The organism is Vibrio profundi (assembly GCF_005281835.1).
GTDB classification, from domain to species: Bacteria; Pseudomonadota; Gammaproteobacteria; order Enterobacterales; family Vibrionaceae; genus Vibrio; species Vibrio profundi.
Genome location: NZ_RZIS01000002.1, coordinates 689,156 through 746,826, shown reverse-complemented (window position 1 = coordinate 746,826; position 57,671 = coordinate 689,156). Strand labels below are relative to the sequence as shown.

The following is a 57,671-nucleotide window of genomic DNA, read 5'->3' as shown; positions in this document are numbered from 1 at the left end:
TCACCCGGTGAAGATAAAATGCCGCCGCCGTATATCTTGGTCTCGTCGCCTTCTTTAACCAGCCCGAACTCAACAGTAAACCAATACAACCTCGCGAGATATACCCTCTCTTTACTGCTGGCATTCACGCCAAGTTGTCCATATTTATGAGTAAAGGCCGCGAAGTCAGGATTCGTTAGCATCGCACAATGACCAAAAATCTCATGGAAAAAGTCCGGCTCTTGCAAGTAATCGAATTCTTCTCGGCTACGTAGGAACGTTGCGACTGGAAATTTTTTCTCTGCTAACAAACCAAAGAACCGATCAAAATTGATCAATGCAGGCACAGGCTCTACTTGCCACCCTGTTTTCTCCATCAATATTTTATTGATATCAGGTAATTGTGGCACTTTGTCTTCCGACAAATTTAAGATTTCCAAACCTTCTAAATAAGCATTGCTTGCACGGCTTTTAATCACTTTGAGCTGACGTGAAACAAGGTCATGCCATATCTGATCTTCTTCGTGACTCCAGTCGACAATCCCTGCCGAACTCACTGGCTTGGAATGATATTTACTCATCACCCCCTCCTTTGCTTTTGGGTTACTTTAAGCCTATCCACTCCTAATACTTCTGCCAATGCCCTTACGTATATCAACCCAAAAACAACCGTAACAATAATTTTACATTTAATTTATTTTTTCTTATTTATCATAGAAATAAAATAGCCTTCATTTTTTGACAACAGGAAGTTTTATAACAAAACTGATACAAACATCGACAACCCAAGGAAAGATCTATGTCGCTCTCTCAACCGATTTGGTCACCTGATCCAACTCGAATCCAACAATCAAATATGCAGCAATTTATCGAACGAGTTAGCCCAGCTCAACATACGTTTGATAGCTATCAACAACTGCACGACTGGTCGGTGAGCAATAGTGACGCCTTTTGGAGTGAGGTGTGGGATTTCTGCAATATTGTTGGAGACAAGGGGAGGCGAATAAGCGATGAAGGCCAATCAAAGTGGCAAGATTATGTCGCTGCTAGGGATACGCTGTGGTTTCCGGACGCCGAAGTGAATTACGCTGAGAATTTACTGTCACATGCGCTTCAATTAAAAGATCAGACAGCGGTTATATTCAGTAATGAATTATCGGAAGAACGATCGCTAACATGGTCGCAACTGTGTCAGCAAGTATCCGCTGTACAACAATGGTTACAGGATCAAGGCGTTGAAAAAGGCGATGTGGTGGCCGGGTATTTGCCTCATATCCCTGAAACACTCATTGCAATGCTGGCGACTACAAGCTTAGGGGCGGTATGGACTTCCACCTCTCCAGATTTCGGAGTCGAAAGCGTAGTCGAGCGCTTCAGCCAAGTGAAGCCGAAAGCATTTTTCTGTTGCAATGGTTATACATTTAACGGCAAATCGTTCGACATGAAAAGCAAAAACGTATCTATTGCTAACAGCCTACCGAGCTTGCAGGCGCTCTGTGAAATTGATTACTCGCGGGCGGTACCCAAGGCATCCAATATGCTCAGTTGGAGTGACCTACTAACCCAGTACCCAGACCAAACACTGTCGTTTACACGAGTCGGATTCAACGAACCTTTGTTTATTCTTTATTCTTCAGGAACGACCGGAAAACCTAAGTGCATAGTTCATGCAGTCGGTGGCACCTTACTCAATCACCAGAAAGAGCACCAACTTCATTGCGATATCAAGCCCAATGATTGTGTGTTTTATTACACCACTTGCGGTTGGATGATGTGGAATTGGCACGTTTCTGCGCTCGCCGGTGGCGCTACGCTCGCAATCTACGATGGCAGCCCAATGTATCCCACTGAAGGCAGTTTGTGGCAATTTGCAGAGGCTCACCAAATTACGCTATTTGGTACCTCAGCTAAATATTTGGAAGCGTTACAAAAGTCGGGTTACTCACCAATGCACCAACACAACTTATCAAGCCTAAAAACGCTATGCTCGACAGGTTCAGTACTCTACCCCGAGCAGTTTGATTTCGTGTACCAGAACATCAAAACCGATTTACACTTAGCGTCAATTTCAGGTGGAACCGATATCTGTGGCTGTTTTGTGCTTGGCAATCCGATTAGCCCAGTATTCAGAGGAGAATGCCAAGGGGCCGCTCTAGGGCTAGATGTCGCTGTGATCGCTGAAGATCAAACCAAGGTTATTGATAGCCGGGGCGAACTTGCCTGCAGTAATAGTTTTCCGAATCAACCTATTGGGTTCTGGAACGATAACGGCGAGAAATACCACCACGCTTATTGGGATAAATTCGAAGCTATTTGGCACCACGGGGATGATGTCATGCTAACAAGCCGCGGAGGCATGCTGTTTTATGGCCGAAGCGATACCACACTCAACCCTGGGGGTGTACGCATTGGCACCGGTGAAATCTACCAACAAGTCAACACGATGCCGCAAATTACCGATTCAATTGCTGTCGGCCGTAAAGAGCAAAACGATGAATCTATTGTCTTGTTCGTTCAAACTTCTAGCGGCCACCAACTCGACGAGGAGCTTGCTCAATCGATTCGAACACTGCTTCGCACTCAGTGCTCGCCACGTCATGTTCCAAAATCAATCTATGCAATTAGTCAGATCCCTAAAACCAAGTCAGGTAAGTTGGTGGAATTGGCGGTCAAACAAATTGTGCATGGACAAGAAGTCAAAAACATTGGTGCCATCGCCAACCCAGAAGTGTTAGACGAAATCAAAGCGCTGTTTGGTTAAACACTGCGTATATAGACTTACTACTCAAAAGCTTTCATAACAACATTAGGCTGTTTATCACTCAAACAATCATATATTTTACAAATCACTTGCCTAGAGAGGCGTGGCAATGTTTATACTTGCCGCTTCTTTTGTTTACTGAGCTTTATCAATGGATTATCTGCACTTATCGCGTGTGAGTTTGAAGCACCTTACAGCACTACACATCATGCTTAATACGCACAGTGTCACGCTCACTGCCGAACAGCTTTGCTTAAGTCCTTCTAGTGTCAGTAAAACCCTTACTCAGCTTAGAGAAATCTTGCGCGACGAGCTTTTCTATCGCGATGGAACCAAGCTCATCCCGACTCCATTTGCCGTCAAAATCGCCCCAACCGTACACGCTATTTTATCCAGCATGAACGGCCTACTTCATCAGAAGAGCTTTACTCCTGAGGACTACCAAGGCAGCTTTAGTTTGTCGATGCGAGAAAGTACTTTTGAGTTGTTTGCCCCAATAATTCGCCGGATAACCACCCAATCAGCACCGAAAGCTTCACTATGTGTTTACTCAAAAGAGCAACTAGGCTTTGATGCTTTGTTAAGCGGGCAAGTCGATTTTATTCTACTTCCTCACGATATCAGTCAGCCGCCGACGAACAACAAAGACTTAGTTTGGAAAACCATTTTATCTGATGAAATGATTTGTTTGATGGATCCAGAGCACCCGCTGGCTAACGACGAATTAACCATAGACAACTACCTCGCCTATCAACATGTAGCGATCCTCGACAAAGAGCTGGCTCAACCATATTTCGAACAGCACTTAGTCCAGCAGCATCAAGCTCGCGATATCGCTCTCTCAGTTGCGGATTTTGGGTCTGCAGCCGTAATGTGCCACCACACTGAACTACTGTTCACATGTTCAAAAGCCTGGTCTAATCGAGCAAGACAAGCCAAAGGGCTAATAAGCAAACCTCTGCCCTTTGATTACGGTAAAGTCGCGTACAGTTTGGTGTGGAGTAAGCCCAATATGAATGACCAAGCGATGAAGTGGCTATGTGAGCAGTTCGTTCAACCTCAATAGTGTTTTAGGTATAAACCGTGGGAGTGAGGAGAGGCCTCTGAACTCGTTGATATAACCTATCGTGAAAAGCGGTCATCTGCTGCTCAGTACACTTTGGCCAATCCAGTGCTTGCCCTTGGACACCATGGTGCTGAAAAGCGTTTAAACGGATTTGTACCGACTTTGGCAACCCTTTTAGGTATTGTCCTACCAGATCAATTTCGGACTCAAGATCGCTCTTACCGGGAATGTGCAATAAGCGCACTTCATGCAGCTTACCAAAGCTCGCCAAATAGTTAATCGACTCGATGACGCGATGGTTATCACGCCCAACCAACCACTGATGCGTTTCGGCCTGCCAAGACTTTAAATCGATCATCGCGCCATCTAAATAGGGTTCAACCCTTTGCCAGCCTTGTTTCGATAAAGCTCCATTACTGTCAATGAAGCACGTTAAGTGTGCAAGATCGGTGTCCGACTTTATCGCTTGAAATAAATCAATGATGAAAGGAAGCTGCAGAGTTGCTTCTCCACCAGAAATGGTAATTCCACTTAAGAAAAATTGATGCTTGCGGACTAACTCCAACACATCAGACACGCTCATCGAGGTGATTTTAGGGCTCGATTTGTGCTCGCACACTTCAATGCACTTATCGCAGTGAGTACAAAGTTCTGAATCCCATGCCACTTTTCCTTGCGAAGTGAGCTGTAAAGCCTTGGAGGGGCAAGAAGATGCGCAATCACCACAATGATTACAGTGATTAATCGTGTGAGGGTTATGGCAAGTTATGCAATCGAAGTTACACCCTTGAAGAAACAGGACTAATCGATTTCCGGGGCCATCAACACAAGAAAAGGTCAGCACACGGCTGACCTTCGCTTGTTTTTCCGTCTTATTATTTATGTTAACCCTAGCCATGAGTTGTTAGATCAGAAAAATGTTTTACTCGTAAACCGGTGACATTTCTAGGCTTGCCACTCTTGGTTTACGTTCTAAAATTCCGGTATTTTTTGCTGCTTCGGCCCCTAAGAAAGTCGTATTAGTACGAGAACCTTGTTCGTCATATTTCGCGATTTCGGACAGTTTGATCATATAACCGGTAACACGCACCAAATCGTTTGATGCAACATTAGCGGTGAACTCGCGATAACCCGCTTGAATCGCCCCTTTGCACAAGTTGAACATCGCTTCGGGGTTAGATTTCACGGTCTCGTCTATCGTGAGAATATCGCTGACACCGGACGTGTAAAACTGATGGTGACCTGCCGTGGCCTGCACATATGAAACGGGGTCTGGCTCAGTACCGTAAGGAATGCGCACGCCCGGAGTCACGTCTTTATCTAGGCTAATACCACCTTGTGCATGCAATAACGCCTTACCATTTAAGCCGTATTTCACCGTTTGAGAGTCCACGATTTCGGCCAGTTTCGCAGAAATTGTGTGGCCCAATGCATTCGCCTGGTCATCATGACCATAGCGACCTGATTTACCTTCTTTCTCCAATAAGGTATTAACAGCTTCGGCCATTCCATAAATACCGAACATTGGCGCAAAACGATTTTCTTCAATCAAGCCTTCTTGGGTTAAGAAGCCTTCAAAGAAGTTCGATTTCTCGTGTAAGAAACGACTACGAGCATCCATCAACTCAATCATTAACTGGCTGTAATGAGGCAGCGTTTCCTGCAAGAACTCAGTGCTATTCTTAGAGTGTTGCGCGACTTCTTTCAAGTTCATTCGCACCAAAGTGTTTGAACCACCAGCTAAAGGAAGTGAGTTGTAACAACTTACGATTCCAAAACGTTTGTCACCATAGGCATTGGCATGAGCTGGATAATTAGCGATGTGAGGTTTACTGGACTCACAAATGTTTGACGCAGCCTGTCGTAACAAGTCATCAGGCGTCACTTGTGGGTCGTACATGAAGGTCAGATTTGGAGCGATTTGCTTAAGTTCGGCATCAACACGCAGTATCGTTCGACAAATTACATTGTCTGCTGGGCCAATATTCACATGCATAAACGCGTCTGGTAGCGTGCGATCTAGCATGATCCAAAACAACTTCAATTTCTGGTAAATTTGCTGCTCTGTTAACTCGCCGACAAATGGCATCAGCACATCATCAAGTTGACCCAAATACACCGGAATAGAAGTCACTGAGGGCACATGGTGATACAAAATAGTCAACATGTTGAGTGCTTCGTCGAAATTGGACGCCGCATTAAGTTCTAAATACTCTGAGCCTTGATGTAAGTATTTAGAATAATCTGGAAGTACATAACGCGGCTTAAATGGAGCGTGGCCTTCGAACATGTCACACAGTACGCCAGTTTCAAGCGCAGTTTTCACTTCTTCAGAAACATCCACATAAGGCAAGCTGGCTTCTGCTTCTAGCGCTAAATAGCTCGATTTCTGCTTAGGAGACAAGTTTGCATCTGAGATGATGTCTTGAAAACGTTGTTGCAACTGTGTGTCTTGGTTCATAAGTAAACCCTTTATAATTTATAGGCTTATCTTAATAACCAGCAGTCATTTCCACTAATGAAATATTATAAACACCCTATTTCCACTATGGAAAACATCAATAGTTTTCACTAAAGCTATTCCATCAGTCGGTAACCTCTATAGTGGTCACTTAGTTGTCACTTCCTCTTATTACCACATCCGAAAATTAGCATTCACAACATAAATGGCCGATTAGACACGGCCTGTCGAGAGACTCAGCGCCTCAAAAATAGAGGGCTATTGAAGAGAAGATAGGGGTTCACCAAAAGGTAAGTTCAAGCGAGAAAATCTGGTTCTAGAAACAAGACGAAACAAGACATTAGTATCTATAGAGTATAAAAAAGCCCCTTAAAGGGGCTTAATAATATTCATAGCAGTGACATCAATGAGCCATTATTTGTAGACCTATTCGTAATGAACAGTACTACTTAATGACGACTTATAGCCCACACCCATTAGCACTTGGCGCGGCCCTTGTTTGGTTTCTACTGTAAAGGGGGTGGTCACACTTACATTTGAAAAACCTGCGGCGGTTAATACCATTTCAGATTTTTGGCGAGTCAATCCAAACTCTTCGTTATCACTTTCTACATACCAATCCCAGTGAACGAACAAACCATCTTCTTCTAGTAATGTATAAATAATGCTAACGGTGTCTTGTAGGTTAGGAATGAAACCACACACTGAAGAAGCGACAATCGCATCAAACTGATTTCGGAACGCTGGATGTTGAGCGGCAAGACCACGAGTCAGAAAGTCTACAACTGGTTCTACATTCGGAAGCTCTTTTTTATCCAGTTCTTCTATCATGGCTTCGGAGCCATCAATTGCGACAATTTCTTTTACCAACGGAGATAGTTTTTGGCTAAGCAATCCTGTGCCACATCCAAAATCCAATACTCGAGTTCCGTCTAATTCAATAAGCTTTTGCAGTTGTTCGAATACTGATTGCGCGAATACACCTGTTGCCTGATCTTTTTCCCAATCTTGCGCGTATTCGTCCCATTCATTTGCCATCATGGCCTCCATCATTACTTCTTGTATATTAGGAACCCTATCAGGGTAAACCAAATTGTCCTTTCCGTCATAGAGTTATCACTCAATGATGGATAATTTCTAAGATAACTAGCACAATATTCGATTATTATACCCGTGCCCTAGTATTATTCCCATGGACGTTCAATGAACCTTTCACAAATCCAAGCTTTCTGTTCAGTGGCTGACCTTGGGTCAGTATCCGAAGCCGCCCGCCAGTTGGAATGTAACCGAACCAAACTCAGTATGGCGATCAAAGCGTTTGAAAAGGAGTTGGATGTCGAGCTATTTGTGCGAAGTGGAAACCACCTAACACTTTCTGAAGCGGGCAAAGCTGTCTACAAAGACTGTGAGAGCATGCTCGTTACCGCGGCCAGAATCAAGCAGACCTGCGCTCAAGTATCTGGTGAGTTTAACGCTGAAATCTGGATAGCGCGTGACGACTCCCTACCCGATGACATGTGGCAAGATTTATCGCATCGCCTGAATAATCGCTACCCGTCAACGTCTTTTAATATTGTGTTAGCCTCTAGTGGAGACTTAGCTAACTTAGTTGAAACACAACAAGTCGACTTCGCCTTCGGTGTAGATTATGAACGAGTTGACGACCCTAGGATCATCTATAACCCACTCGGTAAGATCCGCCTGATGTCGGTATGTAAAAAAGGGCATCCTTTAAGTGCCATGCGGCGTGTTTCCGACGAAGAGCTGCGAAACGCAATGCAGGCTACGATGGTTTATCTAAATGAGAAAGACAATCCTGAACTAGAGCCGTTCTCACGTCGCTATATTGGTTTTTCCAGTTTCGACTACATGCTGGATACAATTTTGAAAGAAGATGCATGGGGCGTATTACCCGAACCTCTGATCCGCCATTTGCTACGTCAGCAAGAGATTTCAGTCATCAAGCATACTTATGGTCTAACCCAAGAAGACTACTGCATGTTTACTCCAGCAGGTATGACCGAGCACCCTGCAATGAACTGGCTTGCCGATAAGTTAAGTGACTATTTATTCGATTTTTAAGCAACTTTGTGTATCGGCTTATTGAATACAAATCAGTCAGCGCCAATTATAATGACACTACAATTCAACCATAACTCATTGAATTTATTTAACTATGATAAATTCACTTGATATTCAGTTTCACAAAATCCAGATAGCATTTGTAAAAAATTCCTGATATGCGAACAATTAGAGTGTGTTCAAATTCAGGAAATCGCTATGTGTGACAGGAAAAGCCAAAATGAAAACCGAGTATTAACCTTCTCAGCCCTGTTAGCTTCATGCTTTGCCGTCGGTGGATTAGTACTTGGGCTTTTAGTTGGTTCACTGGTCATCGTTTTTGACGGCGTATATTCCTTGATCAGTTTACTGTTAACTTTATTGTCACTAGCAGCTTCTTCTTACATCAACCGTCCTTCAGATTCTAACTTTCCGTTTGGCCGTGCCATCATTGAGCCAATTGTTATCGCCATTAAAGCATTAGTCATCTTACTGGTTGTTGGTTACTCACTCTATTCAGCCGTGCTGGCTCTATTTTCAGGCGGCCGTGAAGTTGATGCGTCTATCGCCACACTGTTTGGCGTGGTTAATGTACTGGGTTGCGGCTATGCATGGTGGTACATCGCTCGTAAAAGTCGTCACTTATCGTCAGGTCTCATCAGCGCTGAATCTAAACAATGGCAAATGGACACTTTACTGAGCGTAGCTGTAACCGCAGGTTTCGTTGCTGCTTGGGGTGTAACGCTATCGCCATTTAGCGAGTACGCAGTGTATGCCGATCCATTAATGATGGTGCTAATGTCTTTCTACTTCATTAAAGTACCGTTTGATATGCTCAAAGAAGCAATGCGCGAGTTATTAATGATGTCGGCAGCACCAGAGCTGTGTGACAAAGTGGATCAAAACGTTGTCGCAGTAGACAAAGAAGCCCAGCAAGATCTGGAGCTAATTGGGGTGACAAAAGTAGGTCAAGAGCTTCGAGTCAATGTTGATATCCATAGCCGAAACTCTGAATCGATAGAGGTGGATGAATTAGAACGTACGCGCCGCCGACTAAAACGACGCTTATCTACTTTACCTTATGAACTGCAGCTTAACCTGAATATTGCGAGCTAGGCGTTCCTCCCCACAAAACCAGCGTTAGTTAGGTAGTTCGCTTTCCTCTAATTTCGAAGGTTCGTCATTGTCGCGTGTTACCCACCAACATGCGATAGAACCAATGGTAACCAGCACAACGCCCTGCCAGAAGGTACTAGTCAGCGAAATACCTAAGATTATCGAAGACAAGAAAGTCGAAAAGATCGGGGTGAAATAAGAAAGGCTCGCAAGCAACACCATATTGCCCCCTAGAATAGCCACATTCCACAGCGCGTAACCCGCTCCCATCACTAACCCGGCAAGTAACAAGTCAATACTTGCACCTAGAGTAAAAGTCATCCCCGTTTCGTTACTCAAAGCGTATTGAATCCACAAGGTCACTGCCGTTGCAATAAAAAACAAAACAATGGCATTCTGTCCTTTCGCTACTTTTTGAGTGAAGTTACAGTAAATCGCCCAAATGATCGCTCCGAAAAAGGCCATCGAATAAGTCGCAGGGTTGGTGGCAACATTAGCCGCAATTTGACCAACCGATAGTCCTTGATCCCCACTAATACTCCACGCAACGCCAAAGAACGCGACACAAATACTTGGGTAAACCAGCAAATTCGTCTTTTTGTTACTTGTCATCACCGCGACCAACACTGTCATAGCGGGCCATAAATAATTGATGACCGCCATCTCCACCGCTTGGTGTCGGCTATTCGCCATTCCTAGCGCCAGTGACAAAAATATTTCATAGCAAACGAACATGGCTCCGCCGATGAGCAAATACGTTTTAGAGAAACGTTTAATGTTCGGGACACCCATGACAATGATAAGAAAGATTGAACTGACCGTATACATCGACGCCGCGCCGCCAATTGGCCCTAATTGCTCTGACACACTACGAGATAGAGCCATTAAACAGCTCCAAAGTAAAATGGCAATACAACCAAACAAAGTAAAACGATGGCGAGCGAACACGATAAATCCTTAACTATCTGAGCAGTAAAACAAAGTGCTTATCTAACGTCGGACATCATACTCGCTCACTCAATAATTGGCAGTTTTTACTTTCAACATTAAACAATACTTCGTACAATATAATCATCAATCCCTTGGCAGCCACTCTATGAAACCTGTTCAGAACTTTAATCATTATCTAAGTCAAAGACTCAACGACATTATTGAAGCCGCAAGCGAACAGGAAGTTCATACCATTCAGCGTCAACTCGAAGCAAGAGCGCATCAACTGGATCAAATTACCCCAGTTGCGGTCAAGTATTTCTGCTGTGGTTTCCGGGCGCTTAAACTCGGAAAGATCAAAGAAGCATTAATGCAGTTTTCCGATGGCTTGACGAAGTGCCAAGAGGCTCAGCATATCGCAGGGCTTAAATACTGTATTGAATTTGGCATTGGGATTGCGTTTTTAAGGCTAGGAAACTACGCCGAATCGATCGTGGCCTTAACTAAAGCGAGTGAATGTAGAACCATCAATAACGAAGCACTTTCTTCAAGAATTCATAATAATTTGGGTTATATCTTTCTCGAAACGGGTGATTATTCCAAGGCACATTACTACTGTGAACTGGCGTATTCAAAACACAATGACGAGGCGCTTATTTCCTCTTTTCCAGTTTTGAGTAACCTTGCTTACATCAACTCCAAACTTGGTAACGTCGAAAAAGCAGAAGCACAATTCAGGCACTATCGGGCCGCACTGAACGCCTACCCAAACACCATTGGTGAACACTACTTTTACAGTGCTTATGGCTCGCACCTTGAGATTTTAGGGCGCATCAATGATGCCTTAGAAGCATTTAAAGGGTCAATCAGAGCATGTGAAAAGCTCAACGATAACTTCTTTCTTATCGATACGTTGAAAGAATACTGTGCCTGCGCGATCACGCATGATCGCCAAAGCCTGCTTGAGCCTTATCTAAGCCAAGCCATTGAGCTAACTAATGAATTTGGCAGCGCAAAATCACTGCAATTTTTCGCCGATCTGTTAATGAAGGTTAGCGACAAAGCAGACGAATCAAGTGCTCAAGTAGAGATGGTCAAACGTGCCTTCCATTTGCAATCTCAAGCATTGAAACGCCACTCAGACAGTAACTACGAAGCGATATCTCAGCTGTATCGACTCCACTCGGAAAGACCAGAGCTTGAAAACGCGCAATCACTCGCCGAGAACCTTGACCTGATCTCTTCATTTGGCGAATACCTAAGCACGCATTCAAGCGTCACAGACATGGTGTTCCGATTATACAAAGATCTAAATAAAGTCATGCCTGTCGAATGTTTAGCCATCGGCTTATATGACGAAAAGAGCGACCAATTGGAATACAAGTACTTCGTCGACCTCGGCGAGTTACTTGAACCCTTCACCATTCAATGCAGTGAAGAGGCAACGCTAAGCACATATTGCATTCAAAACAAACAAGCCTTCATACATGGCCAGTTTTCTTCAGCTGTATTAAACCAATTGCTTGAACAGCCTCCCACTCATCAGGCTTTTGTTGGTGTCACCAACGATGACTACCCATCGATCATCATGATCCCTCTGATTCTTGAAGGCAAAGTGCTCGGTATTCTTACCGCACAAACACACTTACAACATGCTTATCAAGATTATCATTTTTCGTTAGTCAAACATCTGTGTTCGTACATCGCGATCGATATTCAAAACAAGCAGCAGAAAAAGCAGCTAGAACTGCAGAAAAAAGAACTTAAGAAACTGGTTCATATAGATCCGCTTAGTGGGCTATACAACAGGCTATCCCTCACTTCATCTTTAGATACGTGGCGCTCATCGAAGTCTCATTGCTCCAAGCGCGCAGTAATGTTGATCGACATCGACTACTACAAACAATTCAACGATTACTACGGTCATATCAAAGGAGATGAAGTACTGGTGACCTTGGCCAGATTACTTCAACGCAATTTTTCTACTCCGCTAAGCAAAGTATTTAGATTTGGAGGGGACGAGTTCCTTATTCTGTGCGAATGCTTTGCTCCTCAAGAGCTGCAAAGTCGAATTGAAGAACTACTGCACCAAGTTCAAGGACTAGCCATTCGTCATCAAGCATCGGATTGTGGTGAGCACATTACCTTATCGATAGGCGTTGCTATGTTCGAACAGAATGATATTAATGCATTAGCCAACGAAGAGATGATTCAAAAGGCCGATGAAGCCTTATACAGAGTGAAAGCCAAAGGAAGAAATGGCGCACTCATTGAGCACGCCAATATTGAATATTCTATCGAGTAGCATTATTGCGCACTAGCCAAGCAATAGAGCTTGTAATTCCTTTAACGAGCTCACTTGGTAATGCGGGGATACGCCTTCTGGCGTGCTCTCATCAGAGCTATTAAGCCAGCAGGTTTCAATACCAAAATTCAGGCCACCCAAAATATCTGAATGAGGGTTGTCTCCAACCATCAGCATTCTTTGTTTGTCTGGCATACCACTGACTTGGTGGGCATGTTCAAATATGCCAGCGTCTGGCTTCGCTATCCCAACTTCCTCAGAAATCACTACATGTTTGAAATATTCAGTCATGCCCGTTCTTTCCAAACGAATCGCTTGTAGCTCAGTGAAACCGTTTGTGATGATACCCATATTCACTTTTCCGTGCAGCGCTTCCATTAGCTCCCTTGCACCAGGCAACAAAGTACAAATGTCAGCCATAGCATTTAGGAACGCACTGTTAAGCTCTGCGGTCGTGGTGTTGAGTTTCTCAGCCCAACGCTCAAATCGGGTGTGTTTTAGCTGCTGCGCATCTATCACTCCGTTTTGGTAATCCACCCACAAAGGCAAGTTTGTCTCTTGATAAACCGCGTAGTCTTGTTTAGTAAACTCTACCCCAAATCGAGAGAACATTAGCTGCATGCCTTTAAAAGCATCAAAGTGAAACAGGGTTTCATCAGCATCAAAAAAAATCCAATCGTACTTCATCTTTGTTCCTTATTTAATTGGGGGTAAGTTTAATTTGTTTTAAAATGAATGATAATACCTTCAAAAAGAAACTGATTGTTGAAAAAGCCTCAACAAAAGGATCATCATGAATCACTTCTCTTGTATTCCGATTTTTGTCGCCGTAGTGGAGTGTGGCAGCTTCTCTCAAGCCGCAAGTAAACTCAATCTGACCAAATCAGCGGTCAGCAAACGCATTAATCACCTTGAAGCGCAACTCGGTACACGGTTACTGAATCGAACCACTCGTCGGATCAACTTAACCGAAGCCGGTCAGCGTTTTTATGAATACGCGTCCCAAGCCAATAGTTTAGCGAAAGAAGGGATTGATGCAGTCAGCGAATTGCAAGGTTCCCCACAAGGCAAGTTGCGAATCACAGCGCCCATGTCATTTGGTGTACTTCACATCGCACCATTTATCGCAGAGTTCTTGGAGACTTATCCGTTAGTTGAAATAAATCTATCGCTTGAAGATCAAATGGTTGACTTGATTGACGGTGGGTTTGACATGGCAATCCGCATAGGTCACCTACCCGATTCTAATTTAGTCGCTAAACGTATTGCACCTTGTTATAGCGTGTTATGTGCCTCTCAAGATTACTTAGATAGACACGGCGAACCAATCAGGCCTTCGGACTTAGTCAACCATAATTGCCTTCAGTATGCCTACTTTAAAGGTGGGACCGAATGGTCGTTTTGTAGTTCTAATAACACCATCAAAGTGCTGCCGAAAGGTAATTTAGTGGTCAACAATAGTGAAGCTCTCAGGCAAGCCCTGCTATCTGGTTTGGGCATTGCACAGTTGCCGACATTTTTAGTCGGTAAGGACATCGCCGCGCAAAAGCTAAAGCCTTTACTAGAAAGTTACCCATTGCCAGAGCATTCGATTTACGCCGTGTTCCCGGAAAGAAAATACCTTCCGTTAAAAGTCCGGGTATTCATTGATTACATGAAAGAAAAGTTAGGTAGTGATGTGCCGTATTGGGATAAGGTTTACCAAAACGAAAAGTGATCGCCTAGACAAATCCGAACTTAAAATATGGGTTAAGCCAGCACTCGACACTCGTTATGATCGAGCACATCTTTTGCTCGTTTCTGTGTGCATATGATGGGGGAAATAACATATGGAGGCTATACCGATGAAACATTTTCTCCCCTCTTCTGTCATGCTCACTCCATTCTTAGTCAAAAATTATGACAAAGAGGAAGAGCTTGAAAGCATTGAAGAACAACAAATATCAGAGTCAGAATCATCGAAAGAACAACATCAAATTGACGTAAACAACGAAGCGTAAATTTGGCTGAGTTTAGTGCTGTAAATCTACTCAACGAATAGCACTAAACTCTTTTTCAGCTTCGGATTCACTCTTACATACGTGTTATTGTAGCAATCACGACTCAAATCATTCCACCGTAAAGCATCGAGTTATCGAATTCATTTAGTGTCATTTCTGTTAGTAATCTAAGCTAATCGATTGCCTTTTGTTGGACGTCACACAGATAACCCAAAAGTAGTACTCTCGGAAATATTCTTGTTTTAGATCAATATCAACATCCCGCACCGTAGCGATGATAAACGCAATTCAAATGATAAATTTAACGGAGTATTCCAATGGCGAGTGCATTTTTTATCCCTACGATTAACCTAATGGGTGCGGGCTGTTTAACGGATGCGGCAGATAGCATTCATTCTCAAGGCTTTAAGAAAGGTCTTATTGTTACAGACAAGGTACTGAACCAAATTGGCGTCGTAAAACAAGTTCAATACCTGCTAGCAGACCGCAGCGTCGATACTGTCGTCTTTGATGGAACTCAACCAAACCCAACCATCAGTAATGTGAACGATGGCTTAGCTCTACTTCAAGAAAATGACTGTGATTTTGTTGTTTCACTAGGTGGCGGCTCGCCTCACGACTGTGCAAAAGGCATTGCTTTGGTTGCGGCTAACGGCGGAAAGATTGCTGATTATGAAGGCGTTGACCAATCAGCAAAACCAATGATGCCACTTATCGCAATCAACACTACCGCTGGTACCGCTTCAGAAATGACGCGCTTCTGTATCATCACAGATGAAGAACGCCACATTAAAATGGCGATTGTCGACAAACACACAACACCATTAATTTCAGTCAATGATCCTGAGTTAATGCTCGCGAAGCCAGCATCACTCACCGCAGCAACAGGTATGGATGCACTGACTCATGCCGTTGAAGCTTATGTGTCTATCGCAGCAACCCCAATTACAGACGCAGTCGCCATTAAAGCGATTGAACTGATCCAAGCACACTTACGCACGGCAGTAAGTAACGGTGATGACATCGAAGCTCGTGAGCAAATGGCTTATGCGCAATTCATGGCCGGAATGGCATTTAACAACGCTTCTCTAGGCTATGTTCATGCAATGGCCCACCAGCTAGGCGGTTTCTATGATCTGCCACACGGTGTTTGTAATGCAGTATTACTACCACACGTTCAACGTTACAACGCGCAAGTATGTCCTGAACGTCTTCGCGATGTCGCAAAAGCAATGGGAGTGGACGTTGAAAATATGAGCGCGGAACAAGGCGCGGAAGCAGCATTAACCGCTATCGTTGAGCTTTCACAAGCGGTTGGAATCCCTGCAGGGCTTAAAGATTTAGGCGCGAAATCTGAAGACATCAGTATTTTGGCTGACAACGCACTGAAAGATGCTTGCGGCTTTACCAACCCAAAACAAGCAACCCATGAAGAGATTTCAGCGATCTTTGAAGCGGCAATGTAAGTCGAAAACACCATTCATCCTCGTACCGTATAGCTCAACTCTAGCCTACAAGCCCCGCATAGCAACACTAAGCGGGGCTTTTCTTATCTCTTATCTCTTATCTCTTATCTCTTATCTCTTATCTCTTATCTCTTATCTCTTATCTCAGTAACATTTTTAAATACTGCACCGCAGACATCAAATAACCATTCCCTACATCAGTAAACGTCCAAACAAAAGCTAAGAAATTAAAAACGACGGTTAACCAAAATACACTCGCAAACCATTTATCCTGATACCTGTGATTAAAAACGCACTGAGCAAATAAAGCGCCAGGCCAGCCACCTGCTAGAGATAACAAATGAAGAATACCGCTATTCACACCGAGAGTTTGGTGCCTTACCGCTTCTTTATCAAAGGCATACACTGAATACGTCACCGCGCTCGCAAGCACATAAAATAGCAACATAATAGCCGGATATTGAACAAGCCAAATACTGGCGCCTAATACTGTGTAAAACCAAATAATAATCGCAAGGGAAAAATTAAAGACTAAGGGTTTAGCCTTTGAGGACTGTTTTTTGTCAGATTCAATACGTCTAAAGATTGCTTCATGACGCTCGATACTGCCTTTCGTTTGAATACATCCGGTACCTTGGTAAGCTTCAAGTTCTAATGTGGCTTGTTTACTATCATCATTCCATTGACTCACAGTTCGCTCTGCGCTCATTCCGCCTCTCCCTAGCCTATGCATCAGGTTCCCCTGACTACTATTCTTATAGTGAAGTTACCATCACTTAGTTAGTAAAAATATTAGTTGCATATGGACTAATGTAAATGAACACGAAGCGAGGTCTATCACAATTTTCTGTGTATATTCCTATTTATACTTACACTGAACTGAATACCAAAAAGCAATACAAGCCCTCAAATCACCATTTATTAATCCAATAACCTAAAGAATTAAGGTAGTTAGTATGAAATTAAAAAGCGCTTTCGTTCTATTTTTTGCCACATTCCAATGCGCCAGTGCTGAATACCAACTGACTCGAGTTTCTGAAGGTTGGTACATACCATGGGGGCTACAATTCATCGACAAAGACACGCTTGTCATTACCGAGAAAAACGGCCTTATTTCACAACTCGACCTAAAATCCAAACAACGTACCGCTTTGTTTGAAGTTCCAAATCTAGATGATGGCGGACAAGGAGGCTTACTCGATGTCGCTCAGTCTCCGATTAACCCTAAACAACTGTATTTCACCTACAGTAAAGAAACGGATTCAGGCAGCGCTACAACTTTAGCGAGTGCGACTTTGAACACCAACCAACTCACTAATTGGCAAGATATGTTAGTCACCAGTGCACAGTCCGATACTGGGCGACATTTTGGTAGCCGTATCACCTTCGATGATAACGGACACTTATTCTTGTCCTTAGGTGATCGAGGTGAAAGAGACAACGGCCAAAACACTAACAATCAAGCTGCCACTATTTTGCGACTCAATCTCGATGGCACGATTCCAAGCGACAACCCATTCACAAATGAAAACGATGTTGATAACGCGATATGGAGCTACGGACACCGTAACCCTCAAGGCATCGTTTACGATTCTCAATCAAAGCTGTTATGGGCGATTGAACACGGCCCAAGGGGTGGTGACGAGATCAACCTCATTCATAAAGGAAAAAATTATGGATGGCCTATTACTTCTCACGGCAAAGAATATTGGGGGCCAATTTCAGTTGGAGAAGCTAAAGAGAAAGAAGGTATAGATAGCCCTTCATTAGTGTATATCCCTTCTATTGCCCCAAGCAGTTTGGTTCTATATCGAGGGGAAAGTTACCCAAAACTGGATGGAAAATTGCTCGCGGGCGCGTTAAAGCTCACGCACATTAATGTGGTGTCGGTTTCCAACAAACAGCAGTTAAAAGAAGTAGATCGATTGTTTGAAGATCTCAATGAACGGATTCGAGATATTACCATCAGCCCAGATGACAGAATCTACTTCAGTACCGACAACGGCAATATCTACCGAATTGAACCGACGCAGTAAACGTTAGATTTCTGACTGCAGCTGTTCTAAATATGCTTGCATAAAACGAGTACGTTTAGTCGCTTCATTGGTTGCCGATAAAGTATTCATTGTCTGCGCCAAATGGAGCAATTTTATGTAGAAGTGATCTATGGTGAACGTCTTATCATCAGGCTCCCGTTCCGTACAAAACGGGTCATTAATTGAATAGAGCGTTCGCCCTAGTGCAGTGCTAACTTGCACACAACGCGACACGCCTACCGCACCTAATGCATCAAGGCGATCAGCATCTTGAACGACTTTCGCTTCTAAGGTTTCCGGAGTAACGTTAGCACTAAAGCTATGGGAAACAATCGCATGGTGAATAGCAGAAAAATGCTGTTCTGGATAATCTATCGATTTCAAAAACTCTATCGCCATGTCGGCAGCATAGAGTGAGCTTTGCTGCCTTTCGGGGTGATCTTTAGGGAAGGTAAAGCAATCATGCAAATAGGCCGCGGGAACCACAACTTCATGGATCGCCCCCTCAGCCAAGCATAACTGTTTGGCCGTTTTCACAACACGCAGTATATGGCTAATATCATGAGCAGCATCCGTCTTCATTTTTTCTTCGACGAAGGCCAGCAACTGAAGTTCGAATTGTTCCATACGTAATCCTAATTATCGAATAAGCCTTGAGTGATCTTTTCGCGATTACACTCCAAATACTCAACATCTTTTTGATAAGCCATATGATGACCCGCTTCAATATGGCTACGAAACACCTGATTACCAGCCTCAGCTTGAGTAAACATGAAGTCCACCAGCGATTGCACACGCTGAATCATCACAGTAACCAACTGCTGTCGCTGTGTTGCATTAGCTCCGTATGCATCACAGAACAATTTAGCTCTCACGATTTGCCGCTTTAAATTACCTAACCGATCAACCGGATCAGTTTTAAAAGGTGCCCAGCAATATACCGAAAAAGCGACGTCCCACACTCTTGAGCCTGGATGACAGGTATCAAAATCAAATACCCCAACCACTTGCTCTTTCTGCAACGCCACATTGTACGGCGTAAAATCTCCGTGGCACATCACTTCAATTGGCAACTGAGCAGGTAGCATCCATTCCAGATTGACGACATCATGGCTTTGAACAAACTCCACTGACTCATCGTGTATCGAACGCAGCAATTTCGCAGCAGATTCTAACGCTTGGCCTGAAGCAATATCGCCACTCAACGGATAATTGTAGGTCTGGCCTTCAACGTAACTTAATATCTCTTTATTGTTTTCATCGTAGCCTAAAAACTCGGGCACACACGTCAAACCGCTCTGGTTTAGAAAGCCGAGAAACAAATGCACACTCCTTGAATACGCACCGCTTGGCCTCACCACAGTGCCTTGCTCTATCGTAATCGGCCTCGCAAGCTCCGCACTTTTTTCGTGCTCATCACTCTTCATCAATATCCTTATTCAGCATTCAGCATTCAGCATTCAGCATTCAGCATCAGGTAAAACTAAAACACCATGACATGATCAACCAAGTATTGCCCGTCTTGTTCCACTAACACCATTTCTGCAACAAATTCGCCCTCTGCTATTGAGAACATTTGCTTCCACACGAAAGCCACCGACTCAGGCCTTCGAAATAACGCAACTGGCTGTCGCGCTGTAAACAAACCCTTTTCGCTTTGATAAGCTTGGCAGACGCTGGCGAAATGCGCTTGCGTGACAATAGAGCGCATTCGCTGAGTAAAGTCTCGGCAATGTCGTGCATGATCGAGCTCAGTTGAAGCTGACATCAAATTATCCATAATTGGCGTCGCGATTGCCCATAGGTCATCGTCACTGCATTGCCTAAAATCCATTCGTTCTCTTCCATTTAGTTCGATGTATTACCTATTTATTGGTGACGTTTGTAATTCGCTACGCGCGCTGCTTCCGCTTCACGGCGGTCAACAACAGTTTTACCAATTGGAGCCAGTGAGATAAGCGCTAACTTCAAGTGCTGAATCGCGAAAGGAATGCCGATAATAGTAATAAAACATGCCACGGCCGATGCAATATGGCCAATAGCCAACCAAATACCCGCAAACAAGAACCAAATGACATTACCAATTACACCAAAGCCACTGGTGCCGATATCCGTTTCATTCGTGAGTTCATCCCGTGAAATGGCTTCTTGACCAAATGGGAAGAATGAAAAATTACCCATAACAAAACAAGCGCGTCCCCAAGGAATACCGACGATCGTGATAAAGGCAAGCAAGCCAAAGAACCACCATGCTAACCCCATGAAAATACCGCCAAACAAAAACCAAATAATATTACCTATCGTTCTCATAATTCCTCACTGAGTTTGGGTTCTAACTGACACTTTCTATTAAAGCTCATCGACCTTTAATAATTAGCGAATTTGGCGTTCTTCCCACTGTGTTTTTCGAATTGCGTAAACCACAGTGTCCCACCATTTTTGTTTAAAGTATCTGTGCTCAACAAAGTGCGCCTCTTGGGCCATTCCCATTTGTTGGCACAATATAATTGCTGCTTTGTTTGCCCCTATGGTTTCTGCATACAATCGATGAATATTGAGATGTTTGAAGCCATAAGCAATAAGTGCTTCTGCCGCTTCTTGCGCATAACCTGCCCCTTGAAACTTTCGGCCAACACCACAGCCCATCGAAGCTTGCTGGCTTTCTTCTAAACGGACACCGCAAGTACCTATCATTTGCTTCGTCGTCTTCAATTCTATCGCCAGTTGAAATTTAGTTCTTGGCTGTTCTAAAGCTTGAGTGCTAAACAATTCAACCAACATCCTGGATTTAGACGCCTCACAATCTTCTTCGCTATAAAACCGTTGATACTTTGCATCTTGCGTCAAACTTACATAGTCATCGGCATCTTTGGTAGAAAAGTCTCGTAAAATCAAACGTTCTGTTTCTATGGCAAACAAACTAATCCCTTCCAGTTTCTACATGTCGCGATTAATCACAATGTACTAAAGTTCTTCGGACAAATAACCTAACAGATTGAATTGATTAGCGGTATGAATACATACTCTCAAGTATTGTTTCTAAACTGGCATCCAATGTAGCCTAATGAACATGAACGTACTGTTAACAAAATGGTCGATATAGGTTCAGTATAAATACCCGACGAATGAGCTGCTGAATGAAAAGTCGCTCTCCACCAAGCATCGTTACAATTTCCAACGCGCTGAGTTTAAATTTCGCGCTCATTATCTAGGATTCGTTGCAGTAATCCTGATAAACTCCACCTCAGTTGAAACAACACTGCAAAGATACCGAGAGCACCATGAAAGACTCTAATAAACCAAAAAAGAAAATGAGTAATTGGATCCCTATCCTAGGGTTCGGGATTCTAAGTACCATTCCTGTATTCATGTTTTTGATTGACGTCTATATCAATCAATACATGTAATGATGAATGCGTTTAGGCCTTGTAACCACTCAGCTTAGGCGCAGTTCCTACCTTTAGCGCATTTCAACCCAGCAATCATTTCTTCCCTACTCCTAACACAAACCAGCATTGTTCGATTGATCTAGAAATAATCTTGCAGTATAGTTAATCGTAATTCGACGATTAACTATAGATACCGCTATGACAACATCATGCAAAGCCGACCATTGTATCGATTTCTCTGCTACTGAATCTCAATTAGCACAAGAGGCCGAGTTCGCCTCGCTTGCCAAAGCACTGTCTCATCCAGCGAGAGTTCGTATTTTGAAGATACTCATCACTTTGGATAATTCAGATGGCTGTTTGAATAGCGATCTCGTATCTGAATTAAATTTGGCCCAGTCTACGGTTTCTGAACATCTGCGCATTCTTAAGCAGTCAGGGTTTATCACTGCCGAGCCTATCCCACCGAAAATGTGCTATCGAGTGAATCGGGATCGTTTGAACGATGTTTCCAATCTTTTCAGTCACCTATTTAATTAAACTGAAATCTAAGCTTTCTAAGCTAAATAAGCTAAAACATACAATTACTAGCCCATCGGCCTACAGCTGGTTGGTTTAACTTAACAAATCGTCTTTCGACGATAAACGAAGAGAGTGCGCTATGAGTGAACAAGTAGCTCAACCTAAACTAGGCTTTTTGGACCGTTATCTAACCGTATGGATTTTCTTGGCTATGTTAGTTGGCGTTGCCATCGGCTTTGCTTTTCCAGAGGTCTCTGAATGGAATGAAGCCATGTCGGTGGGTAGCACTAATGTTCCACTTGCAATTGGCCTGATACTAATGATGTATCCACCGCTCGCCAAAGTGAACTATCACCTGTTAGGCCAAGTAACCAAAGACAAACAGGCTATCACACTGTCTTTAGTTATGAACTGGATCGTCGGACCGATCCTGATGTTCGTATTAGCGCTGGTTTTTCTTGGTGACCACCCTGGATACATGGTCGGAATCATTTTAATCGGCCTCGCTCGCTGTATCGCTATGGTACTCGTCTGGAACGACATTGGGGGCGGAAACAAAGAATACGGTGCAGCTCTTGTTGCCTTAAACAGCGCTTTCCAAATCGTCACTTATAGCTTTATGGCGTGGTTATTCATCACAGTGCTACCGCCAGTATTTGGCTATGAAAGCATGGTCGTTGATATTTCGATGTCTGATATCGCAGAAAGTGTTCTGATTTACCTCGGCATCCCTTTTATGGCTGGTTTTGTTAGCCGTGAAGTGCTTGTGAAATTAAAAGGTGAAGCTTGGTATAACGAAGTGTTTATTCCTCGTATTTCACCAATGACGTTAATTGCCTTGCTTGGCACGATAGTGCTGATGTTCAGCCTGAAAGGTGAAATGATCGTAGAACTTCCAATGGATGTCGTTCGTATCGCCTTACCACTGGCTATCTACTTTGTACTGATGTTCTTTGTCAGCTTTTATATCGGCAAACGCATGGGGATTCCGTATGACAAAAATGCGTCTATTGCTTATACCGCAACAGGGAATAACTTTGAATTAGCCATCGCGGTATCTATCGCAGTATTCGGGATCAACTCAGATCAAGCGTTTGCTGGTGTGATTGGCCCACTGATCGAGGTACCCGTGTTGATAGCGTTGGTTAACTTCACCTTGAAAATGAAAGGTCAGTACTTGGTTTCAGCTAAGCAGTTGTAACACTTTATAGCGCGCCAAAACACTTTATAACGCCCCAACTAAAAAGGAGAGCCAGTGGCCCTCCTTTTTTAATAGAATCGCGCTTAGGTCATTTCAGACACCAACCAATCCAATATCGCGATAAATTCAGTATCAGATAAGTTCAATAGCCTATCTCCAACATACCATTCAATCTGCGATTGTTCTGGCAAAGGTGTGACCTGAGGGTGGCCTAGCCAAACTCCCTTTTCTTCAGCGAGCCTATCCCTTAATACCACGGCATTTTCGTAGCTTACCGGCAAGTACAAATGCAGCATGTTGGCATTAGGCTGAGCGGGGTTTAGGGTAAATTGAGGGTAGTCTTGTAGAATTTGGTACAACTGCAGAGTACGTTCAAACAGCGCTGGCATCGCCTCAATGCGCTGGTCAAACTGCATAGCCGCAGACACAATATACGGAGAACGGTGATACACATTCCCGCCTTGTCTCTTCATCCAAATAGACGCTTTTTCGATAAAATCCTTGTCCCCCAGTAGCATCGAACCGCCCAAGCCATTTATGCCTTTGTATAAAGAGACATAAGCAGTATCAAAACCCTGAGCAATGTCTTGATAACTCTTTTGGTAATACGCCGCGCACTCCCACAAACGAGCTCCATCCATATGTAGATGAATATTTTGCTCGCCACAGTAGGCTTTGATCGATTGCAAGTCTTCCCATTTTGGAAGCTGGCCACCAATTTCTCTCATTGGAAGCTCATACAACACGGCTGCAATATCGTCTGGCCACGCCGTTAGGTCGTCAACAGTCCATGTTCGAAAAGGGTTACCGATAGGCAAAATATTAAAGCGATTCTGTAATTGATAACCTTGACGTTCGTGGCGATAAATATGACTCGATTCATGCATCGCCACCAAAGGATTATTCTTTTGTTTACAAACTAGTTCTAGGACTGTTGGCTGAGTCATGGTCCCAGAAATCACAAACAATCCAGCTTCAAAGCCTAATAACTCAGCGACTTTGCTCTCAAAAGCTTGAATCTCTTCACCTTCGCCGTAGATGTCATGTTGGACATCATTTGCTTGGCACCAATCCGCCATTTGCTTAAAGAGCTCGGCCGGAGATAACTCTTCGTTACCTGAAATAGTCGTGTGGCACTGACTTCGTAAATCTATCGCCATGAATCCTTTCCTTGTTATTCTAGTTTTGAGATTACGGTAACTATCTAATTGAAAATAGTAAAGTTCATCAACTTAAAATGAGACTACACTTAAGCAAGCACCTTAACTTTGGAGGCTCGTAATGCCCGTAAACTTGGATCTAAAAATCATTGAAGCGGTCGTATTTGATTTGGATAACACCTTGGTCAGCTCTCAAATAAACTTTCAACATCTAAGAGAGCAACTCGGCTGCCCTTGTGATCAAGACTTACTCACTTACGCAGATGAATTGCCAAGCCCTACTGAGCAACAGCAAGCTCACCAACTAATTTTAGATCACGAACTCAGCGACGCTGCCAGCTCAATACCGATGAAGGGCTGCAAAGATCTTTTGTCGTACTTAAAGGGTGAAAATTACCACCTAGGGATTATCACGCGAAATAGCGCCACCGCAACACAAATGAAACTCGAACATTGCGATATTAAAATTGAGCGTGTGGTTTCACGTGAGGAGTTTGCCCCAAAACCCGCGCCAGATGCCCTACTCGCCCTCAAAGAGGAGTGGCAGTTGAATAACGATCAAATACTGTATGTGGGCGACTACCTTTACGATCTTGAAGCCGCAAACAACGCGCTTATGCCCTCTTGCCTTGTCACCAACGAGCTAGAGAAACCTTTTCACCAACACGCCTCTATAGTGGTCGAGCATTTAGAAGAATTACTGCAGCAATTCAAAGAGAACAGTTAACTAATTGTTATAAAATCATTCTTCGATTATGGTGAAAACAATCATTTCCAAAGTCATATTCATACACATTTTCAGTTAGAGGGCTTATGTCTAAAAAACGAGTATTGGTGCTCTTTGCCCACCCTTCACTTCACCGATCTGAAGTGAATAAACCGCTTTTCGAACAAGCTAAAAAAATAGAAGGGGTCACCACTGTCGACTTGTATGCAGAATACCCCACTTTCAACATCAATATAGATAAAGAGCAGAAGCGACTAGTTGACCACGATGTCATCCTTTTTCAGTTTCCACTTTACTGGTATTCGACGCCTGCCATCTTAAAGGAATGGCAAGATCTAGTTTTGGAATATGGCTTTGCTTACGGCAGCGATGGTCACGCTCTACAAGACAAAACCCTATTTTGTGCCATTACTGCTGGAGGCCGAGAAGATGCTTATCAATCCGAAGGGTATAACCACTTCAAAATCAGAGAGCTACTTCACCCAATCGAGCAAACAGCGTCACTTTGTGGCATGCATTATCTAGCTCCATTCGCACTGTTTGGTGCTCGTACCGCCCTAGAAGAAAAACGGATCGACCAACACATAGAGCTGTATCGCGACCTACTCACCGCTTTAGTGGATGACAAGATCGATATCAAACGCGCGAACCAAGTTGAAAAACTCAATCACTACCTGAAAGAAATGACGGCCGAGGATTAACGTATGACCGGGTATTTTTTACAAGCATTCATCTACTTAGTTGCTGCGGTCATCGCAGTTCCCATTGCAAAACGACTTGGACTTGGCTCGGTTCTCGGCTACTTAATTGCTGGTGTGGTTATCGGCCCTATCATTGGCTTAGTTGGCGAAGAAACCACAACTATTCAGCACTTTGCAGAATTTGGCGTAGTCATGATGTTGTTTCTAGTTGGTCTAGAACTAGAACCGAAAATGCTATGGTCGATGCGTAACCGACTTATGGGTTTAGGTGGCTTACAAGTGGGAGGCACAACCGTTATTGTTATGGCGATTGCGCTGTTTTTTGGTCAGCCTTGGACAATCGCGCTCACCATCGGCCTCATTTTCGCGCTGTCATCAACGGCGATTGTGCTACAAACCTTTAACGAAAAAGGATTGAGCAAGACCGAAGGCGGCCAAAATGCATTCTCCGTATTGCTCTTTCAAGATATTGCCGTTATTCCAATGCTCGCGTTCATTCCATTATTGGCTCTGCCTGAATTGGTGGAACAAGCGCAAAACGCAGCCAGTGCAGCGGCTGAGCACCATGAAGAGCTAAGTCTAGTCGCAGGACTACCCGGTTGGGCCTATGGCTTAGTGATCACAGCATCCATTGCGATGGTTGTGGTCGGTGGCCACTTCTTAAGTCGCCCCCTATTTCGATTCGTCGCCAGTTCCGGCTTACGTGAGATCTTTACTGCCACCGCTTTGATGCTAGTGATCGGTATCGCCGCTTTGATGAGCCTAGTCGGCTTGTCGCCCGCTCTTGGTACATTCTTAGCAGGCGTCGTACTCGCAAACAGTGAATTCCGTCATGAGCTTGAATCCAATATCGACCCATTCAAAGGCTTGCTCCTTGGGCTATTCTTCATCACCGTTGGAGCGGGAATTGACTTTGGGATTCTATTCAGTGACTTCGCGTTAATCATCGGCCTGACGATCGGGGTTATGTTACTTAAAGCGTTCGTCTTGTTCACTCTGGCACTCATTTTCAAAATCAAGAACAGCGACCGCTGGCTATTCACTTTGAGCCTTGCGCAAGCCGGTGAGTTCGGTTTTGTGTTACTGAGTTTCTCAATGCAAAACCATGTCTTACCGCCTGAAATAGCACAAACTCTCTCGCTAGTTGTTGCGTTATCGATGTTCCTAACCCCTGGGTTGTTTATTTTGTTCGATAAAGTGATCTTACCGCGCTACCAGCAAAGCTCTAACGATCGTGAAGAAGACACCATTGAAGAAAAAGGCACAGTAGTCATTGCGGGGATTGGCCGTTTTGGTCAGATAGTTAACCGTTTACTCGTCTCAAACGGCGTCAAAACCGTCGTGCTCGACCATCAGGCGAACCAAGTCGATGTCGTGCGTAAGATTAATACTCAGGCTTACTTTGGCGATGCCACCCGCCCCGACTTATTGCATACCGCAGGGATTGAAGAAGCCGCACTTTTGGTCGTGGCAATCGACAACCAAGAAAGCAGTGTAGAACTGGTGAAATATGTAAAACACACTTACCCTCATGTCAAAATCTTGGTTCGAGCGTTTGACCGAGGCCATAGCTACCGTCTAAAAGCAGCGGGGGCAGACTTCATTGAATCCGAAACTTATCACTCTGCGCTAGAAGTCGGTTCAGAAGCACTACGCAGTTTGGGCTATCACCCGTTTTTCGTTGAGCAACAAAAATCCACTTACAAAAATGTGGAAAATAGAAAATCCGATGTGCTTTATCAAGCATGGCTCGATGATTCTGAAGGTGACCGTTTCGACAATAATTACCGAAAACTATTCATGCATTTAGAAGAAAGCATAAAAGCAGACATGCAGAAAGATCGTTCAGACAAACACGCTCGATCTGAACGGGGTTGGACTCCACCACCAAAAGGCTATGCAGAACACGTCGGTGATGATGTAGAACCACTTGAACCCATCACCAAATAACGTCGAACCAAAAACGGCTATCTAAAACTAGATAGCCGTTTTTAATTTGAAGGTCATGTAAAACGTTATGACTGACTCTGCTGCTTCAATAGCTGCTTAATTTCGTCCAGCTCTTGTTTTAATTCCGCCATCGTAGGTTCATTGGCTTGGGCTGTTTCTTCTTTTTCAATCGCTTGGCGTTCTTGTTCAAGAACATTCACCACAATACCTATCACCATATTCAAAAATGCAAACGCCGTGAAAAATATAAACGTTAAGAAGTAGATCCAAGATAGCGCGTACACTTGCATGGTTTCGTACATTACGCTCGTCCAGCTCTCAAACGTCATCACGCGGAACAGAGTCAGCATACTGATTGAAATGTCACCCCATAATACTGGGTTAATCGATGCAAAAAACGTTGAGCCCACCGCCGCATAAATGTAGAAAATGATAAACATTAGTAGCATGACATAACTCAACTGAGGCAAAGCCTTAACCAACGAGTTAATCAATAAACGCAGTTCTGGAATAATTGAAACCATTCTTAGAACGCGGAATATACGCACCAAGCGCCCAAGTACGGCCATATCGCCACTTTGAATTGGCACTAAACTCACCACAACAATTAGTGTGTCAAACACATTCCAAAAGTTATGGAAGAAACGCTTTTTGTTCGGCTCACCAATAAAACGAATCACAATTTCTACCAAGAAAATCACCGTGATCGTCCAATCTAGCACTTTCAACAAGTTCATAATGCTAGATGGAATTTCATAAGTGTTCACACCGATCATCAGCGCCGAACATACAATCACGGAAATCACAAATACTTCGAAAATCTTATTGTTACGCAATCTAAAAAAGCGTTCTTGAAGGCTTCTATAACCTGGAGACATTAATTGCTTGTCTACCGATTTTTCTAATTCTGTCATGTCTGACGGTAATCCTATTGAGCAAATTTTTAGTCGACTTCTATGAGCCAATTTAAGGGCGGGACTATACCAAAAATTACTCATGTGACGAGTAAAGACTTTGTTAGAAAAGATTTATTAAGGTGATGGTTAACGGAAGCGATTGATAAACCGATATTTTCAATCTAACCGTTCCATCAACTAGTGTTATGATTAAAGTTCCACTAGCCACGAAAGTACTTGAAGTTGTATCTACGCACGTTTGTTACCTTTAGTATCATTACCTACTCCTCGCTAAGCTATAGCGAAGATACTTCAGTTGTGGCTGCTCCATCACCAACCGAATCGGTTTGCCTAAGCCAATCCGATGACACTCATTCCATTGATAAAGCATTTGATTATGTGAACACTAAGCTTTGTCAGCCTGCGGTCTGGTTTGATAGCTTTTTTGTAGACGAGCGAGTGGAAGATGATGCCAGAGCGGGCACTTTGATCCGCTGGTACAACGATTTTTCATATTCAGATGAAGACCATTTTAAGTACCGGACCAGATTTAAACTGCGCTTTAATTTACCGAAAGTCACAAAGAAACTTAAAGTGGTTTTAGAGTCCGAAGGGGAAGATGGCCCCCACGATTTATTACCAGAAACAACTGAAGATTTTGAAAGCCAAGTCGGTGTTCGATACGACTGGTACGCAAAAGGTCGAAGCAGCTTTAATTTAAAAGCGACTTTTCACCCATCCATTGAAGCGAGATATCAATACACTTATCCCTTTACCACGTCCACAATTGGTCGATTCACACAGAGGGTGTATCAGAAAAAGCGAATTACCGGCGAATCCAGCCAACTCGACCTAGAGCACTCGTTCAGTAAAAAGTACTTACTCAGGTGGACGAACTACGCGAATTACGATGACGACATAAAGGGATGGGAATTCGCTACCGGTACTACGTTTTACCACTACATCTCACAAGAACAAGCGATAAGCTATCAAGCAAGTATTCTAGGAAGTAACCGCCCTTATCATTACATTGAAAATACAAATCTGTCGGTCACTTATCGCCACAACTACGGCCGGAAATGGTTTTTCTACGAAGTCATTCCTGAGTATAACTGGAACAAAGACTTAGACTCGGAAACCGAGCCACTCCCTTACCGTTATACCGAGGCTAAAATCACACTGAGATTAGAAGTGCTCTTTCACAACATCTAACCTTTGTTTAGCAGTTTGCCATTCTTGCTCCAATATAACGGATACAAAAAAGCTGAACCCTAGAGTTCAGCTCTTTTCATTTAAATTTTTAGAGGCTTATTCCCAATCTAGGATTACCTTACCAGACATACCAGAACGCATCATGTCGAAGCCAGCTTAGAGCTCGTCCATTTTGGATCGATGAGTAATGAATGATCATCGGACACAAATTGTAAAAACCACCAACTAGCCACTTCACATACTGTTAATTAACAAAATACGGTAATTGTTCTTCGGTCAAAATACTGTCTTTTGCAAAATCAGTATACTTCGTTACTTTACTGACATTCCAGCTGGTTAAATTTTGGGAAAATACTTTATTCTTATAGAACATAAGGTCCATATCATAAACATTTGAAGTATCCCAACGGCTAATATCTTGGTTAAAAGCTCTAGCGCCACCAAACATTCTCCACATTCTCGTTACATTAGAGGTATCCCATTTACCAATGTCTTGGTTAAATTGTAAAGAGTCCCCAAACATTCCAAGCATATTTGTCACACTAGAGGTATCCCATTTACCAATGTCTTGGTTAAACGCATGGGCATTCGAAAACATACCAAACATAGATGTGACACTAGATGTATCCCAGTAACCAATGTCTTGATTAAAGCTACTCGTCGATGCAAACATCGAGCCCATATCCTTTACATTCGATGTATTCCAGTAGCCGATATCTTGATTAAATGCTTTAGCACGACGGAACATATTTACCATTTGAGTAACACTAGATACATCCCAATACCCGATGTCTTGGTTAAAGGCGTGGGCCTCACTAAACATTGCGTTCATATTTATCACGCTCGATGTATCCCAGTATCCTATATCTTGGTCAAATGCCTCCGCAAACCAAAACATGCCCGACATATCAGTTATACTAGAAGTAATCCAATTCCCAATGTCTTGGTTAAAGGCTTTTGCCTTCATAAACATGTTGCTCATATCCGTCACATTAGACGTATCCCAATCACTGATATCGGCATTAAACGATTCGCGCTCATGAAATACGTCGCTCATATCGGTTACTTGCGTGGTACAAAAACCAATGTTGCCTTGTTCTAGGTTATCCAGCAACGTCTTGTCTTTGATGAGTGTATTATCCACTACTACATATACTTTACCATTTTCGAGCACCACGGAGTTGACGGGCTGGTCTGGGCATTTTACTGAGATATCAATAGCAAAAGCGGTTTGGCTAGCGAGCGCGGCTGCGCCCACAACAAGTGAGGTGATGGTTTTTTTCATTGTATTTTCCTAGGGTTGAATAGACGTTAATCAGAAAAGGCTGGAAGGCTATCTGAAGATAGGCCACTGTCTTTAGCGAAATCAGCATGACGAGAGACGCGCTTGACGTCCCAATAAGTCAAATCTTGGTCAAAGCGCTTTGCGCCGAAGAACATGCGATTCATATTGGTGACACGAGAAGTGTCCCAACGGCTGATGTCTTGGTTGAAGTATTTGTCTTTAGCAAACAAGTCACTCATGTCTGTTACGTGAGTGGTGCAGAGTTGGATGTTGCCATCCAGAAAGTTTTGCCAGTAGTCAGAATTGCGGATTAGTGTGTCATTTACGACCACAAACAACTCATCTTCTTGAACCATCACGGTTCCTGGTTTATTTGACTCGCAGGTAACAACTTCAGGCTCGGAAGCAAAACCTTGGGAGCTACTCAGTAACGAGCCGACCAAAATAATTGAACGTAAATTCATAGTTAAAGTATTGATGTTTATTGAAATGAGCAGCAACCATACAGAAGACACACGTTTCAATTTCACTATTTGATAGGGCTATTTCACTAAAAAGTTGAACTTGCAATCACCATCTCAATACATTGCCCTATTAATAATAGGAAGCATTATAAATACTCTTCTTTGTAGGGGCTCCGCCAGTCAGTATTACGTTATTTAGCGTTTTTTCTTTGTGACTTCCCGATTTTATTAACACTTGTGCGTCGATTTATTCCACTTTTAATTAGCCTTGAGTGGTTCTTCTTTCCTCTAAAAAAAACAAAAAAGGCGACAGTAATTACTGTCGCCTTTCTATTAAACTTTCTTAAGTCGCTCTAGCTAACTCAAGACTACTCCCAATCTAGGATTACTTTACCAGACATACCAGAGCGCATCATATCGAAGCCTGCTTGGAAGTCGTCCACTTTGTAGTGGTGAGTGATAATTGGTGTTAGATCTAGGCCAGACTGGATTAGTGAAGCCATTTTGTACCAAGTTTCGAACATCTCACGACCGTAGATACCTTTGATAACCAAGCCTTTGAAGATTACTTGGTTCCAGTCTACTGCCATGTCTGATGGTGGAATACCTAGTAGAGAGATCTTACCGCCGTGGTTCATGTTCGTTAGCATGCTGTTGAATGCTGATGGTACGCCAGACATTTCTAGGCCTACATCGAAGCCTTCCGTCATACCAAGATCAGCCATTACGTCTTCAAGCTTCTCTTCCATCACGTTTACAGCGCGCGTTACACCCATCTTCTTAGCAAGGTCTAGGCGGTATTCGTTTACGTCAGTAATTACAACGTGACGAGCACCTACGTGCTTAGCAACTGCAGCAGCCATGATACCGATTGGACCAGCACCAGTGATTAACACGTCTTCACCTACTAGGTCGAAAGAAAGCGCTGTGTGTACTGCGTTACCGAACGGGTCAAAGATTGATGCTAGATCATCTGAAATCTCTGCAGGGATCTTAAACGCGTTGAACGCTGGGATCACAAGGTATTCAGAGAATGCACCAGTGCGGTTAACACCAACACCCGTAGTGTTACGACAAAGGTGAGTACGGCCGCCACGACAGTTACGACAGTGACCACATGTGATGTGACCTTCGCCAGATACACGATCGCCGATTTCAAAACCACGAACTTCTTGGCCGATGCCAACAACTTCACCTACGTATTCGTGACCGACAACCATAGGTACTGGAATTGTGTTTTGTGACCACTCATCCCAGTTGTAGATGTGTACGTCTGTACCACAGATTGCGGTTTTCTTAATACGGATAAGAAGATCATTATGACCCATTTCAGGTTTTTCAACCTCGGTCATCCAAATGCCTTCTTCAGGCTTAAGTTTAGAAAGTGCTTTAATTTTCATAATGTTACCTAGTTCATCTCGCCTAACTGTAAGGCGAGAATCAAAAATCTTATTGTTCTTATCTAATCATCACAGCGTTAGCGTTACGCTAACAACCTGCAATAAAATTAGATGATACCCATGTCTTTACCAACTTGGATAAACGCATCGATTGCGCGGTCTAGTTGCTCACGAGAGTGTGCTGCAGACATTTGCGTACGGATACGAGCTTGACCTTTTGGTACTACAGGGAAAGAGAAACCTACAACGTAGATGCCTTTCTCTAGAGCGCGCTCTGCAAATTCAGCCGCTACTTTTGCATCACCAAGCATGATTGGGATGATTGCGTGGTCAGCACCACCCATAGTGAAACCAGCTTCTTCCATGCGAGTACGGAAGTGTGCAGAGTTTTCCCATAGTGTTGTACGTAAGTCGCCAGATTCAGCTAGAAGATCTAGAACGCGGATAGACGCCGATACGATTGCTGGTGCAACAGAGTTAGAGAATAGGTATGGACGAGAACGCTGACGTAGCCAGTCGATCACTTCTTTCTTACCAGACGTGTAACCACCTGAAGCGCCACCCATAGCTTTACCTAGCGTACCTGTGATGATGTCGATACGGTCAACAACGTTGTGGAACTCGTGAGTACCAGCGCCGTTTTCACCCATGAAGCCCACTGCGTGAGAATCATCAACCATAACTAGTGCATCGTATTTGTCAGCAAGGTCACAGATAGCAGGAAGGTTCGCTACTACGCCGTCCATTGAGAATACGCCGTCAGTTACGATTAGCGTGTGGCGAGCGCCAGCTTCTTTAGCTGCGATAAGTTGCTGCTCTAGCTCTTCCATGTTGTTGTTCGCGTAACGGAAGCGCATCGCTTTACATAAACGAACACCATCGATGATTGAAGCGTGGTTTAGTGCGTCAGAGATGATTGCGTCTTCTTTGCCTAAAATTGTTTCGAATAGGCCAGCGTTAGCATCAAAACAAGATGTGTAAAGGATTGTGTCTTCTTTACCTAGGAACGTAGACAGCTTTTGCTCTAGTTCTTTATGAGAATCTTGAGTACCACAGATGAAACGAACTGAAGCCATACCAAAACCGTGCTGATCCATACCACCTTTTGCAGCTTCGATAAGCTCTGGGTGGTTAGCAAGACCTAAGTAGTTGTTTGCACAAAAGTTTAGTACTTCTTCACCAGTCGAGATAGAAACTGCTGCTTTTTGAGCAGAAGTGATAATGCGTTCAGACTTGTAAAGACCTTCTTCTTTAACTTCTTCGATTTGAGTTTGAATCTGTTGGTAAAATGCAGAAGACATTGTCTCATTCCTTCCTAGTTATTATTGAGCAACGTGAACGCTGCTTTATGTAGGGAGCCTAAATGAAAGCCAGATGGCTCATTTACACTGTAAAACTGATACTGACATTTTAGTTGAACTACTGAGAAACGATTATCCCTCGGGCTGGAAAAACATTAATGACTTCAAATCACAAATAAAGATTATTAATGATACAAGTCACACAAATTCAGCTACTGCACATAAATCTCAATTCATATTGAATCCAAATTTTTAATCGTAAAACGATATAGCGAGTCCAACGCTGAGCTTTCACAATGTGCGGCCATTTTAACCACTGAGCCAATCAAGCCCATGCATTTATCCGATCATTTAATCAACGAAGCGTTTGCTAACCACTGGCACACTTGCTTCTACCAGCCAAAAGTCGCGCCTAGCAATGAAAAGATGACGGGAGTAGAAGCATTGTTTCGAATCCACATCCCAGAACATGGAATCTTCGCACCTGCGCTGTTTTTAGATCGTGCGTTTGAACTTGGTTATGAAGAGCAAATCTTTTTCGTTGTACTGGAGCAAGCACTCTATGAAATCAAAGCTCTGTCTCCGTCTCTTAATCTATCGGTGAACATCAGCAAAAATGTATTAGAAAAACCTTATAACGCCCAACGTGTTAAAGCCCTGCTATGGGAATCATCCTTTCCCGCTCATCAGCTCATTTTTGAACTGAGCGAAAACGATGAGATAGACGACATGCTGCATTTACACATCCAACAGTTCAAACAGCTTGGGGTTCAATTCTCCATTGATGACTTTGGCGTCGGTCACTCAAACATCGAAAAAGTCATGAGCCTAAATGTGGATGAAGTGAAATTCGATAAATCACTCATCAACAACTGCGGTGAAAAATTCACATTGCTCATCAAGAATTTAGTCATTTTTTGCAAGGAAGTGGGTATCAGAACCGTCGCAGAAGGCGTCGAAGATGCTGAAACTTGCTCTTACGTAGATTCATTGGGGTTCGATAGCTACCAAGGGTTCCACTTTTCTAAGCCAGTGAGACCAAGCGAACTGCGAGGGTTCACTCTATGAGCCTCAGGACAAATTCACCCGAGCAGCCACAACCTGCGGCTGCATTCTCTAAATTCAAAGTTTTGATCATTGATGACAGCCCTTTGTTTATCCATAGCATTCGCAAGATCATGAACAAAATCAAAGTAGCGGAAAAAAACATTAATTACGCTTTAGATACTAAGCTCGCCTGCTGGTACCTGAGAGATAGCATTGAGTCAGGTAACCATTATGACATCATTATCTGTTCGTATACTTTTAAGAACCGACCCGTTGGCAGGGAATTCTTCCGCTTTATAGAAAAAGAGCACATACGCGAAAAGCTCACGGCTTTAATCGTGACCGATAACACAATGGATCAAGAGACCATCCGAGAAATAGACCAGCATTTACCCGATGGGTTTATTGCCAAGCCATTTAATCACAATCAGTTCGTGACTAAGCTCAACCAAGTCATCATTAGAGGAACAGCTTTAAAACCGATAAAAAATGCTTATTTCCAACGTAACTATGAACAAGTCATCGAGCTTACCCAATACATAGAACAAGACAACGCAGCCTTTAATAACGAACTGACTCGCGTTCGGTGTTTGTCACTGGTGCATTTAAAACGCTTCGATGAAGCTATCACTCTATGTTCAGCACAGCTTAGCCAGAATAGCGAATGGCCAGTAGTGCAGCTAATAGAGATCTATAGCTTGCTTGGTGACAGTGGGCGCGTATTAGCGCTGCTCGAACAGAAGCCGACGATTAAAGATCACCCCAGAGTGAAATGGCTATTAATGGAAAGTGAACTTAAGGCTAGTAACTACCAACAACTTATCGGTACTTATAAAAAATTCACAAGCGATCAGGAAAAAACGATTAAGTCAGCAGTTCTCAACCTTTATGAATTGGACTACGCGACAACCGCTGAAACCTTAAGTGCATTTGTAAAGAATAACCAAACGAATCCTTTGTTAGACAAAAAGATCTCGCTGTTTGTGTTAAGCATTAAAGCCTTAGATAACGTATTTAATGGTAGTGCTCCACACAGTAAGGAATTCGACAAACTAGTGATCGACAACAACCCGCATCATCACTTGTACTATCTGTTCCTTTACGTGCTGAAACATTACGATTCACGTGAACTGTTCAAAATGAGCAAGAAGTTCGATGCTTACGTAAAAAGAGCTATTTACGCTAAAGACAACTTGGTGCTTATTTTGCTGGCGCTTGCTTGCTATCACCTAGGGCTTCATTCCAAAGTCAAGATGTTGGCCGAACAGCAGTTAACCTTCGTTGAAAATGACTTCTTGTCCATCATCGCTGGAAAGTTACTGGAAAATTTATCTCAGTTAAGTGATAGCAAAGAGCTGTATTTCAATTTAAATAGAGATTCCGACTTAACGACTTTAGTTTCAATGGCCGACACCTCACCGCTAAACAAAGAGTATCACGAAGGTCTAGTGTCTCAGTTTGCCAATGTAGTGAAGCGAAGAAAGGTAAAGAAAACCAAAAAGCTAATGCTGAGTATTGAATCCAGTATCTCTTATTTACGCCAATCCTATGAAGATTTAGGGCAATTCAGCAACTTGGTGAGGCTGAAAACGGAGTATGAAGCGATCAGAGTCAATTTGTAATGAACTCAACGCTCTTCTTTTTCATCTTAAGATCATAATAACGAATGTACTTAAAATAGACATCGTGCTTGTTTTGAATCATCTGAGAGAAGGGATTCTCGACCACTTTCTTGATACTTGCTCGATAGAAGGTTAACCCCAACTTATTACAACAAGGTTCAAAATACAGGTCATACAAAAACTGGCTCATAGCTGGATCAATCGTAGGAAAACTAAATTCCGTCTCTGGCATATCAGCCGCCAAATGATCGAATATCTGACGCCTGATAGGCGCACTCATTGCCCCTACACTGAACAACATATTCCCACCGGTCTCATAAACCACATGCCCGATCATCAAATTCTCACACAAAAAGCACATGACCAGCATATCGCTAGACGGGACTCCTAAACGTTTCGCCGTTTCAATGAAGTCTCGACCATACAATTTGCTGTGCATGCTTCGAATAAGGTGTAATCGCTCATCAGGTATGTCGGCTAACTTATAAGTTTCCACTGCACCGATTTTGTAATCGTAGGCGATATCGAAGTTAAACGGCTTATCCATCAACTTAGTCGCCGCTTTCACTTGGACCATTTCTTCAATGGAAAAGTCGTAATCCTGCTGAAAGAAGCTCGCTATCCCTAAACGTCGTACAAAACTAGGTTGGGTTTTTCCGCGCTCCCATTGGCTGAGCATAACTTGGTTAACACCTTTAAATGCTCGATGAGATTTAGCCAATACGTCAGCTAACTCCTCTTGAGAAGCGCCTAACTGTTCACGTAACAATTTCAACTTATCTGAAAAGTTCTCTTTGTTCATTAACCAGTTCCCATTCCAATGACGGTGCATTTACACCTTAAGCATAATCGCTCCATAAATAAAGAACCGATAAATCATTGAGTTCAATGTGCTAATTAGAGAACAGGCAGTGCTAAATTATCTGTTGGCGTAAAAAGATAACTCTTAAATTGTGAGAAAGTTACGATAGAAAGATGGGGATTTATGGAGAAATATGAATGAACGCTATCGATATCATGGTAAACAACCAGATAAAACTCGACGCAGAAAATAGCAAAGAGAACAAGTTCAAAGGTAAAGCGATAGACCTTACTGTCTACTTCCGTTCGCCGAAAGAAAGCAGAGCAGTTAACCGTTACCTACGTGACCAAGGTTTTACGCCAACAAAAATACAGCTAATGAACAAACTCGCAGAACTCAAACAAACGGGAGCTCCTGAGTCAGAGATTCAAGCAATAAAGCTAAAAATTGAACTAGAAGATTAGGTAAAAATATACTTATCCATCATGGTCACCATTTTGCCAATCTCCGGTTTTGTTATCGTGTCGTTGGCACCAAGCGCAAGAGCCTTTGCCCTGTTATCATCACTCATCAATGAAGAGAACATGACGATTGGTGTGTTTGCATAGGCTTCACTCTCTCGCAAGCGTTTGAGTAAGTGCATGCCATCCATTCTCGGCATTTCCACATCGGTCACCACGGCGTTCACTAATTCGTGAGTCGGCAGGTTTTCCGCTTTAGCGGTTTCTGCGATTTCCATAAGTTTCTCATGGCCTTCCCCCCCATCCTTACAAGCGATCACGTTGTAACCTGCCGACGTTAATGTGTCTTGAATTAAGCTTCGGATAAAGGCCGAGTCATCGACGACGATAATGGTTTTAGCATTACGTTTAGTGATCATGCGTTGATTCAAATCGACGGATTTGTCTACCTTGACATCGTATTTTTCCATGCTCAATTCTGGATTGATGTCTGCTATGATTTTTTCGAAGTCCAATATCATGATCAAGTTTTTATCTTTACGGACCACAGCCACAACGCAATCTTGCTCCCCAGCTTCTAAGAACTGACTCGGAGACTCGACATCGTTCCAGGAAATACGGTGAATTCGGCTAATACTGTCAATCAAAAATCCATTGGTCATTCTGTTGAAATCGGTAACGATCACAAACTTTTTCGCAAGATCTTTACTCGTAGGTAAGCCTAGCCACCCGCCTAAATCTACCAACGGGGTGAGAATATCTCGTGACGAAAACACGCCAACCATGTGCGGCTGAGCATTGGGGTAATCGGTAGTCTCTGGCACTTGAATCACTTCGCGAACTTTCGCGACATTAATGCCGTAGTAACAAGTCTTAGTCGTGCCGTCAGGCAAATGTTTTACTAAGTGAAATTCAATAATCTCGAGCTCATTTGTACCACTTTCCGTCAAAATTGTACTGCTAGAGTTGCTCATACTAGTACCACTTTGTGTTATCTGTATTGATTACCCATGACTGTCGTTTGGCCGATCTACTTCCAAGCTTAAATCACATATCTATCATTAAAGGTAGGGGGGCATCGCGCTAACGTCTAGTCGGGATACGCTCAAAACAAAAAAGCCGTGATACTGACAAACAGCATCACGGCTTATTGAAGACCAATTTAACCTGATCAAGCAGACCTTTTTATTACCAGTTAAGCTTGAGTGATGGGCGCTCTTTCAACGTTATCTTCTGCATGCTCTGCCAGCCAATACAGCCACATCATTACCAAACACAGAGCGAAACACACCACAAACAACCAATTTGAACTCAATGACTCAATCACGATTCCACCGACAAGAGGCGCAATGGCAAATCCCAAAGAATACAAGGCAGCCGCACCAAAATAAGAGCCTCTCAAATGAGGAGGAGCCATTCTGTCTATTTGAACGTTTAGGGTCGGGAAAGCGATCACTTCACCTAGGCTCAAAATAAAGCAGGCAATACCCCAACCGATTGGCCAGTCAGCTGGCGTAAGCAAAAAACCAACTTGAGCCAGTGCCATTAGTGCCATCCCGATGCGGGTACGTACAAAGAGGGGGATGTGCTCTAACCACTTCAACATTGGGAACTGAAAGATGATAATAGTTAGCGTATTAACCAGCACCAAACCAGCAATGATCTGCGCTGCGTCAGAGACAGAAGAGCGCACGATTACTTGAGGGATCGATGATTCAACCTGCGCGTATACAAACATCATAATGAAGTTGGCGATCATTAACTTTACAAAAATGTTGTCTTGGCGAATCACTTTTAGTGTCGCACTGAAGTTTGGCAAAGTTGAGGAATCTGGTTTTGAAAAGGTATTCTTCCTTTCAATGCCGAAGAGAAGCCAAAACCCATACACCACGTAAGTACCACCAGCAACGAAAAACAAATTTTGAGGCTGAGCGAGCGCAAGTGTAATACCGATTAATGGCCCTAAGGCGCCCCCAAGATTCAGCAAAAAGTAACGAATGTTAAGTGCCAGCTCACGGTCTTTTAGATCATCTAAGTTGTCGCCCAATACTGCTTTAGCAGGAGCTTCTATCATAGGGCGCATTAAACCAGTTAACATAATCAAAACGTAAAATTGCCACACTTCAGAGGCCAGTCCAATTCCGGTATAGGCAACAGCGGCAATCCAGCTACCCGCTACCATCACCCACTTACGACCAAACCTATCAGACAAATACCCTGAATATAAGCCCGTTCCTGCACCTATAATTGCAGACGCCCCAAGCATCGCCCCTACTTCTACTGCAGATACTCCATAGTCTTGATACAGAAAGACGATCAGAAATGGCCAAGCCATAAAGTAGCTGGTCCTTGCGAGCAGCGTTCCGGTCAATACCGTCCAAACTGAGAAGTTAAATCGTTGAATTCGTTGCAGTTGAAATAAACTGTCTGCTTTCTCCATAGTGTCTCCTTCCTTGCAAACTGACATCGCTAATTAAACATTTATTGTTTGGTTATTATTCATCCAGTATATGATTAAAATTTTATAAAGATAGACTTGAGCAATAATTTATTCCAAAGCGATAAAAAGGAATACTAACTTGAGCTGAGGTGAGGAGTTTCAACAAGTTAATTGTTCTAATGGACGTATTTTACGCACCAGTTCTAAAGCAGAATCCCCTAAAAATGGCGCACTTTTAAAACTGAGTGTGTATGATACGAGGGCATAAGTTGACCGAAGTAAATTCACAATCTACGAGTGAATAACTGCTTTTTATAGCTGTTCTAATTAAATCCCTGTATTTTAAGCCTATAACTATTAAATGTTTCGACTTGCTACCCCATTTGGTGATTGGCTTTATGATAAATCCTAAACTCATTTCGTTACTGCCTGACCTGGCCTCATTCATTTTGGTGGTCAATGAAGGTAGCTTTACTGCAGCCGCCAAACAGCTAGGGGTCACACCGTCAGCTTTGAGCAAGCTCATCACCCGATTAGAGCAAGCGCTTTCAGTCAAACTCTTTGAACGCACGACACGAACCTTGATCATTACCCGAGCCGGGCAGCAAGTTTACGATCAAAGTATTGTAATGGTGAATGCCGCGCAGCAAGCAATTGATGTTTCCAGTTCTAACCACAGCGAAGCATCCGGCTCTATCACGGTTGCGGCGCCAGAGGCTTTTCTTAACTCTGTCCTTCAACCTTTTGTCGTGCCATTTCTCAAAAAGCACCCTGAGATTCAGCTCAAGTTGAGGGCAGCGGATGGTGATATTGATATTTTCCGCCAAGGCATTGATGTGGCATTTAAGCTAACCGATAAGCCTGATGAAAGCTTAATTTTGAAAGAGCTTGGGAAGACCAACCTCGTTTTATGTGCCAGCCCCGAATACCTTACGACAAAAGGCACCCCAAACCACCCTACTGATTTGATCGCGCATGATTGCCTTTACCTTGCCGAAACTGACAAAGACAATGTTTGGGATTTTCTTAAAGACGATGAATTCCACACCGTCGCTGTGAAAGGTCGCTATGCCGTCAACCATTCACAGATGCGTTTAAACGGCGTCAAAGATGGGCTCGGCATTGGCATCTTCCATGACTTCGTCATTCAAGATGCGCTAAACGAAGGTAAAGTTGTGCAAGTGTTAGAGGATTGGACAATCAAGAGTAACTACCATGGTGCGATCGCCATGCAATACGCACAAACTAAGTATATGCCAGCTAGGCTGCGCGTATTCATTGATTATGCGCAAGAGCACTTAAGTAATAAGCTGGCATCCGAGGACTAAGTTATGCTTAAGGGGATTCATCACGCTGCAATCATTTGCTCCGATTACGCTCAATCGAAGCACTTTTACACTAAGGTACTAAAACTAGACATCATCGCCGAAAACTATCGTGAGCAACGGGATTCCTACAAACTCGATTTGGCGTTACCTGATGGCTCGCAGATAGAACTGTTCAGTTTCCCTGATGCGCCCGTTCGGCCTAGTTACCCAGAGGCACAAGGATTAAGGCACCTGGCTTTTTGCGTGGAAGACGTGGTCGAAGTAAAGCAATATTTAGAAGAAAACGGAGTGGAAGTAGAGGCCGTCAGAATTGATGAATACACAGGTAAAGCCTTCACTTTTTTCTCCGACCCGGATGGCCTGCCGTTAGAGCTTTACCAACAAGCCTAGAGAATAGTAGGTATCGAGTTACATTGGGGTAGATACCGTAACCAAATCAGGGTCTACCGTTACAGAGCTGAAGTTATACACCACTTGATTGCGCCCACCAGATTTAGCTAAGTATAAATTCTTGTCTGCGGTTTTGAGCACTTGATCGATGGAATCATCTGGCGATAACTCTGTCACACCAATGCTGATTGTAACTTTGATAGGGTGCCCGTAACAGATACAAGGCTTAGTCGCGATAATCAATCTAAGCTGCTCGGCGATATCAAGCACTTCTTGCTGTGACGATTGGTTGAGTGTCACGCAGAATTCCTCCCCGCCATGGCGATAAACGTTTTCACCGCCCACTATAGAACTAAATCTATCTACTAACTGAATCAAAACATCATCTCCAACATTATGTCCAAAACTGTCATTAATGTTTTTGAAATGATCGACGTCTATCGCTAATAAGTACTTATGCCGATTTTTAGTGTGATCAGAACTAAACTCTCGCTTAAACGCCAATCGATTTTTAGCACCGGTGAGCATATCTCTAAGAGCCAGATTTTTTAATGAACGTTGGCCCGATTCGCGGGTAGATTCATAAGTATGGGCCACCGTCCAAATACTTAAATAGCTAAACGAAAAGTTCAGTAGCATGGTGGTCGGGTTGAAGTTTAACTCTTCTAGTTTGAAAGCAATAATAGCTAGCTGCACCAAGAATAAACATAATGTGCATATAGAGCCCCACTGACGCCCCAAAGCCAAATACAGAATAACGGGTAAGCAGAGTGACCAAACAAATACGCCACTCGACAACAGTTTTAATACCGAACCGGCCACAATTAAGAACGAGAAAATGAAGACGTAGAGGTACAGATAGAGGTTTGAAAATTTGCCTCTCTGAACGCGCTGATACACGTAAACAGAGAACAAGAAATAAGAAAGTTCGAGGCCCGCGCAAGTATAGTTGCTCAATAGAAAAATATCGCTGATAGACAGCATTAAGGCCAATGCCCCAATCATTAAGCACATACGTGTCAGTACTTTAGAACGCAAAACACGGTTGCCTTCTAGCGCGGTAAAATCCATATTAACGCCTTTATCAATACGTAATTCTGCATATTATCTAGCGCTTAAATGAAATCAATGCTTGTATTAAGTACAGCGTTCTTATTTGTGCAAAGTCTCATTATTCACCCCTTCCATGAAAAAGAGGTGAATATAATTAACCAGTGTTTGCTTTATTTAACTGAATACCGCTTTTAACTTTTTGACTCGACGGCATAATAGCCAGTCAAACAACATTGCCACAACGATACTTAAACCCGCTAATGGAAACAGTATCGAAATGACGACCACCGTCACTGCACCCGTTTTCCAAACACCATCATCTGAAAATTTAGGCGGTACACCCAGCTTACCTTTACCTGAAGGGCGTCTAACCCACCACATCACACCTCCAGTAATGGATATCGCAATAAAGGCGATACAAAACAAGGTATTCAGCGCTTTATTAATGATGCTAATGTCCCCTTGATGCAGAGCAATACCCGCAGCCATCGCTTTAGCCACAAGGTTGTAATCTTGCCATGTCACATCAGCTAACACTTCACCAGAGTATTGATCGATGTGAGTAGTTCTATCTTGCGTTGGGTCGGTAATATCACCGCTCATTGTATTGGCAGAAAGTGTATAGACTCCCGTCTCAGAGCGAGGAAAGCTCAGCTTATACTGTTCAAACCCAAGCGACTGAGCTTTTTGAACCATGAAGTCAATCGACAATCCTTTTTGGTAATCCATATTATGAGATTGATGTTCACCCATCGTAGAGTGATCATGAGATTCCGGAAGAGGGGTTTGCTCCAAATTCCAAGGCATCTCTTCTTCGGTACCATGATTAAGGCTTGCGTGGTTGACGCTCGATAGCGGAACATCATCCCACTTTTGAGCTGGAAATGAACTCCATGCTTGAACCATTTTCCCGCCCCAAATACCAGCCCAAGCCAGCCCAGAGAGCAAAAACAACAACAGAATCACTGAGAGCGTCCCGCCTAAATTGGCGTGTAGATCTCTCATGAAAATACGCGAACCTGACTCTAAACGAATCTTTAGAAAACCCGCTTTACTAGCATTATCGCGTGGTAGCCATAAGTAAATGCCGCTGACCAACAATAGAATCGACAAGCTTGCCGCAACCTCAATCAAATAGTCGCCCCAGTCACCAATTAAAAGTGTGCCATGAATATCATTCGCCAGTTGATACCAGCTATCGCTACGATCGATTTCACCTAACACCTCGCCTGTATATGGATTTACAGTCGCAAAAAATGAGGTTCCGCTTTCCAGTTTGACTGAGAAGCGGTTGGCTAGTTCAGGAGTCGGCCCAGGAATGAATTGAGTCACCGTCCCTTGAGGATAAATTCGCTCAACTTCATGCAATTGTTCTAATGGCGAAACCTTAGCGTTACCGACTTCAACTTGAAGAATATCGTGATAGCGAGCAAGCTCAATTTCGTCATCAAAAAGCATCACTAAGCCTGTAAGACTTAGCATTAACATGAACGGAATGACAAAAAGGCCAGCGTAAAAATGCCAACGCCAAGTGAGGAAGTAGAGTGATTTAGAGCGTGCTGATATAGCCGATTTAGAATCCGATGCTTCTGATGATTGTGTTACTTGAGAGTCATTTCTCAACATTGTTATTTCCTTTTACCCACGCAAATCAACCCTTTGATAATTCAAAGAGTTACGTGAGCTTTTAACTTTACTTAAAAATTATTGTTATTTATTTTATTGGTAGTTAAGCAAGCTGTGCAGGAGGGGCACGTGGAACTTGTTTCTTAAAACGTTCGCTTAGAGCCAAAAAAGCATAACGTTCAGAAACAACAAAACTCAGTCGAGTTGCAAGTAGTGTGGTTGGAAGTTCGTCTTGGTGGAATGTTGAAAAGTGGCTGAACGGACACGGTTTCCCGCTATGAGTTTCCGGCTGCCCTTCTTCGACTTGTACAAGTTCAAAACCATTCACGGTACATAGTGTCGCCCACACTCCCGCACTATTACCATGAGCATTGATAACAGGCATTAAGGTTACCAACACCCAGCTTAGAGCTGTGGCTAGCAACATGGAGTAGTTAAATGACGTGCGGCGCATTATTCGCTAGGTTTATAAATTTGCGACATTGTTGATCATGGCTGGAATTGAATAAAGAGCACCGAGCAGAAAATGTGAAGAATTGAACCTAACGCACGTCGAATCTTCAGTTACCATTGTTTTAGATACAAAAAAGCGCCCATATAGGACGCTTTTTACTGTATTTCTACCAAGTTTTAATCAGCATATATCGTCAATACGCTAGAGTTAACCGAAGATCTTACTCCAGATGCTTGGGTTTCGCTTATCGTGGTATTCAATGCGCAGTGAATCGATTTCTCTCAATTCTTGCTGAGCTTGCTCCAAATTACCCTGCTCTAATTGCACTTCGATGCTATCGACAGCCGTCGCGAGTTTCTTAAAACCTTCTAGGTACAAAGCTTCTTTTTCTGTTGGGTAATCACCTAGCTTAGAATTCGCAATCAGTGCGTCTAAATCTGCGATTGGTTGCTGCATCTGTTCGATGCTTTCCGCTTCCGCAGCCTGTTTAAATGCAAGCTTCATTTCTTTCATGTTCTGCTTCAGGTCAACACTGTTAGCCAGTACAGACGTAGACATAAGCGACGAGGCTAAAAGGCCTGCGAGTAGCATTGAGCGAGTATTCATTACTTCTCCAATATGAATGGTTGCCAATTGGCATTGTTATTATGCGGCTATTGTAAACAATTTTTCAGACAAGAGAGAGGGATATGTGTTTCTAAATACAAAAGCACGTGCCACAGTCATAGCCACCAACAAATGACAGCGCTTAATTTTAAACAACGGCCAATCGCTAGCGGGCTAAGTTTCGTCTGTTTCAGATAATTGAGAGAGGTTACTGGCCACCAAGACTACGGGATGCTAGTTACCAGTGACTATATTCAGCAATCGGTTCACGGCCACGCACTTGAAGGAACGATAAAAACTGCTGCGGGGTGTGAGTAATGACTTTACTGCTGTCTATACCGACTTCATCCAACAAGTCAGATACTAAATTCAATCGGCCAACATCTTGGCAAAAATGCGCATCACTGCCTGTCGTAATATATGCTCCGACTTTTTTCGCTATCGCCGCGATTTCATAACATCGATCAACGCTGCCTACTCGACTGTTGCCTTTCAGCGTAGTGTTATTAATTTCAATCGCTACGTTGTGCTCCTGAGCACAGCTGATGACGCTTTCAAAATCAAAATCGAAGTTAGGGTTTCCTAAATGCCCCAGCGCATCAACCCTACCACCTTTAATGACGTTGAGCAGGGCTTCTGTATGGCTCGCGACATCAGCCGGCCGGAATACAGGTTCATGAAAGCTCGCGATAACCAAATCTAAATTACGATCGACACTTGGGTGGATATCTATCTCCCCGTCGCGGTTCATTAGATTCGACTCAACTCCTCGAATAATCGCTATATCTTCAATGAAGCGCGGCAGAACTCGTTGATTGCTGAAGAACCAGTAATGCGGCGCCCCAGGCATTGATTCTGAATGATCAGTCGTGCAAAACATAGTTAGGCCATTTTGTTTTGCTTGCTGAGCATTCTCGATTAGCGTGCTGTAGGCGTGGCCACTAGCGTAGGTATGGGTGTGAGTATCAACTTGCAATTTCATTGAACGTCGCTCTTATGAACCTTTAATAATGCAAGTCTAACAGCCTACCGGCGGAAATTGCAGCTATTCACCAAAAGTTAATTCTAACCCTTTCATCAAGCCTTAAATCTGGCCTCAGTGATTGATTTTTTGCCATTCTAAGTCGCAAAACCCTAGATGACAGTCTTGTTAGTAGCCCAACAAATAACGTTTATCAAGCTACTAAATTTCGTCGATTTTTTTGCAACATAGGAAACATCAGCAATACTTAAACGAGTTTGTTCGCTTGGAATTTTCAATGAAGAAACGCCGTTACCCGCTCAGTATACATATTACAAGCCTCTTTTTAGTTCTGACGACCATAGTTGGTATTGTTCTTATCACAATCAGCTATCGACACTCGCAAGAATTATTAACAGGCACTGCTCAGGAGCTGAGCAAAGAACACAGTAATAAGCTTGAATCCGTATTCAAGCAAGCGGTCGCGCCTGTCTTAACCACTCTAGATTTCATGGCGGTGAGTTCGTTCATCCGTCACCAAGGTAAATCCCTTGAACAAAAGCCATGGTTGGCTTCTATTGATCTCATATTCAAACAGAACCCTAATCTAGTCGCTCTGTTCTATACCGCAAATGACGGTGCCTTTACCATTTTCAGGCCTCTTGGCACCAACAAACTCCGACAAGCCGCAGGCGCTCCTCCCAAAGCAACTATGATGATCAACAGCGCTGATCTAACAGGAAAAAATGAAACCATTTATTTAGACGGCAACCACAAGCAAATCGGCCGAAAGCTTACCAAAGACAATACCTTTGATCCCCGAACCAGACCTTGGTTTATCAACGCAGAAAGTGATGGTGAGATCAGGCTTTCTTCGCCTTATTTATTTCACTTCCTTAAAACCAGTGGCATTACCTTGTCACGCCGCTCTGCTGATGGAAAACACGTCATTGGCGCCGACTTTACTTTGGAAAGCTTATCAACTCAGATAAGCAAATTGGCTTATTCACCACAAACGCGACTGGCACTGTTCGATATGAATTTTCATCTACTCGGCCAGCATCAACTCAACCTCGACATTAACATGTCGCACGAAGAGCAGCTTGAGGCGCTGAACAACAGTGTCATGGCCAAACTACTTGGTGAAGAGGACTACAACCAAACCGTATTCAAAGAAGTGAATTTCAATTTAAGCGATTGGTCGCTCACTATGACGCCAGTCAACCTAACCGACAATGTGACCTTGTTACTCGCAGAAGCCACACCGCAAAGCGATCTACTGGCTGACTTACTTTCAATGCGAGACAAACAGATCACAGTTGCAGTCATACTTCTTCTCACCTGTTTTATCTTCGTTTGGGGAATCGCCAAACGGCTTGCCATGCCTTTGCAAAATTTGGTAGAGCTCACCGACAACATCGCACGTTTTGATTTCAAGCGAACTCACTATCCAAAGAGCATGATCAAAGAAGTATCTAACCTAACCACTTCCATCGAACTGATGGAGCACACCCTACATGATTTGCTCAACCTGTTACGAGACACCGCCAGTAATCAAGAATTCAGCGTTCTCGCCAAAACAGTGGCGCATCAAAGCTATTTGATTACCAAAGCAGAAACCATAGTGCTATTTGTCGAATCAGAGGAAACCGGAACATTCGAGGTTGCTGCCAATCATGCCATCATCCCGTTTAAAGCAGACATCAATGAGTTCATCAAAGACACACCTTGGCTCTTGTCTAAATTGAAAGCCGGCGAAACCATTCACATCAACCGAGATGATAACGCGTTAAAACGCCACCAGAACTCGATCTTCAATTCAGACATCTACTTGTTCCCGCTGCTTAACCGCGAAAAGCGCTTAGTGGGTATTGTGGTCATTGGCTATGAGCGTGCGATTACCCAAATCCAATCCGACAAGCATGCCTTCCTTCGCGAAGTACTCAGCTTCGCTGAAATCGCTAAAGACAACATCGATCAAATGCAGCAGCAAAAAGACATGCTGAACGCCTTTATCGAGTTAATTGCATCGGCAATTGATACCAAGTCGCCTTACACTGGCGGCCACTGTCAGCGCGTGCCTGAATTAACCAAGTGGTTAACCGAGTTGACGGAAAAGGATCAACGTTACTTCCCTCATTTTTCTCTCGACAGCAAACAATGGGAAGAACTGAATTTAGCCTCTTGGCTACACGATTGCGGCAAAGTCACAACGCCTGAATATGTGGTCGACAAAGCCACCAAGTTGGAAACCATCTACGATCGAATTCACGAAGTGCGGATGCGTTTTGAATTACTCAAAGTCCAAGCTGAATCCGATTACTGGCAAGCCATTAGCCAAGGTCAAGACACTCAAGAACAAAAAGCCATATTGGAACAAACACAGGCAGAATTGGATGAAGAATTTGCCTTCATTGCCGAGTGCAACCTTGGTAGTGAAGACATGGAAGACAGCAAAGTAGAGAGATTGAATAAAATTGCCAGCCGCACATGGAAACGAACATTAGACGATCAACTCGGTGTGTCATGGATAGAAAAGCAACGTCATGAAACCAAAGCGTACTTACCTAAAATGGAGCCTCTTTTGGCGGATAGAGACGTCCATCGAATACCTTGGCAGCAAGGGTTTAGCCCAATGGATGTTTGGAAAGAGGACTTTGTATTAACCCCTGGTGCGGTGAAATACAACCGAGGAGAGTTGCACAACCTTTCCATACGTCGTGGGACATTGAATGATGAAGAGCGCTTCATGATAAACGATCACATCATTCAAACTTTATCCATGCTCGAACGTTTACCCTACCCCGAACACCTTAAAAATATCCCAAGCATTGCTGGCGGTCACCATGAAAGAGTCGACGGTAAAGGCTACCCTCGCGGGCTCAATCAAGAACAGCTTTCGGTTCCAGCCAGAGTAATGGCAATTTCAGATGTATTTGAAGCTCTCACTTCTAGCGATAGACCATACAAAAAAGCCAAAACGCTGACTGAATCTCTAAACATCATGACCCAAATGGCCACCAGCGGTCATATCGACCCTAAGCTATACGTCTTATTTTTAGAAGGCGAGGTGGACCAACGCTACGCCGAAGCGTTCTTAGACGATAAGCAAGTGACCGAAGTCGATCGTGAGCATCATATCCAAATCGTAAAAGATTACATCAAATCGCTTTTCTGAGCGTTTACTAGATAGCTAACATTCAAAAAGATAGCCAAAATCTTGGGCAGAAGGTTTTGGCTATCTTCATCGCTATATAAACCTGTGTTTTCCCTAGTCACTATTTCGCTGTAACGACTATCGTTGCGGTAGACTTACTCTTTTTACGATTCACCATTTTCACCAACAAAGTATTCATCACACTCGCCGACACAATCAAAGAGATACCTATGATTTGTGTAATCGAAAACGTATCGTCAAAAAACATGAACTGCCAAAGGGCGGTAAATAACAGATTGGTGAAGATCAGTGGAGCGAGCTGAGAACCACTCTCTGCTAACGTATAAGCTTTCGCTCTAAACACTTGGGTATTGATGATCAAAAAGGACATGACGACCACCGACGTTATCACTACAAAGTTAGTGGAGCCATCCATCACCCAGCTGACGTCAAACTCACTTAGCGAGCTTGCGAATATCACCACAGGAATAGACAGTGCAGACGCAATGGTAAACGTCCAAGCATTGAGCTCTATGGGGGTCATTTCACCTTTGGTCGCTCGGTATAAGCTCAGTTGTGAGCCAGAATTAAATACCCCTGCCGCTAACCCAAGCAACAGTTCCGGTTTAAATTCAAACTGATTGAGATCCCCTGCCATCAGGATCACCCCTAAAAATGTCATCGCCAAGCCTAAAACTGTAATCACGCTGATTCGTGTACCAAACATTAGCTTTTCTAACACTGGGATAAACAGTGGCCCCGAGCTAAACAGAACAATACTTTCGACTAATGTTAAACGCTGCAGCGATAGCAAAAAGCAAATCTGACAAGCTGCAATACAGAACCCTCGAACCAAAAGCGGTTTATAAGTGGTATAGGAGAAGGTACGAATTTTAATAAAGCTCAAGAATACGAACAGAATCAAGGCTGGCACTGCAAACCTAAGAAAGCTCAATTGCTCGACGGGCATCATTTGAGACAAGTATTTTGCAAGTAACCCGGTAAAGGAAAGACTGAATGTTGAAAGCAACATGAATGTGGTTGATTGAAAGTTTTTAGACATCGACTACCTCCTGATATGAGTATTTTAAGAAGGTGACGTCATTAAAAATAGCGAGTATTATTGACCAAACCTGTAAGGAAAACTTACTTATGAAAAAACTCGTGCCGCTCAAGTCGATATACTCTTTTATTGCCGTTGCAGAAACCGGAAGTATGACCAACGCCGCAAACGCGTTATGTGTCAGCCACTCTGCTGTCAGCCAAGCCATTAAATCACTAGAGCAACAAGTCGGTAAGCCACTTTTCCAACGAGTGGGCAGGAATGTGATTCTTAATGCTGATGGAAAGCGATATTACAAAAAAGTCTCTCCAGCGCTCGAAACTATCGTCGAAGCGACGGAAGAACTAACAAGAACCCCAGAGCAACACCGGCTCACTTTGAATATGATTAACTCTTTAGCGATGCATTGGTGGATCCCTCGTGTACAAGGTTTCCAACAATTTGCCCCTAAAATGGATATTCGAATATCCACCCTTGCTGGTACGTTTCAACTCGAAAAACAGGGAGTGGATGTAGCACTTGTGCATGGTCAGCCGAATGACTGGCAAGACTACTATTGTGAAAAGTTGAGCGGCGATGAGTTAATTATGGTGTGCAGCCCTCAGCTCATCCCTGATGGTCAAGAATTGTCTGCAGTAGAGCTACTTAACAAATTCCCAGCAATCGCGGTGACCAATGAGCGACGCAAACATGATTGGTCGGTATGGTGTGAGCATCATAATGTCGGGGTACCAACGGGCCAAAACAATTTGTCTTTTAATGTCTCAATTCAAGCGGTACAAGCGGCAATTCGGCAACTGGGTATTTTTATTACTCATCGGCAGTTTGTACGAGATGACATTAATCATGGATTACTCAAAGAAATAGGCGATGCCGTAACCAACCCTTATCAAGACTTTTACTTTGTGTGTCCTCCAGACAAACTTAAACTTGAAAGTGTGTTACAACTTAGAAATTGGTTACGCAAAGAATTCAATACTCCTTACAAGAGCTTACGCACTGAATAAAGCCGATACGATAAAATAGAACTCCACCTTCCCTAGAGTGAATGGAACCAATGAAAAAGCTTTCTGCCCTATTATTAGCCTCCTTGGCTTTTGCTGCTAATGCACAAGAAACAATCCGAATCTATGCGGCGTCTTCAATGACGAATGCCATCACAGAACTCTCCGACTCATACATGAAGAAAGAAGACGTCAAAATCATTCCAGTCTTTGGTGGTTCTTCTTCACTGGCAAGACAAATAGAGCGCGGAGCTCCAGTCGACATTTTTGTATCAGCTAACCAAAAGTGGGTCGACCATCTCGTCAACAAAGACTCTATCCAGCCTAACGCTGTATCTTCATTCGCCAGTAACAGTTTGGTTCTGATTGCCCCAAAAGATTCTGAAGGCGCACTGGATGTAACGGATAAAGCGGCGTGGGAAGCAAACCTTAAAGGGGAGCGCTTAGCAATAGGGCAACCTGAAAGTGTGCCGGCAGGAATCTACGCTAAAGAAGCGCTCAGCGCATTAGGCGTTTGGGATGCTATCAACCGTCAATTGGCACCAACCAAAAACGTTCGCGTAGCCTTAGTCTTGGTAGAGCTAGGCGAAGCGCCCTTTGGTGTTGTGTACAAAACGGATGCGCTGGCGAGTGAAAAAGTCAGAATCGTACATAGCTTTAGTGAATCACTACACTCAAGCATCACCTATCCGATTGCTAATGTAAGTGAATCGCAAAGCGCGAATGATTTTGTCACCTATTTAAAAAGTGAAGAAGCCAAACAGATCTTAAATCGCTACGGGTTTAAATAGGGTTTATCACTTCAATTAACCTAAAACCTAAAACGCATGAGCCATGGCTCATGCTTTTTCTATTAACTCACACCAACCCGAGATTGACGACCAAGTTTATTCCTCTAGTAACGCCTCGAACCTTTCTAGCCCGCGAAGCATTTCAAAATCCGGCTCATCGGCTATCAATTCACGCATCGAACCGCTGGCTTCTACCGAGCGGATCAAGTCATCAATCGCTTGGCCTTCAGCACCTAACCGTGCATACGCACACGCTCGTTGATATAAGGCATGAGCATTTTGGTCGTCCACCTCTAGCACACGGTTACACAAGCTCATAGCCCAGTGGAATTCACTGATTTCCATTGCTGCATCAGCTTTGTAGGTTAAAGCTTCTAAATCGCCAGGACGCACTTTAAGAATCTCATCGTACACTTCAATTTTTTGCTCGGCAGTTTGTACGCTCTGAGCACGCAGCCATAAGTTATGAATTTCATTGATGATTTCAATCTCTCGGTTGTTCTCCGAAATGATTCGAGTCTTACGCTTTAAATCTCGTTCCAGATCCAAAAACTTCTTTTCATATTCTTGAGCGATCTTATTCAAGCGTTGGTCAGCCATTTGCTTAGTGTTGTGTTTAATATCTTTCAGCGATTGCCAACCAATAAGGGCGATCAATGAAGCGACCCCTGCAATAATATAGAAGAAATAGGTCACAGTAACATTTACATAATTCAAGGACTTATCGGCAACTTCCAGCTCTCGGTCGGTAATTTGAACCGTAAGGCGACGCTCAAGATCCTGTTGATCCATCCTTAAACTTTTTAACTCATCAAGAATATAGCGTTCAACCAACGGCCTATCGACGTATTCCCTTTCTGAATATTTCACATCTTCCGCCAACACATTCCACGATGGAAACAGCAGGAAACAACATAAGATGACAACTCGAAACATCGCTAAGTCCTTTTAAATAAATCTTTTTCTATTCATACCTTATATGCGATTTTGATAACAATCTAGAAGTATATTCATACATTTATTTAACATCAGACATTCAAAGCCATTCCCTCAAAAAGGGCTACTAGGTTGAGCAATTAGTGAGACTGCTTCCATGCAAACACACTTAGAAACGTTGCATTTGCAATCATTCTGATCTCTAGCTCGCATTCAACTTCAGGTTCATAATTTGTTCATCTTAGAGAAGCTGTTGATATTTTACATAGCCTAGGCAACTTAGTACTTTAGAACTAGACAACGCCTTTGCTTGCGTTCTAATGCAGTGACTTTCTGGGGGAAGAAATGACTGCTAACAAAAACGGCCCAGACGAAACTACTCGTTTGGGCCGTTCTTCATCAAATCACAATAAATATTGCTGATGATCTCGTGAAGAATACAGTAAAGACGATTTCGACAGCCTATTCATACGTATTTTCGTTGATTGCACGTGTTCAATCTTAAAATTTCAGTCCTAACTATAAGCACGGCTTCTTAGAATTCGGAAATACTGCCCTTCTCAAACTACACAATCACTTCGAGCAAGTTCTAGGCGTATGGCCTATCCCTATCATGTATTTACGAAAACGTAATGATGGTAACGTTGTATTTCTAAGACATGAGAGCAAGATCCGAAGTACAAGAAAGAGGGCATCATTTTGTAAAGCAGTACGACTCCGTTCATAAGTTTTTGGTGTCCCCGACAATCTTGGCTGTATTCAGTCTATATCGCTTAATAAGAACTCCACCACATTCCGATGCCGTTACTACAAAGGCGGTTACACGCAAGCTTAATTGTCTATGTGAAAGAGCCAAATTTGAGCAAAAAAGATGAAGAACAACTAAAACAGAAAAATGTTTTCAAGCTATGGCGTGGGTAGTTTCCGATCGGTGTCCATCAACATTCCAAACAGCAATGAGCAAACAAAATAACGTCACAGAAAGACAAATGCGTTGTCCTTGGACTCAGTTACAAAGGCGTTAGCTGCAGGGCGAGTAAAAATACCTAACTTTTCTTAATTTGTGACCCTCTGCACACCCATGGTTATTTAGTAAAAATCACTAGATGTTCAGACTACTTTTTTATATAGCGCATTTAATATGGTGAAAAATTATATTGGCGTAAATCGAATGAGCGATAAAAAAAGTATATTTCCTGAAAAGTCCATGGCCAAAGAGGCGGAAATGAAAGCAACATCAGTGACCAATTCCAATGCTGATGAAGAGACATTCTTCCCGAAAACTTCTATGGCTTACCAAAATGAAGTACAAGCATGCCGAGTAACCCCTGGCATGGGGAAAGGTTTTTTGCCTCCCTTAAAAAAATCGAGCTACCAACAAGCAACTACACAGCATAGTGCACCTACACCAACTGCTAACATAGCCCCCGAAAATATGTATTGGCCTCCATACAATTTTACTGAAGGGGAATACATCAATACTAAGGTACTACCCGACAACACGCTAAGGACGCAATTACAACATAATCACACTGAAGTGATGCTTTTAACATTAGAAGAGGCGTTTAAAGTACTACAAAGTTGGGGGTGGATGGATACTAAGGATACATGGAAGTCGATCACTACCTCTACAGGAGGGCAAGTGATGGTAAATTATGGTGTCAATGGGAAAGATGTTGTCAGCACTTCTATGATAATCGCACAGTTTAACATCCACGGTCTAAAAGCTACTAAGTTAGGTATAAAAGCAACCTTAGGAATGAAGGCAGCAGTTTCCCTAAATCACTTAGGTAATGAAATGATTTCACTTAGTGGATACTCCGGCTTGAGACGCATACTTACGGGAACAAACTACAGACTAGACAACCCTAAGATTGTACAATTAGGCATAGGAAAGTACGGCCTAGCCAATTCAATAAAATCAGGGACCGTCTTAACATTTTATGTCGCTGCTGGCTTCAGAATTCTTGACTATATACTCAATGATGAAGTCTATTTGACTACCCTGATTGGTTCCTTGGCTACTGATATTGTAAAAATTGGAATAGCTTCGTTAGTAGCAGGTATAGCTGGAACGATTGCATTAGCTGCAACATCTTTCGTTGCGGCTCATTTAGCAGCTGTTGTTGTTGTTGGTACTCTCGCAGCATTCGCACTGAATGGATTAGATGAATACTATGGAATAACACCACGGGTTATTGAGTTGCTGGAAAAAGCTCAACAAGAAGCAGTAGAAAAAGGTAGAGAGCTCCAAAGAGAAGTAAATAACGGAATACTAGACACTACGGAAATGCTTATAGAAGGTACTCTAGAGACTGGTAAAAAAGTAATCGAGGCAGAGCTAAAGCGTTTCATCAAAAGATCTATTAACGAATTAATTTTAAAGCCAATATGAATATAAAATCCTTTGTAAATAAACTTAAAAGAATTTGCACCCTCGTAGCAGGAGTCTTAATTTTTGCTGCAATTACCGTGTACGCGCTCTATATAGGATACTTAAACATCTTAGAGTTTGGGCAGCCTATCGGTGAAGTAGAAACATACTCACGATTCAATTTTTCCCTTATTCCTATGGGAATTTTTACACTTGTAATGACCATAATAAGCATATTCTATATCATTACAGGGGAACGTTGGGAAGATAGATATGGTGGGGCGTTACCGATGTCTTCATTAGCCTTCTTCGGAATTGCCTTAATTTTAACACTAATAACCCCTTCAATTTATGAGTCAAAGTATGAAAAGGCAGGGCTAAAAGCATGCTCGGGTACTCCGGTAGGTTACCTCCCTCTCTTTGCAAAGAAATATGCTGTTGAACCATCACTTTGCGGGAAATGATGACTCACTCTAGGTTGCAAATGTGGCTGTTTTGATAGCACTCCTAGCCGTCGTTAGCTTATACATCGGGATTAACAAGCTACTATCTCTTTTAAATGTAGTATCTGACATAGATGTATATTCTCGATTTAGCTTAGCAGTGATTCCGATGGATGGTACTTAGATTTCGTTGCTCGTGGCTGCCGTTTTACTTTGTAAAAAAAGAAACACGTCTCGATGACTTTTCTGGGAATGCTGTTAGCTACAGTATAATAATTCATTCATATTATGTGCATTGGTAACACTAATCACACTATCAATATACGAGTCACGCTTCGAAAAATCTGGCCTCAAAGTATGCTCTGGTGCAATGTAGGTTACCTACCTCTCTTTGCAAAGAAATATGTTATTGACCCGTTTCTTTGCAAGAAATGAATGTACATCTTCAGGTGTCCTAACATTGAACAGCGCAAAGGAGTAAAGTGCTCACGATAGCATTGTTGATTTAGCTGCGATGTTAGTCTCTGGGGCGCTCGAAACAGGCAAGGAAGTAATAGAAACCGAAGTTAAAGCGTTCGTAAAAAAATCACTAAATGAATTGATTTTGAAATCATTATGAAGCTAAAACCTGCATTAGAAAAAATTAAAAGAATATACAAGATAGCAGCAGGTACACTGCTTTTTGCTATTATGACTACCGCTTCATTTTATATGGGGTGGAACA

The 57,671-nt window shown here is 43.1% G+C and carries 54 protein-coding genes and 1 pseudogene (2 of these 55 running past the window's edge); 26 read left to right on the top strand and 29 right to left on the bottom strand.

The genetic code is table 11. From position 1 onward, the window contains the following. Nucleotides 1–560 carry the 5' portion of a phenylalanine 4-monooxygenase gene (phhA, locus tag ELZ11_RS08270; RefSeq protein ID WP_137356904.1) on the bottom strand. Its footprint begins 232 nt before the window's first position, so only the first 560 of its 792 coding nucleotides appear in the window; the start codon lies at nt 558–560; the stop codon falls past the left edge of the window. A 218-nt stretch (nt 561–778) separates the two neighbouring features. On the opposite strand from phhA, the gene ELZ11_RS08265 reads away from it, so the two are divergent. Continuing rightward, nucleotides 779–2,740, top strand: coding sequence for an acetoacetate--CoA ligase (locus tag ELZ11_RS08265; RefSeq protein ID WP_137356903.1), 1,962 nt, complete (start codon nt 779–781; stop codon nt 2,738–2,740). Nucleotides 2,741–2,891: 151 nt separating this feature from the next. Further along, entirely contained in the window at nt 2,892–3,806 is a 915-nt protein-coding gene (locus ELZ11_RS08260) for a LysR family transcriptional regulator (protein ID WP_137356902.1), read from the top strand. Nucleotides 3,807–3,810: 4 nt separating this feature from the next. Here ELZ11_RS08260 and ELZ11_RS08255 read toward each other — a convergent pair whose 3' ends face one another. The 3 genes from ELZ11_RS08255 to ELZ11_RS08245 all read right to left on the bottom strand — a co-directional run bounded on the left by ELZ11_RS08255 (nt 3,811) and on the right by ELZ11_RS08245 (nt 7,305). Continuing rightward, nucleotides 3,811–4,704, bottom strand: coding sequence for a YjjW family glycine radical enzyme activase (locus ELZ11_RS08255; protein ID WP_137356901.1), 894 nt, complete (start codon nt 4,702–4,704; stop codon nt 3,811–3,813). A 24-nt stretch (nt 4,705–4,728) separates the two neighbouring features. Beyond that, nucleotides 4,729–6,267: a YjjI family glycine radical enzyme gene (locus ELZ11_RS08250; RefSeq protein ID WP_137356900.1), complete on the bottom strand. Its 1,539-nt coding sequence runs from the start codon at nt 6,265–6,267 to the stop codon at nt 4,729–4,731. A 426-nt stretch (nt 6,268–6,693) separates the two neighbouring features. Then, the gene (locus tag ELZ11_RS08245; protein ID WP_137356899.1) at nt 6,694–7,305 is read right to left on the bottom strand and encodes a class I SAM-dependent DNA methyltransferase; all 612 of its coding nucleotides are present in this window, start codon (nt 7,303–7,305) and stop codon (nt 6,694–6,696) included. A 165-nt stretch (nt 7,306–7,470) separates the two neighbouring features. Here ELZ11_RS08245 and ELZ11_RS08240 point away from each other — a divergent pair, with 165 nt between their 5' ends. Further along, nucleotides 7,471–8,349: a LysR family transcriptional regulator gene (locus ELZ11_RS08240; protein WP_137356898.1), complete on the top strand. Its 879-nt coding sequence runs from the start codon at nt 7,471–7,473 to the stop codon at nt 8,347–8,349. A gap of 198 nt (nt 8,350–8,547) precedes the next feature. After that, nucleotides 8,548–9,444 carry a cation diffusion facilitator family transporter gene (locus ELZ11_RS08235; protein ID WP_137356897.1) on the top strand — a complete coding sequence of 299 codons (897 nt, stop codon included), beginning with the start codon at nt 8,548–8,550 and terminating at the stop codon, nt 9,442–9,444. A 24-nt stretch (nt 9,445–9,468) separates the two neighbouring features. On the opposite strand, the gene yddG is transcribed toward ELZ11_RS08235, so the two are convergent. Then, a complete protein-coding gene (gene yddG, locus ELZ11_RS08230) occupies nt 9,469–10,392 on the bottom strand; it encodes an aromatic amino acid DMT transporter YddG (RefSeq protein ID WP_137356896.1) in 924 nt (307 codons plus the stop codon). A 148-nt stretch (nt 10,393–10,540) separates the two neighbouring features. Between yddG and ELZ11_RS08225 the strand changes: the two genes are divergently transcribed. Beyond that, a complete protein-coding gene (locus ELZ11_RS08225) occupies nt 10,541–12,679 on the top strand; it encodes a sensor domain-containing diguanylate cyclase (protein WP_137356895.1) in 2,139 nt (712 codons plus the stop codon). Nucleotides 12,680–12,691: 12 nt separating this feature from the next. On the opposite strand, the gene yjjG is transcribed toward ELZ11_RS08225, so the two are convergent. Continuing rightward, nucleotides 12,692–13,366 (bottom strand): pyrimidine 5'-nucleotidase, encoded by a 675-nt coding sequence (yjjG, locus tag ELZ11_RS08220; RefSeq protein WP_137356894.1) that lies wholly within the window; start codon nt 13,364–13,366, stop codon nt 12,692–12,694. Nucleotides 13,367–13,472: 106 nt separating this feature from the next. Here yjjG and ELZ11_RS08215 point away from each other — a divergent pair, with 106 nt between their 5' ends. The 3 genes from ELZ11_RS08215 (at nt 13,473) to yiaY (ending at nt 16,145) form a co-directional block, all read left to right on the top strand. Beyond that, nucleotides 13,473–14,396: a LysR family transcriptional regulator gene (locus tag ELZ11_RS08215; RefSeq protein WP_137356893.1), complete on the top strand. Its 924-nt coding sequence runs from the start codon at nt 13,473–13,475 to the stop codon at nt 14,394–14,396. A 127-nt stretch (nt 14,397–14,523) separates the two neighbouring features. Next, entirely contained in the window at nt 14,524–14,679 is a 156-nt protein-coding gene (locus ELZ11_RS23770) for a hypothetical protein (RefSeq protein WP_167494649.1), read from the top strand. Nucleotides 14,680–14,996: 317 nt separating this feature from the next. Then, nucleotides 14,997–16,145 carry an L-threonine dehydrogenase gene (gene yiaY / locus ELZ11_RS08210; RefSeq protein ID WP_137356892.1) on the top strand — a complete coding sequence of 383 codons (1,149 nt, stop codon included), beginning with the start codon at nt 14,997–14,999 and terminating at the stop codon, nt 16,143–16,145. A gap of 139 nt (nt 16,146–16,284) precedes the next feature. On the opposite strand, the gene ELZ11_RS08205 is transcribed toward yiaY, so the two are convergent. Continuing rightward, a complete protein-coding gene (locus tag ELZ11_RS08205; protein ID WP_167494648.1) occupies nt 16,285–16,854 on the bottom strand; it encodes a DUF1294 domain-containing protein in 570 nt (189 codons plus the stop codon). A 247-nt stretch (nt 16,855–17,101) separates the two neighbouring features. On the opposite strand from ELZ11_RS08205, the gene ELZ11_RS08200 reads away from it, so the two are divergent. Continuing rightward, the gene (locus ELZ11_RS08200; RefSeq protein ID WP_137356890.1) at nt 17,102–18,181 is read left to right on the top strand and encodes a PQQ-dependent sugar dehydrogenase; all 1,080 of its coding nucleotides are present in this window, start codon (nt 17,102–17,104) and stop codon (nt 18,179–18,181) included. Between the two features lie 3 nt (nt 18,182–18,184). Here ELZ11_RS08200 and ELZ11_RS08195 read toward each other — a convergent pair whose 3' ends face one another. The 5 genes from ELZ11_RS08195 to ELZ11_RS08175 all read right to left on the bottom strand — a co-directional run bounded on the left by ELZ11_RS08195 (nt 18,185) and on the right by ELZ11_RS08175 (nt 21,100). Then, entirely contained in the window at nt 18,185–18,808 is a 624-nt protein-coding gene (locus ELZ11_RS08195; protein ID WP_137356889.1) for an HD domain-containing protein, read from the bottom strand. A gap of 8 nt (nt 18,809–18,816) precedes the next feature. After that, complete coding sequence (locus ELZ11_RS08190; protein ID WP_137356888.1) at nt 18,817–19,608, bottom strand: aminoglycoside phosphotransferase family protein; 792 nt, start codon at nt 19,606–19,608, stop codon at nt 18,817–18,819. Nucleotides 19,609–19,664: 56 nt separating this feature from the next. Further along, complete coding sequence (locus tag ELZ11_RS08185; RefSeq protein ID WP_137356887.1) at nt 19,665–20,015, bottom strand: hypothetical protein; 351 nt, start codon at nt 20,013–20,015, stop codon at nt 19,665–19,667. A gap of 35 nt (nt 20,016–20,050) precedes the next feature. Beyond that, the gene (locus ELZ11_RS08180; protein WP_137356886.1) at nt 20,051–20,491 is read right to left on the bottom strand and encodes a YccF domain-containing protein; all 441 of its coding nucleotides are present in this window, start codon (nt 20,489–20,491) and stop codon (nt 20,051–20,053) included. A 63-nt stretch (nt 20,492–20,554) separates the two neighbouring features. Continuing rightward, nucleotides 20,555–21,100, bottom strand: a complete 546-nt coding sequence (locus ELZ11_RS08175; RefSeq protein WP_137356885.1) for a GNAT family N-acetyltransferase — start codon at nt 21,098–21,100, stop codon at nt 20,555–20,557. Nucleotides 21,101–21,768: 668 nt separating this feature from the next. Here ELZ11_RS08175 and ELZ11_RS08170 point away from each other — a divergent pair. Both ELZ11_RS08170 and arsB read left to right on the top strand, forming a co-directional pair. Then, nucleotides 21,769–22,110: an ArsR/SmtB family transcription factor gene (locus tag ELZ11_RS08170; protein ID WP_137356884.1), complete on the top strand. Its 342-nt coding sequence runs from the start codon at nt 21,769–21,771 to the stop codon at nt 22,108–22,110. 121 nt (nt 22,111–22,231) lie between these two features. After that, nucleotides 22,232–23,293, top strand: coding sequence for an ACR3 family arsenite efflux transporter (arsB, locus tag ELZ11_RS08165; protein WP_137356883.1), 1,062 nt, complete (start codon nt 22,232–22,234; stop codon nt 23,291–23,293). Nucleotides 23,294–23,376: 83 nt separating this feature from the next. On the opposite strand, the gene ELZ11_RS08160 is transcribed toward arsB, so the two are convergent. Continuing rightward, entirely contained in the window at nt 23,377–24,453 is a 1,077-nt protein-coding gene (locus tag ELZ11_RS08160) for a threonine aldolase family protein (protein ID WP_137356882.1), read from the bottom strand. 121 nt (nt 24,454–24,574) lie between these two features. Between ELZ11_RS08160 and ELZ11_RS08155 the strand changes: the two genes are divergently transcribed. The 3 genes from ELZ11_RS08155 (at nt 24,575) to ELZ11_RS08145 (ending at nt 27,831) form a co-directional block, all read left to right on the top strand. Further along, complete coding sequence (locus ELZ11_RS08155; protein WP_137356881.1) at nt 24,575–25,180, top strand: HAD family hydrolase; 606 nt, start codon at nt 24,575–24,577, stop codon at nt 25,178–25,180. An 86-nt stretch (nt 25,181–25,266) separates the two neighbouring features. Next, complete coding sequence (locus tag ELZ11_RS08150; protein WP_137356880.1) at nt 25,267–25,881, top strand: NAD(P)H-dependent oxidoreductase; 615 nt, start codon at nt 25,267–25,269, stop codon at nt 25,879–25,881. A gap of 3 nt (nt 25,882–25,884) precedes the next feature. After that, nucleotides 25,885–27,831 (top strand): monovalent cation:proton antiporter-2 (CPA2) family protein, encoded by a 1,947-nt coding sequence (locus ELZ11_RS08145; protein ID WP_137356879.1) that lies wholly within the window; start codon nt 25,885–25,887, stop codon nt 27,829–27,831. 65 nt (nt 27,832–27,896) lie between these two features. On the opposite strand, the gene ELZ11_RS08140 is transcribed toward ELZ11_RS08145, so the two are convergent. Further along, nucleotides 27,897–28,745, bottom strand: a complete 849-nt coding sequence (locus ELZ11_RS08140; RefSeq protein ID WP_137356878.1) for an ion transporter — start codon at nt 28,743–28,745, stop codon at nt 27,897–27,899. Nucleotides 28,746–28,964: 219 nt separating this feature from the next. On the opposite strand from ELZ11_RS08140, the gene ELZ11_RS08135 reads away from it, so the two are divergent. Continuing rightward, the gene (locus ELZ11_RS08135) at nt 28,965–29,939 is read left to right on the top strand and encodes a hypothetical protein (RefSeq protein ID WP_244291624.1); all 975 of its coding nucleotides are present in this window, start codon (nt 28,965–28,967) and stop codon (nt 29,937–29,939) included. Between the two features lie 96 nt (nt 29,940–30,035). Here the strand turns inward: ELZ11_RS08135 and ELZ11_RS23915 are convergent. The 5 genes and pseudogenes from ELZ11_RS23915 to ELZ11_RS08115 all read right to left on the bottom strand — a co-directional run. Beyond that, a pseudogene (locus ELZ11_RS23915) lies at nt 30,036–30,128 on the bottom strand (L-threonine 3-dehydrogenase); the annotation flags it as partial. 55 nt (nt 30,129–30,183) lie between these two features. Further along, the gene (locus ELZ11_RS08130; RefSeq protein WP_137356877.1) at nt 30,184–31,224 is read right to left on the bottom strand and encodes a BspA family leucine-rich repeat surface protein; all 1,041 of its coding nucleotides are present in this window, start codon (nt 31,222–31,224) and stop codon (nt 30,184–30,186) included. Nucleotides 31,225–31,250: 26 nt separating this feature from the next. Continuing rightward, nucleotides 31,251–31,688, bottom strand: coding sequence for a BspA family leucine-rich repeat surface protein (locus ELZ11_RS08125; RefSeq protein ID WP_137357041.1), 438 nt, complete (start codon nt 31,686–31,688; stop codon nt 31,251–31,253). A gap of 368 nt (nt 31,689–32,056) precedes the next feature. Beyond that, a complete protein-coding gene (tdh, locus tag ELZ11_RS08120; RefSeq protein WP_032550347.1) occupies nt 32,057–33,088 on the bottom strand; it encodes an L-threonine 3-dehydrogenase in 1,032 nt (343 codons plus the stop codon). 107 nt (nt 33,089–33,195) lie between these two features. Continuing rightward, on the bottom strand, nt 33,196–34,389 hold the full coding sequence (locus tag ELZ11_RS08115) for a glycine C-acetyltransferase (RefSeq protein ID WP_137356876.1): 1,194 nt from the start codon (nt 34,387–34,389) through the stop codon (nt 33,196–33,198). A gap of 333 nt (nt 34,390–34,722) precedes the next feature. On the opposite strand from ELZ11_RS08115, the gene ELZ11_RS08110 reads away from it, so the two are divergent. Together ELZ11_RS08110 and ELZ11_RS08105 are read left to right on the top strand one after the other, a co-directional pair. Then, complete coding sequence (locus ELZ11_RS08110; RefSeq protein WP_137356875.1) at nt 34,723–35,457, top strand: EAL domain-containing protein; 735 nt, start codon at nt 34,723–34,725, stop codon at nt 35,455–35,457. Beyond that, nucleotides 35,454–37,058: a response regulator gene (locus tag ELZ11_RS08105; RefSeq protein WP_137356874.1), complete on the top strand. Its 1,605-nt coding sequence runs from the start codon at nt 35,454–35,456 to the stop codon at nt 37,056–37,058. Before ELZ11_RS08110 ends, ELZ11_RS08105 begins: the two co-directional genes overlap by 4 nt. Here the strand turns inward: ELZ11_RS08105 and ELZ11_RS08100 are convergent. After that, a complete protein-coding gene (locus ELZ11_RS08100; RefSeq protein WP_137356873.1) occupies nt 37,048–37,860 on the bottom strand; it encodes a helix-turn-helix transcriptional regulator in 813 nt (270 codons plus the stop codon). The two genes, ELZ11_RS08105 and ELZ11_RS08100, sit on opposite strands and share 11 nt — an antisense overlap. A 197-nt stretch (nt 37,861–38,057) precedes the next feature. On the opposite strand from ELZ11_RS08100, the gene ELZ11_RS08095 reads away from it, so the two are divergent. Beyond that, nucleotides 38,058–38,324 (top strand): DUF1992 domain-containing protein, encoded by a 267-nt coding sequence (locus ELZ11_RS08095; protein WP_137356872.1) that lies wholly within the window; start codon nt 38,058–38,060, stop codon nt 38,322–38,324. Here the strand turns inward: ELZ11_RS08095 and ELZ11_RS08090 are convergent. Further along, nucleotides 38,321–39,295, bottom strand: a complete 975-nt coding sequence (locus ELZ11_RS08090) for a chemotaxis protein (RefSeq protein WP_137356871.1) — start codon at nt 39,293–39,295, stop codon at nt 38,321–38,323. The genes ELZ11_RS08095 and ELZ11_RS08090 overlap by 4 nt on opposite strands. A gap of 221 nt (nt 39,296–39,516) precedes the next feature. Further along, a complete protein-coding gene (locus tag ELZ11_RS08085) occupies nt 39,517–40,761 on the bottom strand; it encodes an MDR family MFS transporter (RefSeq protein ID WP_137356870.1) in 1,245 nt (414 codons plus the stop codon). A gap of 398 nt (nt 40,762–41,159) precedes the next feature. Between ELZ11_RS08085 and ELZ11_RS08080 the strand changes: the two genes are divergently transcribed. Together ELZ11_RS08080 and gloA2 are read left to right on the top strand one after the other, a co-directional pair. Continuing rightward, nucleotides 41,160–42,089: a LysR family transcriptional regulator gene (locus tag ELZ11_RS08080; protein ID WP_137356869.1), complete on the top strand. Its 930-nt coding sequence runs from the start codon at nt 41,160–41,162 to the stop codon at nt 42,087–42,089. A 3-nt stretch (nt 42,090–42,092) separates the two neighbouring features. Then, the gene (gene gloA2, locus ELZ11_RS08075) at nt 42,093–42,479 is read left to right on the top strand and encodes an SMU1112c/YaeR family gloxylase I-like metalloprotein (protein WP_137356868.1); all 387 of its coding nucleotides are present in this window, start codon (nt 42,093–42,095) and stop codon (nt 42,477–42,479) included. Nucleotides 42,480–42,497: 18 nt separating this feature from the next. On the opposite strand, the gene ELZ11_RS08070 is transcribed toward gloA2, so the two are convergent. The 5 genes from ELZ11_RS08070 to ELZ11_RS08050 form a co-directional block, all read right to left on the bottom strand. Beyond that, nucleotides 42,498–43,550, bottom strand: a complete 1,053-nt coding sequence (locus tag ELZ11_RS08070) for a GGDEF domain-containing protein (protein ID WP_137356867.1) — start codon at nt 43,548–43,550, stop codon at nt 42,498–42,500. Between the two features lie 156 nt (nt 43,551–43,706). After that, nucleotides 43,707–45,158: a PepSY-associated TM helix domain-containing protein gene (locus tag ELZ11_RS08065; protein ID WP_137356866.1), complete on the bottom strand. Its 1,452-nt coding sequence runs from the start codon at nt 45,156–45,158 to the stop codon at nt 43,707–43,709. A 103-nt stretch (nt 45,159–45,261) separates the two neighbouring features. Further along, entirely contained in the window at nt 45,262–45,612 is a 351-nt protein-coding gene (locus tag ELZ11_RS08060; RefSeq protein ID WP_137356865.1) for a hypothetical protein, read from the bottom strand. Nucleotides 45,613–45,819: 207 nt separating this feature from the next. After that, nucleotides 45,820–46,218: a cytochrome b562 gene (locus ELZ11_RS08055; protein ID WP_137356864.1), complete on the bottom strand. Its 399-nt coding sequence runs from the start codon at nt 46,216–46,218 to the stop codon at nt 45,820–45,822. Nucleotides 46,219–46,456: 238 nt separating this feature from the next. Next, nucleotides 46,457–47,200, bottom strand: a complete 744-nt coding sequence (locus tag ELZ11_RS08050; RefSeq protein WP_137356863.1) for a phosphatase — start codon at nt 47,198–47,200, stop codon at nt 46,457–46,459. Between the two features lie 277 nt (nt 47,201–47,477). On the opposite strand from ELZ11_RS08050, the gene ELZ11_RS08045 reads away from it, so the two are divergent. Continuing rightward, nucleotides 47,478–50,357, top strand: a complete 2,880-nt coding sequence (locus tag ELZ11_RS08045; protein WP_137356862.1) for an HD domain-containing phosphohydrolase — start codon at nt 47,478–47,480, stop codon at nt 50,355–50,357. 100 nt (nt 50,358–50,457) lie between these two features. Here ELZ11_RS08045 and ELZ11_RS08040 read toward each other — a convergent pair whose 3' ends face one another. Continuing rightward, on the bottom strand, nt 50,458–51,399 hold the full coding sequence (locus ELZ11_RS08040; RefSeq protein ID WP_137356861.1) for a DMT family transporter: 942 nt from the start codon (nt 51,397–51,399) through the stop codon (nt 50,458–50,460). Nucleotides 51,400–51,488: 89 nt separating this feature from the next. Between ELZ11_RS08040 and ELZ11_RS08035 the strand changes: the two genes are divergently transcribed. Then, nucleotides 51,489–52,406 carry a LysR substrate-binding domain-containing protein gene (locus tag ELZ11_RS08035; RefSeq protein WP_137356860.1) on the top strand — a complete coding sequence of 306 codons (918 nt, stop codon included), beginning with the start codon at nt 51,489–51,491 and terminating at the stop codon, nt 52,404–52,406. 50 nt (nt 52,407–52,456) lie between these two features. Continuing rightward, complete coding sequence (modA, locus tag ELZ11_RS08030; protein WP_167494647.1) at nt 52,457–53,194, top strand: molybdate ABC transporter substrate-binding protein; 738 nt, start codon at nt 52,457–52,459, stop codon at nt 53,192–53,194. A 96-nt stretch (nt 53,195–53,290) separates the two neighbouring features. Here the strand turns inward: modA and ELZ11_RS08025 are convergent, their stop codons facing one another. Further along, on the bottom strand, nt 53,291–54,130 hold the full coding sequence (locus ELZ11_RS08025; RefSeq protein ID WP_137356858.1) for a tetratricopeptide repeat protein: 840 nt from the start codon (nt 54,128–54,130) through the stop codon (nt 53,291–53,293). 1,171 nt (nt 54,131–55,301) lie between these two features. Between ELZ11_RS08025 and ELZ11_RS08020 the strand changes: the two genes are divergently transcribed. The 3 genes from ELZ11_RS08020 to ELZ11_RS08005 all read left to right on the top strand — a co-directional run. Then, the gene (locus tag ELZ11_RS08020; protein ID WP_137356857.1) at nt 55,302–56,525 is read left to right on the top strand and encodes a hypothetical protein; all 1,224 of its coding nucleotides are present in this window, start codon (nt 55,302–55,304) and stop codon (nt 56,523–56,525) included. Continuing rightward, a complete protein-coding gene (locus ELZ11_RS08015; protein ID WP_137356856.1) occupies nt 56,522–56,968 on the top strand; it encodes a DUF2079 domain-containing protein in 447 nt (148 codons plus the stop codon). The genes ELZ11_RS08020 and ELZ11_RS08015 overlap by 4 nt, the downstream gene beginning before the upstream one ends. Before the next feature lie 594 nt (nt 56,969–57,562). Beyond that, nucleotides 57,563–57,671, top strand: partial view of a DUF2079 domain-containing protein gene (locus ELZ11_RS08005; RefSeq protein ID WP_137356855.1) — the 5' end (the start) only. 338 nt of this gene lie beyond the right edge of the window; only the first 109 of its 447 coding nucleotides appear in the window; the start codon lies at nt 57,563–57,565; the stop codon falls past the right edge of the window.

Excerpts from the sequence above, each read along its gene's own strand:
- ELZ11_RS08090 (WP_137356871.1), bottom strand. The coding sequence starts at position 39,295 with ATGAGCAACTCTAGCAGTACAATTTTGACGGAAAGTGGTACAAATGAG.
- gloA2 (WP_137356868.1), top strand. The coding sequence starts at position 42,093 with ATGCTTAAGGGGATTCATCACGCTGCAATCATTTGCTCCGATTACGCT.
- ELZ11_RS08085 (WP_137356870.1), bottom strand. The coding sequence starts at position 40,761 with ATGGAGAAAGCAGACAGTTTATTTCAACTGCAACGAATTCAACGATTT.
- ELZ11_RS23770 (WP_167494649.1), top strand. The coding sequence starts at position 14,524 with ATGAAACATTTTCTCCCCTCTTCTGTCATGCTCACTCCATTCTTAGTC.
- ELZ11_RS08250 (WP_137356900.1), bottom strand. The coding sequence starts at position 6,267 with ATGAACCAAGACACACAGTTGCAACAACGTTTTCAAGACATCATCTCA.
- ELZ11_RS08015 (WP_137356856.1), top strand. The coding sequence starts at position 56,522 with ATGAATATAAAATCCTTTGTAAATAAACTTAAAAGAATTTGCACCCTC.
- ELZ11_RS08190 (WP_137356888.1), bottom strand. The coding sequence starts at position 19,608 with ATGAAGAGTGATGAGCACGAAAAAAGTGCGGAGCTTGCGAGGCCGATT.
- ELZ11_RS08140 (WP_137356878.1), bottom strand. The coding sequence starts at position 28,745 with ATGACAGAATTAGAAAAATCGGTAGACAAGCAATTAATGTCTCCAGGT.
- ELZ11_RS08100 (WP_137356873.1), bottom strand. The coding sequence starts at position 37,860 with ATGAACAAAGAGAACTTTTCAGATAAGTTGAAATTGTTACGTGAACAG.
- ELZ11_RS08185 (WP_137356887.1), bottom strand. The coding sequence starts at position 20,015 with ATGGATTTTAGGCAATGCAGTGACGATGACCTATGGGCAATCGCGACG.
- ELZ11_RS08200 (WP_137356890.1), top strand. The coding sequence starts at position 17,102 with ATGAAATTAAAAAGCGCTTTCGTTCTATTTTTTGCCACATTCCAATGC.
- ELZ11_RS08020 (WP_137356857.1), top strand. The coding sequence starts at position 55,302 with ATGAGCGATAAAAAAAGTATATTTCCTGAAAAGTCCATGGCCAAAGAG.
- ELZ11_RS08055 (WP_137356864.1), bottom strand. The coding sequence starts at position 46,218 with ATGAATACTCGCTCAATGCTACTCGCAGGCCTTTTAGCCTCGTCGCTT.
- ELZ11_RS08150 (WP_137356880.1), top strand. The coding sequence starts at position 25,267 with ATGTCTAAAAAACGAGTATTGGTGCTCTTTGCCCACCCTTCACTTCAC.
- ELZ11_RS08225 (WP_137356895.1), top strand. The coding sequence starts at position 10,541 with ATGAAACCTGTTCAGAACTTTAATCATTATCTAAGTCAAAGACTCAAC.
- ELZ11_RS08170 (WP_137356884.1), top strand. The coding sequence starts at position 21,769 with ATGACAACATCATGCAAAGCCGACCATTGTATCGATTTCTCTGCTACT.
- ELZ11_RS08235 (WP_137356897.1), top strand. The coding sequence starts at position 8,548 with ATGTGTGACAGGAAAAGCCAAAATGAAAACCGAGTATTAACCTTCTCA.
- ELZ11_RS08245 (WP_137356899.1), bottom strand. The coding sequence starts at position 7,305 with ATGGCAAATGAATGGGACGAATACGCGCAAGATTGGGAAAAAGATCAG.
- modA (WP_167494647.1), top strand. The coding sequence starts at position 52,457 with ATGAAAAAGCTTTCTGCCCTATTATTAGCCTCCTTGGCTTTTGCTGCT.
- ELZ11_RS08255 (WP_137356901.1), bottom strand. The coding sequence starts at position 4,704 with ATGGCTAGGGTTAACATAAATAATAAGACGGAAAAACAAGCGAAGGTC.
- ELZ11_RS08105 (WP_137356874.1), top strand. The coding sequence starts at position 35,454 with ATGAGCCTCAGGACAAATTCACCCGAGCAGCCACAACCTGCGGCTGCA.
- ELZ11_RS08130 (WP_137356877.1), bottom strand. The coding sequence starts at position 31,224 with ATGAAAAAAACCATCACCTCACTTGTTGTGGGCGCAGCCGCGCTCGCT.
- ELZ11_RS08035 (WP_137356860.1), top strand. The coding sequence starts at position 51,489 with ATGAAAAAACTCGTGCCGCTCAAGTCGATATACTCTTTTATTGCCGTT.
- ELZ11_RS08155 (WP_137356881.1), top strand. The coding sequence starts at position 24,575 with ATGCCCGTAAACTTGGATCTAAAAATCATTGAAGCGGTCGTATTTGAT.
- arsB (WP_137356883.1), top strand. The coding sequence starts at position 22,232 with ATGAGTGAACAAGTAGCTCAACCTAAACTAGGCTTTTTGGACCGTTAT.
- ELZ11_RS08050 (WP_137356863.1), bottom strand. The coding sequence starts at position 47,200 with ATGAAATTGCAAGTTGATACTCACACCCATACCTACGCTAGTGGCCAC.
- ELZ11_RS08260 (WP_137356902.1), top strand. The coding sequence starts at position 2,892 with ATGGATTATCTGCACTTATCGCGTGTGAGTTTGAAGCACCTTACAGCA.
- tdh (WP_032550347.1), bottom strand. The coding sequence starts at position 33,088 with ATGAAAATTAAAGCACTTTCTAAACTTAAGCCTGAAGAAGGCATTTGG.
- ELZ11_RS08160 (WP_137356882.1), bottom strand. The coding sequence starts at position 24,453 with ATGGCGATAGATTTACGAAGTCAGTGCCACACGACTATTTCAGGTAAC.
- ELZ11_RS08025 (WP_137356858.1), bottom strand. The coding sequence starts at position 54,130 with ATGTTTCGAGTTGTCATCTTATGTTGTTTCCTGCTGTTTCCATCGTGG.
- ELZ11_RS08240 (WP_137356898.1), top strand. The coding sequence starts at position 7,471 with ATGAACCTTTCACAAATCCAAGCTTTCTGTTCAGTGGCTGACCTTGGG.
- ELZ11_RS08040 (WP_137356861.1), bottom strand. The coding sequence starts at position 51,399 with ATGTCTAAAAACTTTCAATCAACCACATTCATGTTGCTTTCAACATTC.
- ELZ11_RS08145 (WP_137356879.1), top strand. The coding sequence starts at position 25,885 with ATGACCGGGTATTTTTTACAAGCATTCATCTACTTAGTTGCTGCGGTC.
- ELZ11_RS08195 (WP_137356889.1), bottom strand. The coding sequence starts at position 18,808 with ATGGAACAATTCGAACTTCAGTTGCTGGCCTTCGTCGAAGAAAAAATG.
- ELZ11_RS08060 (WP_137356865.1), bottom strand. The coding sequence starts at position 45,612 with ATGCGCCGCACGTCATTTAACTACTCCATGTTGCTAGCCACAGCTCTA.
- ELZ11_RS08065 (WP_137356866.1), bottom strand. The coding sequence starts at position 45,158 with ATGTTGAGAAATGACTCTCAAGTAACACAATCATCAGAAGCATCGGAT.
- ELZ11_RS08045 (WP_137356862.1), top strand. The coding sequence starts at position 47,478 with ATGAAGAAACGCCGTTACCCGCTCAGTATACATATTACAAGCCTCTTT.
- ELZ11_RS08070 (WP_137356867.1), bottom strand. The coding sequence starts at position 43,550 with ATGGATTTTACCGCGCTAGAAGGCAACCGTGTTTTGCGTTCTAAAGTA.
- ELZ11_RS08125 (WP_137357041.1), bottom strand. The coding sequence starts at position 31,688 with ATGAATTTACGTTCAATTATTTTGGTCGGCTCGTTACTGAGTAGCTCC.
- yjjG (WP_137356894.1), bottom strand. The coding sequence starts at position 13,366 with ATGAAGTACGATTGGATTTTTTTTGATGCTGATGAAACCCTGTTTCAC.
- ELZ11_RS08110 (WP_137356875.1), top strand. The coding sequence starts at position 34,723 with ATGCATTTATCCGATCATTTAATCAACGAAGCGTTTGCTAACCACTGG.
- ELZ11_RS08080 (WP_137356869.1), top strand. The coding sequence starts at position 41,160 with ATGATAAATCCTAAACTCATTTCGTTACTGCCTGACCTGGCCTCATTC.
- yiaY (WP_137356892.1), top strand. The coding sequence starts at position 14,997 with ATGGCGAGTGCATTTTTTATCCCTACGATTAACCTAATGGGTGCGGGC.
- ELZ11_RS08115 (WP_137356876.1), bottom strand. The coding sequence starts at position 34,389 with ATGTCTTCTGCATTTTACCAACAGATTCAAACTCAAATCGAAGAAGTT.
- ELZ11_RS08180 (WP_137356886.1), bottom strand. The coding sequence starts at position 20,491 with ATGAGAACGATAGGTAATATTATTTGGTTTTTGTTTGGCGGTATTTTC.
- ELZ11_RS08095 (WP_137356872.1), top strand. The coding sequence starts at position 38,058 with ATGAACGCTATCGATATCATGGTAAACAACCAGATAAAACTCGACGCA.
- ELZ11_RS08265 (WP_137356903.1), top strand. The coding sequence starts at position 779 with ATGTCGCTCTCTCAACCGATTTGGTCACCTGATCCAACTCGAATCCAA.
- ELZ11_RS08205 (WP_167494648.1), bottom strand. The coding sequence starts at position 16,854 with ATGAGCGCAGAGCGAACTGTGAGTCAATGGAATGATGATAGTAAACAA.
- ELZ11_RS08215 (WP_137356893.1), top strand. The coding sequence starts at position 13,473 with ATGAATCACTTCTCTTGTATTCCGATTTTTGTCGCCGTAGTGGAGTGT.